Origin of the sequence: Sphingomonas sp. LH128 (genome assembly GCF_000293195.2) — a bacterium.
Taxonomy (GTDB): Bacteria; Pseudomonadota; Alphaproteobacteria; order Sphingomonadales; family Sphingomonadaceae; genus Novosphingobium; species Novosphingobium resinovorum_A.
This window is the reverse complement of sequence record NZ_ALVC01000004.1, coordinates 1-54,940: the sequence shown is the minus strand read 5'-3', so window position 1 is coordinate 54,940 and position 54,940 is coordinate 1. Positions and strand designations below refer to the sequence as shown.

At 63.9% G+C, this 54,940-nt stretch carries 56 protein-coding genes and 1 pseudogene; 23 read left to right on the top strand and 34 right to left on the bottom strand.

What is annotated here, in order from left to right:
* The 6 genes and pseudogenes from LH128_RS00740 to LH128_RS00720 all read left to right on the top strand — a co-directional run.
* Positions 1–284: pseudogene (locus LH128_RS00740) on the top strand (mannose-1-phosphate guanylyltransferase); the annotation flags it as partial.
* A gap of 166 nt (positions 285–450) precedes the next feature.
* Positions 451–1,203, top strand: a complete 753-nt coding sequence (locus tag LH128_RS00735) for an HAD-IIB family hydrolase (protein ID WP_008827648.1) — start codon at positions 451–453, stop codon at positions 1,201–1,203.
* Positions 1,204–1,247: 44 nt separating this feature from the next.
* Positions 1,248–1,805: a hypothetical protein gene (locus tag LH128_RS00730; protein ID WP_008827647.1), complete on the top strand. Its 558-nt coding sequence runs from the start codon at positions 1,248–1,250 to the stop codon at positions 1,803–1,805.
* Positions 1,806–1,893: 88 nt separating this feature from the next.
* Positions 1,894–2,352 (top strand): Dps family protein, encoded by a 459-nt coding sequence (locus LH128_RS00725; RefSeq protein ID WP_008827646.1) that lies wholly within the window; start codon positions 1,894–1,896, stop codon positions 2,350–2,352.
* 54 nt (positions 2,353–2,406) lie between these two features.
* Positions 2,407–2,535, top strand: coding sequence for a hypothetical protein (locus LH128_RS34240; protein ID WP_327195008.1), 129 nt, complete (start codon positions 2,407–2,409; stop codon positions 2,533–2,535).
* 531 nt (positions 2,536–3,066) lie between these two features.
* Complete coding sequence (locus LH128_RS00720) at positions 3,067–3,327, top strand: hypothetical protein (RefSeq protein WP_008827645.1); 261 nt, start codon at positions 3,067–3,069, stop codon at positions 3,325–3,327.
* A 511-nt stretch (positions 3,328–3,838) separates the two neighbouring features.
* Here LH128_RS00720 and LH128_RS00715 read toward each other — a convergent pair.
* Genes LH128_RS00715 through LH128_RS00700 form a run of 4 tightly spaced genes read right to left on the bottom strand, consistent with a single transcriptional unit; the run spans position 3,839 to position 6,438 of the window.
* A complete protein-coding gene (locus tag LH128_RS00715; RefSeq protein ID WP_327195007.1) occupies positions 3,839–4,450 on the bottom strand; it encodes a hypothetical protein in 612 nt (203 codons plus the stop codon).
* A gap of 9 nt (positions 4,451–4,459) precedes the next feature.
* Positions 4,460–5,356: a hypothetical protein gene (locus LH128_RS00710; protein ID WP_037516833.1), complete on the bottom strand. Its 897-nt coding sequence runs from the start codon at positions 5,354–5,356 to the stop codon at positions 4,460–4,462.
* A 6-nt stretch (positions 5,357–5,362) separates the two neighbouring features.
* A complete protein-coding gene (locus LH128_RS31090; RefSeq protein WP_008827643.1) occupies positions 5,363–6,160 on the bottom strand; it encodes a hypothetical protein in 798 nt (265 codons plus the stop codon).
* 17 nt (positions 6,161–6,177) lie between these two features.
* The gene (locus tag LH128_RS00700; protein WP_008827642.1) at positions 6,178–6,438 is read right to left on the bottom strand and encodes a DUF6429 family protein; all 261 of its coding nucleotides are present in this window, start codon (positions 6,436–6,438) and stop codon (positions 6,178–6,180) included.
* A 478-nt stretch (positions 6,439–6,916) separates the two neighbouring features.
* On the opposite strand from LH128_RS00700, the gene LH128_RS00695 reads away from it, so the two are divergent.
* The 4 genes from LH128_RS00695 to LH128_RS00680 all read left to right on the top strand — a co-directional run bounded on the left by LH128_RS00695 (position 6,917) and on the right by LH128_RS00680 (position 9,726).
* Positions 6,917–7,534: a 6-phosphogluconolactonase gene (locus tag LH128_RS00695; RefSeq protein WP_008827641.1), complete on the top strand. Its 618-nt coding sequence runs from the start codon at positions 6,917–6,919 to the stop codon at positions 7,532–7,534.
* Positions 7,522–7,992: an NUDIX domain-containing protein gene (locus tag LH128_RS00690; RefSeq protein WP_008827640.1), complete on the top strand. Its 471-nt coding sequence runs from the start codon at positions 7,522–7,524 to the stop codon at positions 7,990–7,992. The genes LH128_RS00695 and LH128_RS00690 overlap by 13 nt, the downstream gene beginning before the upstream one ends.
* 168 nt (positions 7,993–8,160) lie before the next feature.
* Positions 8,161–9,114 carry an FkbM family methyltransferase gene (locus LH128_RS00685; protein WP_083910016.1) on the top strand — a complete coding sequence of 318 codons (954 nt, stop codon included), beginning with the start codon at positions 8,161–8,163 and terminating at the stop codon, positions 9,112–9,114.
* 159 nt (positions 9,115–9,273) lie between these two features.
* A complete protein-coding gene (locus LH128_RS00680) occupies positions 9,274–9,726 on the top strand; it encodes a hypothetical protein (RefSeq protein WP_008827638.1) in 453 nt (150 codons plus the stop codon).
* 83 nt (positions 9,727–9,809) lie between these two features.
* Here the strand turns inward: LH128_RS00680 and acnA are convergent, their stop codons facing one another.
* Both acnA and LH128_RS00670 read right to left on the bottom strand, forming a co-directional pair.
* A complete protein-coding gene (gene acnA / locus LH128_RS00675; protein WP_008827637.1) occupies positions 9,810–12,485 on the bottom strand; it encodes an aconitate hydratase AcnA in 2,676 nt (891 codons plus the stop codon).
* A gap of 143 nt (positions 12,486–12,628) precedes the next feature.
* Positions 12,629–13,528, bottom strand: a complete 900-nt coding sequence (locus tag LH128_RS00670) for a DMT family transporter (RefSeq protein WP_008827636.1) — start codon at positions 13,526–13,528, stop codon at positions 12,629–12,631.
* Between the two features lie 175 nt (positions 13,529–13,703).
* Here LH128_RS00670 and LH128_RS00665 point away from each other — a divergent pair, with 175 nt between their 5' ends.
* From LH128_RS00665 to LH128_RS32920, 5 genes are all read left to right on the top strand, one after another.
* Entirely contained in the window at positions 13,704–15,155 is a 1,452-nt protein-coding gene (locus tag LH128_RS00665; protein ID WP_008827635.1) for a L,D-transpeptidase family protein, read from the top strand.
* Between the two features lie 342 nt (positions 15,156–15,497).
* A complete protein-coding gene (locus LH128_RS00660) occupies positions 15,498–15,791 on the top strand; it encodes a hypothetical protein (RefSeq protein ID WP_008827634.1) in 294 nt (97 codons plus the stop codon).
* 217 nt (positions 15,792–16,008) lie between these two features.
* Entirely contained in the window at positions 16,009–16,269 is a 261-nt protein-coding gene (locus LH128_RS00655; RefSeq protein WP_008827633.1) for a hypothetical protein, read from the top strand.
* 650 nt (positions 16,270–16,919) lie between these two features.
* Positions 16,920–17,717, top strand: coding sequence for a M48 family metalloprotease (locus LH128_RS00650; RefSeq protein ID WP_037516829.1), 798 nt, complete (start codon positions 16,920–16,922; stop codon positions 17,715–17,717).
* Between the two features lie 144 nt (positions 17,718–17,861).
* Positions 17,862–18,092 carry a hypothetical protein gene (locus LH128_RS32920; RefSeq protein WP_172704853.1) on the top strand — a complete coding sequence of 77 codons (231 nt, stop codon included), beginning with the start codon at positions 17,862–17,864 and terminating at the stop codon, positions 18,090–18,092.
* A 105-nt stretch (positions 18,093–18,197) separates the two neighbouring features.
* On the opposite strand, the gene LH128_RS00645 is transcribed toward LH128_RS32920, so the two are convergent.
* Together LH128_RS00645 and gyrB are read right to left on the bottom strand one after the other, a co-directional pair.
* A complete protein-coding gene (locus tag LH128_RS00645; RefSeq protein WP_008827631.1) occupies positions 18,198–19,379 on the bottom strand; it encodes a pyridoxal phosphate-dependent aminotransferase in 1,182 nt (393 codons plus the stop codon).
* 129 nt (positions 19,380–19,508) lie between these two features.
* The gene (gene gyrB / locus LH128_RS00640; protein ID WP_008827630.1) at positions 19,509–22,043 is read right to left on the bottom strand and encodes a DNA topoisomerase (ATP-hydrolyzing) subunit B; all 2,535 of its coding nucleotides are present in this window, start codon (positions 22,041–22,043) and stop codon (positions 19,509–19,511) included.
* A 288-nt stretch (positions 22,044–22,331) separates the two neighbouring features.
* Between gyrB and LH128_RS00635 the strand changes: the two genes are divergently transcribed.
* The 3 genes from LH128_RS00635 (at position 22,332) to LH128_RS00625 (ending at position 27,170) form a co-directional block, all read left to right on the top strand.
* Positions 22,332–23,417 carry an acyltransferase family protein gene (locus LH128_RS00635; RefSeq protein WP_036526849.1) on the top strand — a complete coding sequence of 362 codons (1,086 nt, stop codon included), beginning with the start codon at positions 22,332–22,334 and terminating at the stop codon, positions 23,415–23,417.
* 644 nt (positions 23,418–24,061) lie between these two features.
* Positions 24,062–25,621 carry a glutamine-hydrolyzing GMP synthase gene (gene guaA / locus LH128_RS00630; RefSeq protein ID WP_008827628.1) on the top strand — a complete coding sequence of 520 codons (1,560 nt, stop codon included), beginning with the start codon at positions 24,062–24,064 and terminating at the stop codon, positions 25,619–25,621.
* Positions 25,622–25,913: 292 nt separating this feature from the next.
* Positions 25,914–27,170, top strand: coding sequence for a tyrosine-type recombinase/integrase (locus LH128_RS00625; protein ID WP_008827627.1), 1,257 nt, complete (start codon positions 25,914–25,916; stop codon positions 27,168–27,170).
* Here LH128_RS00625 and LH128_RS31700 read toward each other — a convergent pair.
* The 6 genes from LH128_RS31700 to LH128_RS00600 all read right to left on the bottom strand — a co-directional run bounded on the left by LH128_RS31700 (position 27,145) and on the right by LH128_RS00600 (position 32,399).
* The gene (locus LH128_RS31700; protein ID WP_008827626.1) at positions 27,145–27,420 is read right to left on the bottom strand and encodes a helix-turn-helix transcriptional regulator; all 276 of its coding nucleotides are present in this window, start codon (positions 27,418–27,420) and stop codon (positions 27,145–27,147) included. The genes LH128_RS00625 and LH128_RS31700 overlap by 26 nt on opposite strands.
* Before the next feature lie 525 nt (positions 27,421–27,945).
* Positions 27,946–29,493 carry an NAD(P)H-binding protein gene (locus LH128_RS31695; RefSeq protein ID WP_008827625.1) on the bottom strand — a complete coding sequence of 516 codons (1,548 nt, stop codon included), beginning with the start codon at positions 29,491–29,493 and terminating at the stop codon, positions 27,946–27,948.
* A 155-nt stretch (positions 29,494–29,648) separates the two neighbouring features.
* Positions 29,649–30,284 carry a glutathione S-transferase family protein gene (locus LH128_RS00615; protein ID WP_037516825.1) on the bottom strand — a complete coding sequence of 212 codons (636 nt, stop codon included), beginning with the start codon at positions 30,282–30,284 and terminating at the stop codon, positions 29,649–29,651.
* A 77-nt stretch (positions 30,285–30,361) separates the two neighbouring features.
* Complete coding sequence (locus LH128_RS00610; RefSeq protein ID WP_008827623.1) at positions 30,362–30,769, bottom strand: DUF2000 family protein; 408 nt, start codon at positions 30,767–30,769, stop codon at positions 30,362–30,364.
* Positions 30,770–30,837: 68 nt separating this feature from the next.
* On the bottom strand, positions 30,838–31,347 hold the full coding sequence (locus LH128_RS00605) for an SRPBCC family protein (RefSeq protein ID WP_008827622.1): 510 nt from the start codon (positions 31,345–31,347) through the stop codon (positions 30,838–30,840).
* A gap of 161 nt (positions 31,348–31,508) precedes the next feature.
* Positions 31,509–32,399: a LysR family transcriptional regulator gene (locus tag LH128_RS00600; protein ID WP_008827621.1), complete on the bottom strand. Its 891-nt coding sequence runs from the start codon at positions 32,397–32,399 to the stop codon at positions 31,509–31,511.
* 198 nt (positions 32,400–32,597) lie between these two features.
* On the opposite strand from LH128_RS00600, the gene LH128_RS00595 reads away from it, so the two are divergent.
* From LH128_RS00595 to LH128_RS31690, 5 genes are all read left to right on the top strand, one after another.
* A complete protein-coding gene (locus LH128_RS00595) occupies positions 32,598–33,479 on the top strand; it encodes an SDR family oxidoreductase (RefSeq protein ID WP_008827620.1) in 882 nt (293 codons plus the stop codon).
* Between the two features lie 44 nt (positions 33,480–33,523).
* Positions 33,524–33,997: an AtaL-like protein gene (locus LH128_RS00590; RefSeq protein WP_008827619.1), complete on the top strand. Its 474-nt coding sequence runs from the start codon at positions 33,524–33,526 to the stop codon at positions 33,995–33,997.
* Positions 33,998–34,047: 50 nt separating this feature from the next.
* Entirely contained in the window at positions 34,048–35,115 is a 1,068-nt protein-coding gene (locus LH128_RS00585) for an alkene reductase (protein WP_008827618.1), read from the top strand.
* Between the two features lie 73 nt (positions 35,116–35,188).
* A complete protein-coding gene (locus LH128_RS00580; RefSeq protein WP_008827617.1) occupies positions 35,189–35,920 on the top strand; it encodes an SDR family oxidoreductase in 732 nt (243 codons plus the stop codon).
* 131 nt (positions 35,921–36,051) lie between these two features.
* Complete coding sequence (locus LH128_RS31690; RefSeq protein ID WP_008827616.1) at positions 36,052–36,972, top strand: LysR family transcriptional regulator; 921 nt, start codon at positions 36,052–36,054, stop codon at positions 36,970–36,972.
* A gap of 202 nt (positions 36,973–37,174) precedes the next feature.
* On the opposite strand, the gene LH128_RS00575 is transcribed toward LH128_RS31690, so the two are convergent.
* The 20 genes from LH128_RS00575 to parA form a co-directional block, all read right to left on the bottom strand.
* Positions 37,175–37,399, bottom strand: a complete 225-nt coding sequence (locus tag LH128_RS00575; protein ID WP_008827615.1) for a DUF2274 domain-containing protein — start codon at positions 37,397–37,399, stop codon at positions 37,175–37,177.
* A 1-nt stretch (position 37,400) separates the two neighbouring features.
* A complete protein-coding gene (locus LH128_RS00570) occupies positions 37,401–38,537 on the bottom strand; it encodes a TrbI/VirB10 family protein (protein ID WP_442800348.1) in 1,137 nt (378 codons plus the stop codon).
* 80 nt (positions 38,538–38,617) lie between these two features.
* Positions 38,618–39,667: a P-type conjugative transfer protein TrbG gene (gene trbG, locus LH128_RS00565; protein ID WP_037516822.1), complete on the bottom strand. Its 1,050-nt coding sequence runs from the start codon at positions 39,665–39,667 to the stop codon at positions 38,618–38,620.
* Positions 39,664–40,347, bottom strand: coding sequence for a conjugal transfer protein TrbF (gene trbF / locus LH128_RS00560; protein ID WP_008827612.1), 684 nt, complete (start codon positions 40,345–40,347; stop codon positions 39,664–39,666). Before trbF ends, trbG begins: the two co-directional genes overlap by 4 nt.
* A complete protein-coding gene (gene trbL, locus LH128_RS00555) occupies positions 40,347–41,711 on the bottom strand; it encodes a P-type conjugative transfer protein TrbL (protein WP_008827611.1) in 1,365 nt (454 codons plus the stop codon). The genes trbF and trbL overlap by 1 nt, the downstream gene beginning before the upstream one ends.
* Before the next feature lie 4 nt (positions 41,712–41,715).
* A complete protein-coding gene (gene trbK-alt / locus LH128_RS00550; protein WP_008827610.1) occupies positions 41,716–42,105 on the bottom strand; it encodes a putative entry exclusion protein TrbK-alt in 390 nt (129 codons plus the stop codon).
* A 10-nt stretch (positions 42,106–42,115) separates the two neighbouring features.
* Positions 42,116–42,886 (bottom strand): P-type conjugative transfer protein TrbJ, encoded by a 771-nt coding sequence (gene trbJ / locus LH128_RS00545; RefSeq protein ID WP_008827609.1) that lies wholly within the window; start codon positions 42,884–42,886, stop codon positions 42,116–42,118.
* Positions 42,883–45,339: a conjugal transfer protein TrbE gene (gene trbE, locus LH128_RS00540; RefSeq protein WP_008827608.1), complete on the bottom strand. Its 2,457-nt coding sequence runs from the start codon at positions 45,337–45,339 to the stop codon at positions 42,883–42,885. The genes trbJ and trbE overlap by 4 nt, the downstream gene beginning before the upstream one ends.
* A gap of 12 nt (positions 45,340–45,351) precedes the next feature.
* Positions 45,352–45,633 (bottom strand): VirB3 family type IV secretion system protein, encoded by a 282-nt coding sequence (locus LH128_RS00535; RefSeq protein WP_008827607.1) that lies wholly within the window; start codon positions 45,631–45,633, stop codon positions 45,352–45,354.
* Complete coding sequence (locus tag LH128_RS00530; protein WP_442800347.1) at positions 45,633–45,962, bottom strand: TrbC/VirB2 family protein; 330 nt, start codon at positions 45,960–45,962, stop codon at positions 45,633–45,635. Before LH128_RS00530 ends, LH128_RS00535 begins: the two co-directional genes overlap by 1 nt.
* Positions 45,962–46,945, bottom strand: a complete 984-nt coding sequence (gene trbB / locus LH128_RS00525; protein WP_008827605.1) for a P-type conjugative transfer ATPase TrbB — start codon at positions 46,943–46,945, stop codon at positions 45,962–45,964. The genes LH128_RS00530 and trbB overlap by 1 nt, the downstream gene beginning before the upstream one ends.
* Before the next feature lie 169 nt (positions 46,946–47,114).
* A complete protein-coding gene (locus tag LH128_RS00520) occupies positions 47,115–47,549 on the bottom strand; it encodes a hypothetical protein (RefSeq protein ID WP_008827604.1) in 435 nt (144 codons plus the stop codon).
* 8 nt (positions 47,550–47,557) lie between these two features.
* Positions 47,558–49,543 (bottom strand): conjugal transfer protein TraG, encoded by a 1,986-nt coding sequence (locus LH128_RS00515; protein WP_008827603.1) that lies wholly within the window; start codon positions 49,541–49,543, stop codon positions 47,558–47,560.
* A gap of 25 nt (positions 49,544–49,568) precedes the next feature.
* The gene (locus LH128_RS00510; protein ID WP_008827602.1) at positions 49,569–51,308 is read right to left on the bottom strand and encodes a relaxase/mobilization nuclease domain-containing protein; all 1,740 of its coding nucleotides are present in this window, start codon (positions 51,306–51,308) and stop codon (positions 49,569–49,571) included.
* Positions 51,309–51,552: 244 nt separating this feature from the next.
* Positions 51,553–52,314, bottom strand: coding sequence for a lytic transglycosylase domain-containing protein (locus LH128_RS00505; protein ID WP_008827601.1), 762 nt, complete (start codon positions 52,312–52,314; stop codon positions 51,553–51,555).
* A gap of 3 nt (positions 52,315–52,317) precedes the next feature.
* A complete protein-coding gene (locus LH128_RS00500) occupies positions 52,318–52,665 on the bottom strand; it encodes a DUF736 domain-containing protein (protein ID WP_008827600.1) in 348 nt (115 codons plus the stop codon).
* 45 nt (positions 52,666–52,710) lie between these two features.
* Positions 52,711–53,256 (bottom strand): S26 family signal peptidase, encoded by a 546-nt coding sequence (locus tag LH128_RS00495; protein ID WP_008827599.1) that lies wholly within the window; start codon positions 53,254–53,256, stop codon positions 52,711–52,713.
* Complete coding sequence (locus LH128_RS00490) at positions 53,253–53,771, bottom strand: DUF2840 domain-containing protein (protein ID WP_008827598.1); 519 nt, start codon at positions 53,769–53,771, stop codon at positions 53,253–53,255. Before LH128_RS00490 ends, LH128_RS00495 begins: the two co-directional genes overlap by 4 nt.
* Positions 53,768–54,022 (bottom strand): hypothetical protein, encoded by a 255-nt coding sequence (locus LH128_RS00485; protein WP_008827597.1) that lies wholly within the window; start codon positions 54,020–54,022, stop codon positions 53,768–53,770. The genes LH128_RS00490 and LH128_RS00485 overlap by 4 nt, the downstream gene beginning before the upstream one ends.
* Positions 54,019–54,657 carry a ParA family partition ATPase gene (gene parA, locus LH128_RS00480; protein WP_008827596.1) on the bottom strand — a complete coding sequence of 213 codons (639 nt, stop codon included), beginning with the start codon at positions 54,655–54,657 and terminating at the stop codon, positions 54,019–54,021. Before parA ends, LH128_RS00485 begins: the two co-directional genes overlap by 4 nt.
* Between the last annotated feature and the right edge of the window lie 283 nt (positions 54,658–54,940).

Here is a 54,940-nt window from a genome sequence, read left to right as displayed (position 1 = left end):
CCCGCGCGGCGATGGTGCCCGCCGACATGGACTGGTCCGACATCGGCAACTGGCAGGCGCTGCACGAGGCGCTGGAGACTGACGCCGACGGCAATTCGGTGCGCGGTTCGGGCACGGTCGAGTTGGTCGATTGCCGGGGTGTGCTGGTCGACAGCGACGGCCCCCGCGTCTCGGTGATCGGGCTGGAGGACGTGATCGTCGTCGTCGACGGCGACGACATCATGATCACCACGGTTGCGGGCGTGCAGAAAGTGGGCAAGCTCGCCGGTGCCGTCAACCAATAGGCGTTGAGCGAAAGGCGCTTGTGCCTGACCTCAAAGTTTCCCAATGGCGGGGCATGGCAGTGTACGGCCGATTGGTCATCACAAGGTCGGTTTCTGCGATATCACGGAGGCCGTTTCATGAACCTTCTGATCATCGGGTTTCTCACCGGTTCTTAAAGGATGTCGAATGAAGAAAATCGTTGCGTTCGATCTCGACGGTACTCTGGCGCTGAGCAAGCAGCCGCTGACGGAGGAGATGGCGGAGCTTCTCGCTCAGTTGCTCACCGTTGCGCAGGTGGCCGTCATTTCGGGCGGCGACTGGCCGCAGTTCGACAAGCAGGTCGCCAGCCGTCTCCCCGCGCATGCCGATCTCTCGCGCTTGTGGATGATGCCGACCAGCGGCGCCAAGCTCTACCTGCATGGCGACGGCGCGTGGTCGCCGGTCTATGCCGAACTGTTCACCGAGGAGCAGAAGCAAGAAATCCTCGACGCGTTCGACGCCTCGCTCGCCGCCACCGGCTTCACGCCCGAGGAGACCTGGGGTGAGCGTATCGAGGATCGCGGCAGCCAGATCACCTTCTCGGCACTGGGCCAGCAGGCCCCGCTGGAGGCGAAGGAGCACTGGGATCCGGACTTCGCCAAGCGTAAGGTGATCCAGGCTGATCTCATCAAGCGCCTTCCGGGCGTGTCGATCAACCTCGGCGGTGCGACTTCGGTGGATGTGACTCAGCCCGGCGTCGACAAGGCCTGGGGTCTGCGCCGCCTTGCCGAGCGCAGCGGGGTGGCGGAAGCCGACATGCTGTTCATCGGCGATGCGATCTTCCCGGGCGGCAACGACTATCCGGCCAAGGCGATGGGCCTCGACACCGTCTGCGTGCGTGATCCGGCCGATACCGCCAATGTGATCACAGCGATCGTCGCCTGCCAGAAGGCGGGCTGAGAGGGCTCGCCCGGAGTGCCGGACGCGGGCATGGTACAGGCCTAATGCCCGCTTTCTACCTCACCTTTCTGGCCGTCCTGCTGGCGGGGCTCGGCGCGCGTGATCAAGTCACGATCGCCGGGCTCGCGCTCGGTCAGGGACGGCGTCCGGCCGTGCTGGTCGTGGCAATCCTCACCAGCATCGCGACAGCGACGCTGGCGGCCTATGCGGCTGCGCTCATGCTCGTCCAGTTACCGCCGCCCGCGCGCACCATTTTCGCGGCCATCGCCCTCGGTATGGCCGGGCTTGAATCCATGGTGCTAGCGCCCCGCCGCGATCCGCGCGAGCCGACCAGCTCGCTTGGCGCGCTCGCACTGGTATTGCTGGCGCATCAGCTCACAGATGCGCCGCGCTTTCTCGTTTTTGGCATGGGTGTGGGACTTGCCGGTCCATGGCCGGCAGGAGCCGCCGGAGCTATAGGAGGCACGATGCTTGTCGCTTTTGCGTGGGCGAGGCCCGACCTTCTGGCGACGCCGGTGGCGCATGGGATGCGCCGGGTGGTCGGCGCCGTACTGCTGGTCACGGCGATCACCGTGTTCCTCCGGCAAATCGGCATTCTGTGATCGATTTTTGCAATCGAACCTATGCTTTCCAATCGCGTTTCTTGGGCTTAGTTCTGTTCACAACACGACAAATCGAGGGAATCCAAACATGACGTCCAAGGACAACTCGCAGGCCGCGCTCATTGACAGCCTCAACGGGCTTTTGGCGGACACTTTCGCGCTCTACGTGAAGACCAAGAATTTTCACTGGCATGTCCGGGGCCCGCAGTTCCATGACCTGCATCTGCTGTTCGATGCCCATGCGACCGAGATCTTCGGCCTGACCGACCTCATCGCCGAGCGGGTGCGCAAGCTCGGCGGCAAAACCCTGACCTCGATCGGGGCGATCGGCGCCAAGGCCACCATCAAGGACGAGGACGACACCAGCCTCGACGCGATGGCGATGGTCAAGGCGTTGTTCGAGGACAATACCGCCTATGTCGCGACCCTGAAGGCGACCAAGGAATTGGCCGGTGAAGCCGGCGACAACGCCACCGACGGGATCATCGACGACTGGACTGACCAGGCCGAGCAGCGCGCCTGGTTCCTGCGTGAAATTCTCGCCTGACCCATTCCGCAGTGGGCAAGGGAGCGCCACGGCGCTCCCCGCGCTCAGAGCGAAATGATCGAAGGCGCAGGCGGCGTCGCTATTGCCATGCGGTTCGCCGAGGGCGTGAGCGCGGCGGTGGGCATCCCGGATGATATCGCCGGCCCCGGCCGTGCGCGCTCCTCGCGCATTTACGATATTTGACCTGCGTGTTGCAGAAGCACTGTGGTCGTGGCCGCGCCAGTAACCAATAGGCTGACGCAAGTTGCCGCTGAAATTTCAATACACAAATGGGCGCATTTCCTGCGGGGCGACATGGGCGTGTCCATTTGCTGGAACACCAACAACGCACATATCCGGCAAAAATATTGACTTTACAAATTTTAAGGATCTACCGCCTGCAAGACTTTCACACATATCCTTCTTCGGCGAAAAAGCGCAGCGGATTATGCCAAATTAGGCAGAAACCCATTTTTTCCTCTGATCGAGGATCTACTTTTCACACGCTAATTTTGCCGTGATCTTTAGCTAATTCAAAATATGCACAGCGATTCATCGCTGGCAGAGCACGCTTTATCCATGCGCGCTTGAGTTGCGATGGACCTTTCCGCACCCATTGTGCACTGCAGCGAATAGTGTCCGATCTTCCCGGCCAACTTGAATGTATGCTGCAGGTCACTTCGGTGAAATCAGGGCGGCAGTGAGGATCCCTTTCTCGACGTCGAAAGGATATTTATGATCAAGAAAACTCTGCTCTCTCTGAGCGTCGCGGCGATGGTTGCCGCTCCTGTGGCGGCCCAGGCTGGCACCACCGCTTCGGCTTCGGTTGGTAAGATTTCCAACCTCAGCGGCGTTGGCGCTCGTCAGTCGTCCGTTGTTAAGAAGAAGAACAACGCTGAATCCGGCACCATCATTCTCGCCGCTCTTGGCGTGGCTGCGGTAGGCGCTGGCATCTACGTCATCGCTGACGATGATAACAAGTCGAACGGCTCCTGATCTTTTTCGGGAACGCAGACTAAGAGTGGGATGGCCGGGGCGGCATACCGCCCCGGCCATTTCGTTTTGTGCAGGCTTTCGTACCGAGCAGACAAGTTGCCAAGTCGTCACGTAGGTCACTGGCCTGGGCATGGGCCGGAATTGTGAGGGCATCCAGGCGGAGCCCCGTCAGGCGCGCACCAGACGAGTCGGAAGGAGAGGGGGCGGGTGGTGGAACACCTCAACGAGTAAGGGCCCGCTACTTCGAGGTGCGCCTGTCGCCGTTGACCCCCGGCCTGTGACGTACCCCTGTCTCACGGCACCCGCGCCGCCAGAAGTACTGGTACCGGCGCCGGACATCAACATTGCCGCGCAGGCAATATTCGCCGAATGGGGTACGCCCAGATCAGTTGGGGCGAGGCGCAAAACACTTTGCCTCACAGACGATCCCCGCCGCACCTTTCAATGCCCGGCGCCGGGGCAGCAACGTCTGATCCGCACGCTCGACGGGGGTGGCTCGGCGCACGGCGCTTCACGAGCGCGAGCGTAAGGATCTGAGAAAGCCCATCAGCCTGTGCTTGCGTCGATGCGTCGTCATCAACTCGTCGAGATAGTGATGCCACTCGGCGGTTCTGCCGAGCGTTATGAACCCGCACGCAGCCCGCTCGAGCCAGAAAGCGGCAAGGTCGTATCGGCTCGAGTGCCCGCTCTCGATGATGGGGGACGCCATCTTCACCGCAAAACCGGCAGCCCATTCAGGGCGGGCCTTGAGCGCGGCATTGGTTAGCCTAACGAGCGCTTCGTCGCGGGCATAATGCAATCGTGGGTTGGCGTGTTCGATGCTTGCGATCGCGTCATCGAGCCTACCTTCATCAAGCAGGATGTCGATGCGGTCGACGGCGTAAGCGGCGGCGATCAGGCGACCGAGCAGTTCTTCTCGCACTGTGTCCCACTGATGGGGCTCGCAGATTTTCGCAGTCGCTCTAAAATCCTCGCGGGCCAGGCTCGTTTCAAACGCGCCGATGGCGGCTAACACCGCCTTTGCGGGCTGACCTGCGAGCGCCGCCCGATCTCGCACCCAGCGACACAGCGTCAGCCATGCGTGAGCGCTTGTGTGGACCGCCGTATCGGGATCAGGCGGCATCGACAGGCCCTAGCCGCCAAGATCGAGCGCGACGTCACACCGCCCGGTGTCCCACACGGCCTTGGCAAGTCCGAGAACATCTTCGGGCGCGCGCAAATGGGTTCTGGCAACGTCCATGGCGTCCTCGATCCGGTCAAGGCGTACCAGCATTCCTGCATGCGCTGGGAAATGCTTCGCGGCGGATGAAAAACGCAGGAACTCCTGGTGGCGATCCATCACGTCCAGCGCCGATAGCCGGACTGCGGTAAGCCGCTCCTCATCGGCATCGCTGCTGCCGATCAGCGGCCAGGTCGAGCCACGACCGGCCAGGAGATCATCGAGGCCGGGGTCGTCCCATCGGCGCGAAGCGGCGGCGATGGCCAGCTCGAATGCACCGCTATCGCTGTATTTGGCAATTTCGTGCTGGCAGCGGCTGAGCGAGTCGCAGGCATCGTCGCAGGACTCCCGGGTGACGCTCTCGAGAAGAACGGCAACCGCAATCCGCTCGTTGAGAATCGCCAGCAGGTCCTCGAAGCAGCCATCGCGCTCGTCGCAATTGCCTGCGACCTCGGCGAGCCCTCGCGCCAGAGGGATCAGGATCGCCAGCGCACTGACACCGTCTTTCGCGGTAAGCAATGTGTTCGCCTGCGCAACCAGTTCATCGAGTGCTTCGTAGTCGACTTCGAACAGGGTATCGTGCCGATAGCCTCCTCGGAATTCCACGAACGGTGGCGCGAGCAATGCGGCAATCCGCGCTTCGAATGGTGCCGGATCCAGCCCGGCACCGTCATTCAGCGAGTTCTGGATAGCCAGTTGCGCCGCGAGCCAGGTCTTGAACCGGTCGTCGTCGCGTGCATGGCCGTCAATGAGGTCAATCAGTGCTGCGTGGCTGAGCCTCTCGAGCTCGGTCCTGATATCGCTGCTCAAGCGGGTTCACCTGTCGTTGGCGTTCTTATTGTCGGCCTGCCCACCGGTGCGCCGCGAAGGGAAGACCGGTGCCAGGGATTTCATCGCCGCGTCGAAATCCTCTTCCATGTCGATACCCATCGCGATGGCGGAGATCATGGGTTCAACGGCGCGCATGACCAGATCCTCACCCATCAGGTGCGACTGGTAAATCAGTTCATGCAGATCGTGACGCTTCTCCTCGATCTCGTCGGGACCGCCATCACTTGCGGAAAGTGCGAGCATGATCGCAAGGCTTTCACTTTTGCGCAAAGGAACGACGATCCCGAAGCCGACATACCAGGGGCCAAGGTCCACGAAGCGACCCGCTATCAGCACTTCGCCGATCACTTGTACCTGCTGGGCTAGCGCATGATCCATGATATGGATGGGGCGCTGGCGATCCAGCAAATCCAGTGCGTGTACACCCCCGTCCTTGTGACGACCGATCACGCGAAAGATCGAGAAAATGGCTGCAGGCAGGCGCGCAGCGATCGCGGATTTGAGTGGATCGCGCTTGACCGGCAGCTTGCCGGCGATCCGGTCGATAGCGCGGCGCGCGCGTAGCGGATCGCGCCGCGAGAACAGAGCGGTGTCGCTCAGCATTTCTATGGCCGCCGTGTCATCTTCATCGAGGCCGCCGAGATCGAGGACCTCCCACGCGAACCTGCGATCAGCCTGCGTCAGCTTGACGACACACAAGTCAAGAACGTCGTTGAACGCCTGCCGCACTGCCGCATAGCCGGTCACTGCGATGACCTCGCTCTCGGTCTCCAAAGCCGCCATTGGGTGCCTTTCCTCGACTACGGCGTCGTTTCTGACCCGGAAGTTTCGTCATTTCCAGAGCTGAACAGCGATCTGAACGCGTTTTCCGCAGCGGCATCACCCTCCTCGGTGAACCACACCGACTTGCGTCGCCGTGCGGGGTCGGAAATGAGCCCGCGCTCGTGAAGGCGGTTCATCGTTGCCCAGTCGAAGCCTTTCCACGCCACGCCCGTTACGTGCTGGTTGAGCCAAAGCAATGCGAGTATGGCTTCATCCACCTTGTCCTTGGCAATCTCCATGCTTCTCGTCCTGGCGCGCGTATGGCTAAAGGCCGCATTGCCGCTCGTGCCTGATCGCGCGAACTTGGCGGCCACAAAAACTCCGTCGTCTGGCAATGAGACGATAGCATGACGACGTCAGGAGGGGAAACCTCGGTCCTGACGATTGCCGGAGCATCACGTGGCGCGGGAGCTCGTAGCTGGGGCGGCGAGGCGATGCATCATCCCTACGGGTAAGCGATACAACGAACTGTGCCGGGCCGGATCCGATCAAGCCGCACATGCAACCAGATGTCAGGAGCTTCGCAAGGGTGCCGCGCGGCTTGCAAGGGGTTCAGGAAGGGCGGGAGAAGCCAATCGGCCGGAGAAGCCGGCGATAACGCCACTGACGGTATTATCGACGACCGGGCCGACCAAGCCGAGCAGCGCGCCCGGTTCCTGCGCGAGAATCTCGCTTGGCCCATTCCGCAGCGAGCGGCGGAGTGCTAGGGCGCTCCCTATGCTCAACGTCGAAATGATCGAAGGCGCCGACGACGCTGCCATCGCCACCTGGTTTGCCGCGCGCCTGCGCAGTGCGCTGGCTATATCTACCGAGATCGCCGTGACCGTGCCGGGCGGCTCCACGCCTTTCCCGATCTTCGAGCGGCTTGCGGCCGAGGATCTCCCGTGGCCGCGCATTGCGGTGTGGCCGGGCGATGACCGCATCGTTGCCGAGGACCATCCCGCCAGCAACGTTGGCAAGATCCGCGCCCGGCTCGAGCCCGCCGGTGCGAGGATCGTCCCGCTGACCGAGGATGCGACGCCGCCGCATTTCGCCATCGCATGGCTGGGGATGGGCGGCGATGGTCATATCGCCTCGCTGTTCCCCAATACCGACCCCCAGGTCGATGATGCGCTGCCGGTTCGTCGGCTAACCCCCGATCCGCTCCCTCCCGAGGCGCCGTTTGATCGGGTGAGCCTCACCATCCCCTCGCTCATCGATAGCGACGAGATCGTGTTCGTCATCCGGGGTGCCGACAAGCGCGCGGTATTCGACGCGGCGATTGCCGGGGAGCATGACCTGCCCGTCGCCCGCCTGCTGCGTACAACTAGCGCGAAAGTCACTTGCTTCTGCTGATCCGTTTGCCCGCGCCGCTGCACCGGGCGCTCTACCGGGCGGCGCATGCGATACGCGTGAAGGTCTGGCGCGTATGGCGTCCGCGCCTCGACGGGGTGCGCATACTGGCGCTCGATGCGGATGAGCGCATCCTGCTGGTACGCCATTCCTATGGCTCGGACAAATGGATGCCGCCTGGAGGCGGCCTCAAATCCGGCGAGGACCCGGTCGCCGCTGCGGTGCGTGAAACTCTGGAGGAGACCGGCTGCGCACTCGTTGGCGCGCGCTTGCTGACAGTGAGCACCGAGGAACTGCACGGCAGCCGCAATGTTGTGCGGGTCGTGCGCGGGGCCGCCCGCGGCGAGCCGCGCGCCGATGGGCGCGAAATCGTTGAGGCGTGCTTCTTCGCCCTGGATGACTTGCCGCAGCACATGCCGCGTGGGCTGGCGGAGGAGATCAGGCACTGGGCGGCAGTTTGACAAGGCGTGCTGGCGACGCGCCCTTGTGCAAGGGAAGGCTGCTGGTCTGGAGGTTCGCAATTCGCGGGCGCCGCAGCGCGAAGCCGCTGCCTGGATGACATCCGATTTACGAGAACGGTCATCATCGTCAGTTATCATGTCACCAATATACACACTGGTGATAATGCGATGAGCCCGCGCTACGGTCGCAAAACGGCAGTGACAACGTGGTTGATTGTCCCAGTACCCGGCCATTTTCAGGGCTGGTATCCAGCGAGCCGGATGAACAATTTCCCGGCATCAGAGCTAATGAAGTTGCAAAGCTTGCGTTTTCACTTTGCGCGCCTTGCTCGGGAACTCGGCAGTCAGATTTCCATTGGTACCCGTCGCTACCGCGTGAAGGGCTACCTTCCAAGCCAGTTTGCCGTCGAAATGGGGCCCGAGCCGTACCTTGCCAAGCCACTGGGCGCCGCGATGGCTTCGCGGGCTGGCCCGATCGTTGATGTCGGAGTGAACAAGGGGCAGACGTTGCTGCGCATCCTGTCGATCGACGCGGACAGAGAATATGTCGGATTCGAGCCGCAGTCTGCATGTTGCGCGCTCGCTCAGCTTTTCATCAAGGACAACGCCCTTCGTAACGTGACGGTGGTCGGCGTTGCGCTCAGCGACAGTGATTGCCTCCTGCCGTTCTACGCGGAGGGGGCTTACGATGAAATGGGGACGCTCGATGTGCAATCGAGGGCTCGGTATGTTGACACTGTGCCGCCCCAGTTCGTTCCGGCGCGCAAAGGGGACGGGGCGTTGCAGGATCTGAACGTGCTCGCGCCGGCCATTATCAAGGTCGGTGTCGAAGGTGCCGAACTGAGCGTATTCCGGGGCTTGTCCGAAACGATCGCACGCGCCCGGCCGATCTGCTTCTTTGAGGTATTGCCGAATTATATGGGCGACGATCGGGAAGCCATCGATAAGGATGTTGCCGCGGCCAATCGCGAGAAGGCGGGAGCAATTTTCCAGTTCTTTCGGGATTCAGGATACCGGATTTACCAGATCGACCTTGCGGGCGAGGAATCGCCGATCGATGCTTTCGATCTCGACAATCCGGGCGCTTTTCTCGGAAGCGACTATGTTGCCCATCCTGTGTAACTGATACGAGGATGCGTGCCCTGTGATCGGCGCGAGCGGCCGCTTCGTGCACCTCTGATCCCGAATGCCGGACGGGATTGACTTGCGACGAACCGCCCGTGGGCAAGCGTGCAAGCGCAAGGTCTTCCATGTCGGCGCTGAGCCCCGTAATGTCAGGGGATGCGTATTCGCTCCCTTCTGCTCGCCGGCCTGCTGATTCCGCTCGGTCCGTCCATTTCCGCCCAAAGTACGCCGCAGCCCACCCGCATCCTCGACGCGAAGAGCGCGCAGCGGTTAGCGGCGAACAAGGGGCTGGCGCTGCAGTGGATCGACTGGAACACGCGCGGCACGGCAGTGGTGCGGCAGGACGATGGCGTCTGGAAGCTGCGCGGTGCACAGGCCGAAGCGGGCGGGGCCGGGCGTCTGTTCCTCGACGGCACCATCTCCGAGATTGGCGCAGACTATTTCACTTTCGAGGGCCGCATCGCCATCACCGATACGCCCGATGCCGGACGCCAGTGCGATAAGACGAAAATCTGGCATTTTGCGATAACACAGAATCGCAAGTATTACCGGCTGCGCGAATTCGAATGGTGTGACAGCCTGACGGATTACATCGATATCTATTTTTGAGGTGCCGCGAGGCAGCATAAAAAACCCCGCCTGGATCGCGCCAGGCGGGGTTTTCGTTTCGGCATCCGACGCGCCGGGTCGGATCAACTCGCGGCGAGGTTGCGCAGCACGTACTGCAGGATGCCGCCGTTGTTGAAGTATTCGACCTCGTTGGCGGTATCGATGCGGCACAGCGCGATGAACGTGAACTGGGTGCCGTCGGGGCGGGTCACCTCGACTTCCACGTCCTGGCGCGGCTTCAGGCTGGCAACGCCCTTGATGGTGAAGGCGCAGTCGCCGTTGAGGGCCAGGCTGTGGCGGCTCTCGCCGTCCTTGAACTGCAGCGGCAGCACGCCCATGCCGACGAGGTTGGAGCGGTGGATGCGCTCGAAGCTTTCGACGATGACCGCGCGCACGCCCAGCAGGTTGGTGCCCTTGGCCGCCCAGTCGCGCGAGGAGCCGGTGCCGTATTCCTTGCCGGCGATGACCACCAGCGGCGTGCCTTGCGCCTTGTACTTCTGCGCGACGTCGTAGACCGCGCCAGGCTCCTCGCCGAAGCGGCTCATTCCGCCTTCGATGCCGGGGACCATCTCGTTGCGGATGCGAATATTGGCGAACGTGCCACGCATCATCACTTCGTGGTGGCCGCGGCGCGAGCCGTAGGAGTTGAAGTCCGCCTTGGCGACCTGGTGCTCCATCAGCCACTTGCCCGCCGGGCTGTCGGCCTTGATGGACCCTGCCGGCGAGATGTGGTCGGTGGTGATCGAATCGCCCAGGATCAGCAGCGGCTTGGCCTCGATGATGTCGGTCACCGGCGCCGGGGTCATCTCCATGCCCTCGAAGTAGGGCGGGTTGGCAACATAGGTGGACCCGGCGCGCCACTTGTAGGTTTCCGAGCCGACCACGTTGATCGCCTGCCAGTGCTTGTCGCCCTTGTAGACGTCGGCGTAACGGGCCTGGAACATCTGGCGGTCGACGGCGGCGGTCATCGTCTCGGCGACTTCGAGGTTGGTGGGCCAGATGTCCTTGAGGAACACATCCACGCCGTCCTTGCTCTTGCCGATCGGGGTGGTGAGGAAGTCCTCCACCACGGTGCCCTTGAGAGCGTAAGCGACGACCAGGGGCGGCGAGGCGAGGAAGTTGGCGCGCACGTCGGGCGAGACACGGCCCTCGAAGTTGCGGTTGCCCGAGATCACCGCGCTGGCGACGAGGCCGTTGTCGTTGATCGCCTTGCTGATCGGCTCGGCCAGCGGGCCGGAGTTGCCGATACAGGTGGTGCAGCCGTAGCCGACGAGGTTGAAGCCGATGTTGTCGAGGTGCGCCTGCAGGCCCGCCTTGTTGAGATAGTCGGTGACGACCTGCGATCCCGGCGCGAGGCTGGTCTTGACCCAGGGCTTGGGCTTCAGACCCAGCTCGTCCGCTTTCTTGGCGACGAGACCGGCGGCCACAAGAACGCTCGGGTTCGAGGTGTTGGTGCAGCTGGTGATCGCCGCGATCATGACGTCGCCGTCACCGATGTCGAAGTCCTTGCCTTCGACGGGGACGCGCTGCGGGGTCTTCTTGTACGTCGCGGCCATATCGGCGTTGAACACGTCGTCCACTTCGGGAAGGGCGACCCAGTCCTGCGGGCGCTTGGGACCGGCGAGCGAGGGCACGACGGTCGACAGGTCCAGCTCCAGCGTGCTGGAGAAGATCGGATCGGGCGCGCCCGGCTCCATCCAGAAACCCTGCTCCTTGGCATAAGCCTCGACGAGGGCGATCTGCTCTTCCTCGCGGCCGGTCAGGCGCAGGTAGTCCAGCGTCTTGCCGTCGATGCCGAAGAAGCCGCAGGTCGCGCCGTATTCGGGGGCCATGTTGGCGAGCGTCGCGCGGTCGGCGAGGCTGAGCGAGGCGAGGCCGGGGCCGAAGTACTCGACGAAGCGGCCGACGACGCCGTGCTTGCGCAGCATCGAGGTGCAGGTGAGCACGAGATCGGTGGCGGTGACGCCTTCCTTCAGCTCGCCCACGAACTTGAAGCCGACGACTTCGGGGATCAGCATCGACACCGGCTGGCCGAGCATCGCGGCCTCGGCCTCGATCCCGCCGACGCCCCAGCCCAGTACGCCGAGCCCGTTGACCATCGTGGTGTGGCTGTCGGTGCCGACGCAGGTATCGGGATAGGCGACCAGTTCACCGTTCTGGTCCTCGCTCGACCACACGGTCTTCGCGATGTTCTCCAGATTGACCTGGTGGCAGATGCCGGTGCCCGGCGGCACCGCATAGAAGTTGGAGAGCGACTTGGAGCCCCACTTGAGGAAGTCGTAGCGCTCCATGTTGCGGGCGTACTCGATCTCCATGTTCTCTTCGAAGGCCTTGGGGTGGCCGAATTCATCGACCATGACCGAGTGATCGATGACGAGGTTCACCGGGACCAGCGGGTTGATCTTGCTGGTGTCGCCGCCGAGCTTGGCGATCGCATCGCGCATGGCGGCAAGATCGACCACGCAGGGGACGCCAGTGAAGTCCTGGAGGAGAACGCGGGCCGGGCGGTACTGGATTTCCTCGCCGGTGACGGGGTTCTTCTGCCAGTCCACTACGGCCTGGATATGCTCGGTGCCGACGGTGAAGCCGCCGTCCTCGAAGCGCAGCAGGTTCTCGAGCAGCACTTTCATCGAGAAGGGGAGGCGGGAAACATCGCCCAGTTTCTCGGATGCCTTGCCTAGCGAGTAGTAAGCGACGGTCTTGCCGCCGACGGTCATGGTGCTGCGGGTGCCGAGCGAGTCCTGTCCGACCTGTGTCATGGTGGGCTTTATCCCCTTTTGTGTAGAGCCTGCCTCGGGGACAACACGATTTGCTGCGTCGTGTTGCAGTGCGACAGGCGGAAATCTCTAGTCCCGGACGTGGGCTCTCGGCGGCCCAAGGTCAAGGGCGCGCGAGGCTAGACTTAGGTGTTGTTTTGGGCGGGGCGCGTGCCGATCCAGCAACCCGTCACGATCAATGCCGCACCTGCCACGATCCCGAGCCCGGGGCGTTCGCCGAACACCATCCAGCCCATGAGCGCGGCCCAGAGAAACCCGGTGTACTCGACCGGCACGAGCACCTGCGCCTCGGCCCGCGCATAGCCCCAGGACAGGAACAGCAGCGCGATGGTGGCGAGCACGGCGCCGAGCAGCGTCCATGCAAGGCTCGCGGCATCGGGCATGGTCCAGTAGAACGGGGCGAACAGGGCGAACAGCACCGTGACATTGAGATTCTGGAACAGCGCGATCTCCACGGGCCCTGCGAGCAGGGCCTGCTTGCGCTGCATGACGAGGTTGAGTGCATAGAATACCGCGGAGAGCACGATGGCGGCGGTGCCCTTGACCGCTTCGGCCCCGTACTGCCCGGCTCCGAAGCGGTCAGCACCGATCACCACCATGCCGACAAGGCCGAGCAGGGCGGCGAAGATAGCGCGCGGCCGGATCGTCTCGCCCAGCAGCAGCGCCGCGAAATAGAGCGCGATGATCGGCGCGAAGAACGAGATCGCCATGCCCTCGGCCATCGGGATGCGCACGAGGCCGTAGAAGAACAGCGCCGCCATCACCGAGGTGACGCAAGAGCGCTGGAAGTGGAACAGTGCCACTTTGCGGGTCGGCGTCGGGCGGCCCTTGGCCAGCCACAGCGGGATCGTCAGCAGCGTTCCGAACAGGTTGCGCAGGAGCAGCGCCGTGCCGACGCCGAGAACCAGCGAGGCGGCCTTCATCGCGGCATCCATGACGCTGAATGCGGCGATCCCGGCGACCACGGCCAGGACCGGGGCCAGCACGGGCAAAGCAGGCGGGTTGGGGGTGAAAGCGGCACGCATGACGCCTGCGCCTCTCGCCCGGCGCAAGGTTGTGCGCAAGCAATTCATCGCCGGGACATGTCGCATCCTTGAAGAATGGCGCGTAAACGGGCACATCTATGCGGCGTGGCGGCAACCTTGGAGAGCGCCGCGCGTCTTCCCCCCAAGGTCTCCATCGGGCAGGTTTCAAGGCAATATGGTGAGTTTCAAGCGCTTCGGTTCCAGCGTCGTCTCGGCGCTGACGCTTCTGGCTGTCGGCGTGCAGCCGGTTCAGGCGCAGAAGATCAAGACCGAGAAGTTGCCCGAGGACCTGCTCCCGCCGACCGTCGCGACGCCGACACCCACGGCCCCTGCGACCGCGAGGCCGGTTCGCCCCGCTGCGGTCCCCACCGCGCAGCCCTCCTCTGCCCCGGGCGCCGTGCCGGTACAGGCGCCGACTGTCTCCTCTCCCATCGTGCAGGAAGTGACGCTGGCCGAGCCTGTCATGCCCTGGACTGTGTCGGATGCGCAGGCGCTGCTCTCCACGATCGGCTACATCGGCAAGGAAGGCCTGATCCCGGCCGACTACCAGCCCGCCGCGCTCAAGGCCGCCATCGCCAAGGGTGAGGGCGATGCGCTCGACGCGCTCGCGAGCCGCGTCTTCGCCTGGCTGATCGAGGACCTGCGCGACGGCCGCACGCCGATGCCTGCGCGCGTCCAGTGGTTCGCGGTCGATCCCGACCAGGACACCATGCCCACCCAGCAGATTATGGCGCAGGCGCTGTCCGACCATGACGTTGCCGGTGTCGTCGCCAAGCTCGCGCCGACCAACCCGGATTATGCCGCGCTCAAGGATGCGCTCAACGCCACGCCGATGGCGCAGAAGGATCGCCGCGCGCTGATCCAGGCCAACATGGACCGCTGGCGCTGGCTCGCCCGCGATCTCGGGACCGTCTACCTGATGACCAACGTGCCGGAATTCCAGCTGCGCCTGGTGGTCAAGAACAAGATCCTGCGCACTTACAAGACGGTGGTGGGCAAGCCTGGTCGTACCGCCACCCCGCAGCTGGCCGAGACGGTCAGCGCGGTCGTGTTCAACCCGACCTGGACGGTGCCGCAGTCGATCGTCAAGGGCGAAGGGCTGGGCGCCAAGGTCATGAACAACCCGAAGTGGGCCGCCAACAACGGGTACAAGGGCTACAAGGCCGAGAACGGGATGATCACCGTCGTTCAGCAGCCTGGTCCCAGCAATGCGCTTGGCCTCATGAAGATCGACATGCCTAACCCGCATGCGATCTACCTGCACGACACGCCCGCGAAGTCCTACTTCAACTCCGACGTGCGTGCCTTCAGCCACGGCTGCATCCGCACCGAGCGCGCGGTGGAACTGGGCATGACGATGGCAATCCTGGGCGCCGGCATGTCCGGCACCGATGCCGCCGAACTGTCGCGCGCGGGCGAGTACAAGAAAGTGGCGATGACCCGGACCTTCCCGGTCTATCTCACCTACTTCACCTTCGCCCGTTCGATCGACGGGACGCTGCAGGCGTTCAACGACATCTACGAGCGTGACGCGCCGGTGCTCGCCAGCTTCAAGGCCGCGCGCCAGCTCAAGACCACCCAGCGTGCCAGCGACGAGGCGATCATCCAGCTGGATAACCCGCTGTAAAAGGCATGCCTGGCGAGCGGGAATGGGCCGCCGAGCGGCGCTGCATCCGTGAGCATGCTGGATCAATTCAGCATGGCACGGCCGCTGATGCGGCCCGCTATAAGCGTTAATGCCAGAACTGGTGCGGTGACCCTGCGCGGGCGGAGCTTGTCCAGTTTTTGCTTCGCCATATGTGAAGCCTGCACGTCAGCGCTGCAGGGCGCAACTGCCCAGGGTGCGACCCCGGCCGATCAATCCGCGCTTCGAGCGGCGTATGAGATCAACGCCGCAGCGATGGGGCCGTCCCTTTGCTTGTCGGGCGCGCCGCCGGGCTCCTAAGGCTGAGACGCAAGGAGAGCTGCGATGACTGATCCGAACGACGCCGACCGTATCGATGCTGCTACCAGCCGTATCGTCGACCTCGAGGCTGAACTGGAAGCTTCCGGCACGACAACCCGCGAAGCTGAGGCGTTGGCCCGGGTTCGCGAGGTTCTTCATCAGTGGGTTGATACCGTATCGGCGGTGGTCGCCACACCTGGGGTCGGACGGGTCGTGCTGATTCATGAGAACGGAAGCGAATCGCGCATTGCCTCCCCCGAGCTGCCGTTCCTGCTGGCCGTCCCGGTGACGTTTGGCGCTTTCAGCCAACAGAACTAGCGGTGCCTTGCTCGCCTCGCTGGCACCGCAACAGCGCGCAATGTCTGCGCCGGATTTTGTGGTCCAGAAAGCGACGAGCGTCCCGTCAAACATGATCGATCGGTGTAAATGTTTTGGTGCTATCAATAGGGCGGCCATCGCGTGCGACGCGATAAGCGGCGTTGCGTATCCGGCCCATAGTTCCTAGAATGCCGCGGTGCAGCAATTACTATCATCAATGCGCTTTTTCGTTACGGCGATTGCATTCGCCCTTTGCGGGGCAGCCGCGCGCGCGACGTTCCAGTATGTTGAAACGCGCTGGCAGGTCGTGATTTTCGTGACAATGGCCGCGGTGATGGAGATCAGCGCCGATGATCGCGGTCGCCGTGCCAGCAAACTCCGGTTTGCCGTCAACGCAAGCAGCGCAGCGGCGGCGATCATTGCCGTCAAATGGTACATCGAGGGCGTATCACCGCTGGTTCTGACCTTGCTGCCGTGAACGGGCGCCCGCGTTGCCATTGCCGCGATACCGCTTCGGCAGCGACAATACCGGCTGCACCGAACGACACCTCTCATCGCGATCCGAGCCCCGGCAGGAATGAAACCAGGCGATCCAGGTTCATGTTCCCGTGCCCGTTTGCTGCCCCGGTGCAAATGTGAAGTGGGGCGGAATTACAGCGGTACTGACCCGTTTTTCCTCCTTAAGCGGTCTGGGCCGAATTTTCGTGGTTCTGGCCGCACGCGGCCGCTCGCTTCTGATGATACGCGATGCTTGATGGCAGAGTGCTTTGCGAAGCAAGATGCGAGGTGTGCCCACGTCGCCCAATGGAAAAGGTCGTTTGAAAGCCGCTGGCACGAGCCATTGCAGGGGTGGCCCGTATCTGCTTTGCCAATTGCGGTTTCTCGCAATGCGGCAAGGGCGCTATCATTTCTGGCGGTAAGCTTATTGCGGTAAAAATGAGATTTATGAACACCGGCATTCGAAGTTCCATGGTGCATCGCACCGCTGTCGCTGCACCGAGGCGGTTGCAACATCGGGTTTGCAGATGGGCCCTCGTCCTGCTGGCTCTTGCAGCAGGGGCGCTATCGAGCCCATCGGTTTTCGCGGCGCCGCCGAGCGAACCCTGGCCCGTCGCCTTGCGGGTCCAAATGGCGAAACTGACCACGGTTGGCTACAGACTGAATCTGGCCGCTGTGGATTTGTGCTCCAGCAAGGCCGCCGGTACCGGAATGAGCCTCGACTACATCGGCGCTTATTCCGAAAGTGACCGGCCGGCCGTCTCGCAGCTGCTGAGCATGAATGATAAGCCCCAGATCGCTGCCGTGGTCAAAGGTGGCCCTGCGGACCTTGCGGGTGTCCGCGTGGGTGACGAATTGCTGGCCGTCAATGGTGAAACAGCTGGCGCGATAATCGCCGCTTCACCTGACGCTGCGCTGATCGCCGATGAGATAGAACAGCGCTTGGCACAGCAGCCTGTAGCGAAGGTGATCCAGCTCGGATTGCGCCGTGACGGTAACGCCTTCGAGGTTCACATCCAGCCGCAACTGACTTGCGCAGCGCGCTTCGTGATCAAGACCGGTGAGGGGATCACCGCGTTTTCTGACGGCAGTAACGTCGCGATATCCAGCAAGCTGATCGCATTTGCCGTTAACGACGATGAACTGGCTTTGGTCGCCGGGCATGAATTGGGCCATGTCATCTACCACGACGGGACGGCGGGAAGTCTTGCGGAACGCAGGCGGATGGAGGATCGCGCGGATAGTGTGGGGCTGCGATTGGCCACGTGCGCGGGATTTGACCCCTCGACCGGATTGGAGTTCTGGCTTCGACGTGACGAGCAGGACATGCTCCGACTGTTTCGTGACCCATCGCATCGCTCCCGCAAGGCGCGCGTTCAGCTGATGCGTGATGAAATTCCGAACATTCAGTGCCCATATCGGCCTTGAGTGTAGCTCTCTTGCAGTAATCCCCTGTCCTCTCAGCCGCGCTTGCCGCACTGAGGCGCGAGATCGCAGGATCGGCCGCTCTGGCCGGCTCATTATCGATGGCCGGGCCTTCCGTTCGCGAAGAGCGGTTTGCGACCAGCACCCTTGGCCCAGCCGGATAGGAACGGCGCGCCATCGTTATCTCAGCAAACCAACGATTTCCTGGCCGGCATTCCGTTGCGTCGCCATGACGCGCTGAGCGCCACCGGCATGGAGCGGCGCCCGCATCACCCAGCCATTCTTGAAATGAATGTCGCTGGCCATCGCAAGCGATCCTTCTTGCCCGCAGCGACAATCCGCTTGATCCAGCGGCATTATGCCGCACCAGCGAAATGATCCAGTCTGCGTGTGAGGGCGGCACCGTGATGATACCAGGCGTGGCCACACCCAATGGCCATGCTGGCTGGCTGTTCCCGTTCGGCGGAGATGATACGCGTTAGCTCACCCAGTTAGGATACGGTCCAGTGCCAGCCGAAACTTCGCCATGTCCTCGGCCGAACCCACGGTGATCCGCGACATCCGCGGATAGGCGCTCCATGAGCGGCCGATCTGTACGCCCTGCGCCAGAAACGCCTCGCTCATCTGTTTGGGCGAACGGTCGTTCCATTCGAGAAGGAACATGTTGGCGCGGCTGCCCGGCAGAACCTTCAGGCCCCGTTTCGCGACGTTCGCCAGCGTTTCCTCGCGCGCGGCCTCCATCTGGCTCCGCCGTGCGGCGATCTCGCCCGTCTGCGTCAGCGAGGCGGTCCCGCAGGCGACGGCCGTGATCGGCAGCATCATCGTCACCAGATCGCCGTCGTAGCGCATCATCCGCTTGTGCAGCGCAGGATCGGCCACCGTCAGGCCAAGGCGCATGCCCGCCATCCCGAACAGCTTGGAGAACGACCGCATCACGATCACGTCGCTGCGCGTCGCGGCAAGCGGCATCGCGCTGGGGGCGCCGGCGAAGTGGAGATAGGCTTCGTCCACCAGCACCACCGCGTCCTTGGGCTTGGCGGCGAGCAGCCACTCGATGTCGGCAAGCGGGGTCAGCGTGCCGGTGGGGTTGTTGGGCGTGCAGATATAGTAGAGCCCCCCGTTCGGATCGGCGGAGAGCATCGCGCGCACGTCATGAGCGTTGGTCGGTGTGAGCGGGACTTTCGACACCTTGGCCCCCAGCCATTCGCCCACCTGCCAGATCGGCTCGAAGGTCGGGTCGGCGGTGACGATCCCGCGTGTAGGAGACGCAAACGTGACGGCGATGCGGGCGAGCGGATCGCTCGAGCCCGGCCAGGCGACGACGCGATCTGCAGGCACCCGTTCGACCATTGCGACGGTGTCGCGCAGCTTCTGGATCTCGCCGTCGGGTTCGTAGCGGTTGCCTTGCGTGACCGCCTTCATCGCGGCCTGCACCCCGGCGGGGAAGGGGCCGGTCCAGCACTCGTTGGCGCCGATCCGGACGGTCCCTGTCGCGGCCTTGGGCACTTGCGCGAAGGCAGGCCCAAAGCCTGGCATGACCTGCGTCGCCGCGACCCCGCCGCCGAGCAGCACGGCGATCCGTCCGAAGCTGCGCCGGTCGTAGCCGCGGGTGACGAGGTCGTGCTTCAGGTCGTCGTCAAGCGAAAGGGGAAGCGTGTCGGGCATGGGCGGCTCCAGCTGTGCAGTTGCAGCATGATGCCTCAGCAAGCGCGCAAGACAAGAGCGCCCACGCAAAAGGGCGGGAGTGCATCCAGTGCGCTCCCGCCCTTTCTGATTATCAACGCCGTGCGTGGATCAAACGTCGAGGTTGGCGACGTTGAGTGCGTTTTCCTGGATGAAGTCACGGCGCGGTTCGACGATATCGCCCATCAGGCGGGTGAAGATCTCGTCCGTCACGTCGGCGTCCTCGACCTTGACCTGCAGCAGCACGCGGTTTTCAGGGTCCAGCGTTGTTTCCCAGAGCTGGTCCGCGTTCATCTCGCCCAGACCCTTGTAGCGGGCGATCGACAGGCCCTTGCGACCGGCGGCAAGCACCAGCGCGAGGAGCTGGCTGGGACGGGTGATGACGTCCGCGCCCTGGGTCGGGCGGGCAGCGACGACGGGTTCGTCCTCGCCGTCTGCATCCACGGTCGCCTCGGGCTCTGCCTCGGCTGCGCTGGCGCGCACCAGGCGCGCGGTACCGGCGTAGACTTCGGCGTTCTCGGCGGCGAGGCGGGCGAGCTTGCGGGCCTCGGCGCTGGAGAGGAAGCTGCCTTCGATCTTGTGGTGATCGGTGACGCCGCGCCACAGGCGTTCGACCTCGACGGTGCCGTCTTCGGACAGGCGGGCCGACCAGCGGGCCTCGGTGTCGCCGCGATCGAGCCATGCCGCGGTGCGGGTGAGGGCGGCGCTGCGGGCCTCGATCGACAGGTCGGGCTCGAACACGCCGGCGAGGCCCAGTGCCTCGATGATGACGGGGTCGTAGCGGCGTGGCACGAAGGCCATCAGGTTGCGCATGCGGATCGCGTGCTCGACCAGCGCTTCGAGGTCAGGCCCGAGACGCGCGCCGCCCGAGGTTTCGAGCACGCGGCCGTTGAGGCCGGCCTCGACCAGATAGCGGTCGAGGTGGGCACCGTCCTTGAGGTAGACCTCCGAGCGACCCTTCGACACCTTGTAGAGCGGCGGCTGGGCGATGAAGAGGTGCCCGGCGCGGATGATGTCGGGCATCTGGCGGTGGAAGAACGTCAGCAGCAGGGTGCGGATGTGCGCACCGTCGACGTCTGCGTCGGTCATGATGACGATCTTGTGGTAGCGCAGCTTGTCGAGCGTGAAATCGTCGCGGATGCCGGTGCCCATCGCCTGGATCAGCGTGCCGACTTCCTTGGACGAGATGATGCGGTCGAACCGCGCACGCTCGACGTTGAGGATCTTGCCCTTGAGCGGCAGGATCGCCTGCGTCTTGCGGTCACGCCCCTGCTTGGCGGAGCCACCTGCCGAATCGCCCTCGACCAGGAACAGTTCGCACAGCGAGGGATCGCGCTCCTGGCAGTCGGCCAGCTTGCCGGGCAGGCTGGCGATGTCCATCGCGCCCTTGCGGCGGGTCAGTTCGCGGGCACGCTTGGCGGCTTCGCGGGCGGCGGCGGCGTCGATGATCTTCTGGACGATCGACTTGGCATGGGCGGGGTTCTCCTCCAGCCAGTCGTTCATGCGGTCCGCCATCAGGCTTTCCAGGGGCTGGCGCACTTCGGAGGAGACCAGCTTGTCCTTGGTCTGCGACGAGAACTTGGGATCGGGCAGCTTGACCGAGACGATCGCGGTAAGGCCCTCGCGCATGTCGTCGCCCGTCAGCGAGACCTTCTCCTTCTTGAGCAGGCCCGACTTCTCGGAATAGTTGTTGAGCGTGCGGGTCAGCGCTGCGCGGAAGGCGGCAAGGTGGGTGCCGCCGTCACGCTGCGGGATGTTGTTGGTAAAGCACAGGACGTTCTCGTAGTACGAATCGTTCCACTCCAGCGCGACGTCGATGCCGATGCCGTCGCGCTCGGACGAGATCGCGATGGGCTCGGCCAAGAGCGCGGTCTTGTTGCGGTCGAGATACTTCACGAAGGCCGCGATGCCGCCTTCGTAGAACAGATCGTGCTCCTTGACCTCTTCGTGGCGCTTGTCGCGCAGCTTGATGCGCACGCCTGAATTGAGGAACGCCAGTTCGCGGTAGCGGTGCTCCAGCTTGTCGAAGTCGAACTCGGTGACGTTCTTGAACGTGTCGGTCGAGGCGAGGAAGGTCACGCGCGTGCCCTTCTTGAAGCCGTTATCGTCCGGGTTCTGTTCGGCCTTGGGGGCGGGGCCCTTGACCACCAGCGGTGCCACGGCATCGCCGTGCGCGAACTTCATCCAGTGCTCCTGGCCCTCGCGCCAGATCGTCAGCTCCAGCCATTCCGACAGCGCGTTCACCACCGAAACGCCGACGCCGTGAAGGCCGCCCGAGACCTTGTAGGCATTGTCGTCCGAGGTGTTCTCGAACTTTCCGCCCGCGTGCAGCTGGGTCATGATGACCTCGGCAGCGGAAACCCCTTCCTCGGCGTGAATGCCGGTGGGAATGCCGCGGCCGTTATCCTCGACTGAAACCGAGCCGTCGGGATTGAGTTCGATCAGCACCAGGTCGCAGTGACCGGCGAGCGCCTCGTCGATGGCATTGTCCGAAACCTCGAACACCATGTGGTGCAGGCCCGAGCCGTCATCGGTATCGCCGATGTACATGCCGGGGCGCTTGCGGACCGCGTCGAGGCCCTTGAGGACCTTGATCGAATCGGCACCGTAGGAGTTCTGGTTCTTGTTTTCGGGATTGCTGGCCATGGCGAGCATATAGGGTCTGAGGGGGGTAAACCCAAGCGAAACCGGCTCCGAGGCCGGGGTTTTCCACAAGGGTGCGACAGTGGTTCGGCGAGGCTGCGGCGAAGCGATGCAGGCAGGCGGCGGGAACGACATGCGTGGGGGGTGACGCCCGTCTACCAGAATTAAATATCTGTAATTCTGATGTCTTCGCCAGTGCAATTGATTGTTACTTGTCTGCGGCTTCTAATGATTAACGTCGGAATAAATATATCTCCTTAGCTTCCTGCTCTGAACAGGGGGTTAGAGCGCATGATTACGGACGTTTCCCAGAGGGACCTTGTCTGGCCCAATTTTGCCAAGGCGGGATGTATTTTGCTGGTGGTGATGATGCATCTGGGTGAGCAGGTTGCGTTGATGCCATGGGCGAACAATGTGGAACTGGCGGCGGCTTGGCATGTCTTGAACGGTTTCATCCGGCCGGTGCGTATGCCCCTGTTCTTTCTTGTCTCCGGGATTCTCGCTTCTGAGTCGGTCATGCGGCCGCGCCTCGATACGCAGCGCAGCCGGTTGGTGAGGCCGCTCTACCTCTACTTCGCCTGGGGCGTGATTTACCAGGTCCTGGTGCCGATGGACCCGGCCGCGTCCTGGTTTGAATGGACGGCGGATAACCGCCTCCTGCCCGTGCTGCTTCTGACCCGCATGTCATGGTACCTGTTGGCGCTGGGCATGTATTACCTGCTGACCAGGATCACTTTGCCGCTGCCGGTCTGGGCGGCGCTGCTGCTCTGTGCAGTGCTGTCAGTGCTGGGTACTATGTTCGAAGGGCACCTGTCCGCACATCAGCCCAAGATGCTGCGCTGTGCGATTTTCTTTGTCGCTGGTGTGCGCATGAAGGACCAGGTCCTGGCGTTCGTCGAGCGCGCAACGGCTTCGCGCGTATTGGTACTGGGCGGGGCGTACCTTGTCGGGGCGGCCGTGGCTTTGAAGTCCGACACGTTTCTGCTGCCGGTGGATATTCTGGCGGTAGCGGCCGGTGCGATGCTTTGCATGCTGTTGGTGCGTCGGAGTTCGGCGCTGATCGCGCCTGCCTCCTGGCTCGCCAAGCGAACCCTGCCGATCTACCTCATGCACTTCCTGATGATGCCCGGGCTGGCCTTCCTCCTCGAGCGCTACGCTGCGCCTATCCTCACCAGTGTCTGGGCAGGAGCAGTCTATCCGCTCCTGGCTGTGCCGCTGATCGTGACAGCGTGCCTGGTGGCACATGGTGCGTTGTTGCGGACGGGGGCGGCGGACTGGCTGCTGGATCTGCCCGCATGGCGCTTGCCGGATACTAGCCGCAAGGCAATGCTTTCTTCGCATGGCGGCGTGACCATGCCTGTGAAGATGGCAGCATGACGCTGGTACGAAAAAAGGCGGCCCTGGGGCCGCCCTTCTCATGGGTAATTCAGGGTAACGCCACCGGCGCCTGGAAAATCAGGCGAGGGTAAGCGCGAACGCCAGCGCGCTGGTGCCCAGCGCGGCAGCGAACCCGAACGTGCGGTGCACGAGGGTCATAATAAAGCTCCTGCAAACATTCTTATCGTTTCATCGCATATGCGGAGCGTTCCGGCGCTCCGCCTTGCGTGCGGCAGGAAGCGTTCCGGCGCCTCTTGCTGCGGTGCGGCAAATAGCGATGCACAAATTTTGCGCAAATTCAAAAGGGGCAAGTTATGTTGCATGTCTTGCAACAGAGGCTCGATTCGGCGTGCATTGCGCTCAAGTCATCGCCGAAAATGACCGGTTTTCTCCTGTTGCTGTTATCGCTGTGTCGATCTGACTGACGTGGGCCTCCGGCAAGCCTTCAGCAGTCTTGAGTGGATTGCCTAAAAAATAGGCAATTATCGCTGCGACGCTAAATGCTGCAATGCGAACTCAAAATCGCGGAGCCTACGCAAAGAAATGGAAAACTGCCCTGACGGGTTGCCTGGCGCAGTAATGATGCGTCATCTGCCGCGTTTCGGGGGCTGGACAGCCAACCCGCGCGCGACTAGTGGCTCGCCATGAATATCCAGCCCACCGAATCCGTTCTGATCGTCGACTTCGGCAGCCAGGTGACGCAGCTGATTGCCCGGCGCGTGCGCGAGGCCGGCGTCTATTCCGAGATCGCCCCGTTCAACGCCGCTGAGGAGGCGTTCCGCCGCATGAACCCGGTGGGCGTAATCCTCTCCGGCTCGCCCGCCTCGGTGCTGGATGAGAACGGTCCTCGCATCCCCGACGTGATCCTCGAGAGCGGCCGCCCGATCCTGGGTATCTGCTACGGCCAGCAGTCGCTGATGCATCAGATGGGCGGTGAAGTGACCGGCGGCGATGGGGGCGAGTTCGGCCGCGCCTTCATCGAGATCGGCGATGAGTGCGCGCTGTTCAACGGCCTGTGGAAGGTCGGCGAGAAGCATCAGGTCTGGATGAGCCACGGCGACAAGGTGACCAGCCTCGCTCCCGGCTTCCGCCCGGTCGCATCGAGCGCAGGCGCGCCTTTCGCGGTGATCGCCAACGACGAGAAGCGCATCTACGCGATGCAGTTCCACCCCGAGGTCGTGCACACGCCCGACGGCGGCAAGCTGCTCAAGAACTTCGTGCGCCATGTCTGCGGTCTGACCGGTGACTGGACGATGGCCGAATTTCGCAAGACCAAGATCGAGGAAATCCGCGCGCAGGTGGGCGAGGGCCGGGTGATCTGCGGCCTTTCGGGCGGCGTCGATTCCGCCGTTGCGGCAGTGCTGATCCACGAGGCGATCGGCGACCAGCTCACGTGCGTGTTCGTCGATCACGGCCTGTTGCGCATGGGCGAGGCGGACCAGGTCGTCAGCCTGTTCCGCGGCCACTACAACATCCCGCTGGTCCACGTCGATGCCTCGACGCTGTTCCTCAACGGACTTGAGGGCGTCACCGACCCCGAAGCCAAGCGCAAGTTCATCGGCAAGACCTTCATCGACGTGTTCGAGGACGAGGCCAAGAAGATCGGCGGCGCCGAGTTCCTGGCGCAGGGCACCTTGTATCCGGACGTGATCGAAAGCGTTTCGTTTACCGGCGGTCCTTCGGTGACGATCAAGAGCCACCATAACGTCGGCGGCCTGCCCGAGCGCATGAACATGAAGCTCGTCGAGCCGCTGCGCGAACTGTTCAAGGACGAAGTGCGCGAACTGGGCCGCGAACTGGGCCTGCCCGACGTCTTCGTCGGTCGTCACCCGTTCCCCGGCCCGGGTCTTGCCATCCGCATCCCCGGCGAAGTCAGCCGCGAGCGCTGCGACATCCTGCGCAAGGCGGACGCGGTCTACCTCGAGGAGATTCGCAACGCCGGTCTCTACGACGCGATCTGGCAGGCCTTTGCGGTGCTGCTGCCGGTCAAGACGGTGGGCGTGATGGGCGACGGTCGTACTTACGACAGCGTCTGCGGCCTGCGCGCGGTTACTTCGACCGACGGCATGACGGCGGATATCTACCCCTTCGACGCGGCCTTCCTCAGCCGCGTCGCGACCCGCATCATCAACGAGGTCAAGGGCATCAACCGCGTGGTCTACGATTACACTTCGAAGCCGCCCGGCACGATCGAGTGGGAATGATTCAGGCCTATCCGAACGCCGCCGAATTTACGCCATTGTGCGACGTAAGCCGCTGAAAATAAATATAATTCCCTTCAATGTCGATCGAGAGCTATCGATGGGTAAACTTTGGTATTGGCGGTCTGTCTGACGGACCTCGGGCATATTGCTTAGCTGCATTTTTGAAAGTACCGTCATGGGCAATGAGGCTCGTGACGGTACTTTTTTCGTATTAAACCGTTGAAAATAATGGCGAATATCTGTCCATGAGCCCCGAATTTGTGCTGACGGTACTTTTCAGGAGGCAATAGGGATGCTGACGGACGCCGCCCTCAAGGCATTGAAACCAAAAGAGAAGATTTACAAAGTCGCTGACCGTGACGGTATGTACGTGCGCGTTATGCCCAGTGGCGCGATCTCATTTCGCCTGGACTACAGGCTCAACGGCCGTCGGGAGACCGTCTACCTGGGCAGGTACGGGCGCGATGGCATCTCGCTTGCCCGGGCTAGAGAGAAGTGCATCGACGCCAGGCGTGCCGTCGGCGAAGGACGATCGCCTGCGATCGAGAAGCAGCGCGATAAGCGCCGCCTTAAAGAAGCGAAGAGTTTTGGAGAGTTCGGGGAGAAGTGGCTCACTGGGGCGCCGATGGCAGACAGCACGCGTGCCATGCGGCGTTCCATATTCGAACGAGAGCTTTTGCCTGTCTGGCGCAATCGTCTCCTGACCGAGATCACGCCAGACGACCTGAGAGCACATTGCGGCGGAATCGTTGAACGCGGTGCTCCGGCGACGGCTATCCATGTGCGAGACATCCTGAAGCAGATTTACGGCTTTGCGATCCTGCATGGTGAGAAAGTCTCCAATCCGGCCGACGAAGTGGGACCAGCATCGATTGCGACTTTCACGCCCAAGGACCGCTCGCTTTCGCCTTCTGAAATTCGGGTGATGCTGAAGCAACTCGAACATGTTGCCACGCTTCCGACGATCCGCCTGGGAATGCGGCTCTATCTCCTCACGATGGTGCGTAAGAGCGAACTACAGGACGCGGTTTGGGACGAAGTCGACTTCGAGAATGCGGTTTGGACGATCCCGAAGGAGCGGATGAAGCGCTCGAAGGCGCATAACGTCTATCTGTCGCGCCAGATGCTCGACATCATGATTGCTCTGAAGACCTGCGCGGGAAATTCGAGATACCTTCTGCCGTCGCGGTACGACGCAGATGCCCCGATGTCGCGTGCCACCTTCAACCGGGTGACCTACGCAGTTGTCGAACGGGCGAAGACGGAAGGTCTGCCCCTAGAGCCGTTTACGGTGCACGACCTGCGGCGGACCGGTTCGACTCTGTTGAACGAACTCGGCTTCAACAGCGACTGGATCGAAAAATGCTTGGCGCATGAGGATGGGCGCTCGTCGCGCGGCGTTTATAACAAAGCCGAGTATGAAGTGCAGCGTCGGCATATGATGCAGGAGTGGTCGGACATCTTGGACGCTTGGGTTGATGGCAAGAAGTACGTGCCAACGCTCATCCCACCGTCGATGCCGATCATGGCGCCCGATCCTGCTCTTTGACCGGGCGGGCTCGACGTTGTTTCACGTCGGGGCCGGGCGCACGGAGAATTGGCTTTGAACGACGGGCCGCGAGCCAAGCCTGAACTTCGCCTAGATCCCAAACCACGCATCGTGGGGTCAAAGCGAAGCGTCGCGGAAATTCCCCCCGCTGTTCCATTTCGTAGATCGTGCTGTCCGCTAACGGCACCATCTCACGCAATTGCTGTCGTCTGATCGTTCTTTCGATGTGTGTGTTCGCCGTCGCGTTCATGTCGCATCTCCTCTCGATGGCCGGGTGAGGAGATAGAAAACAATAGATCATAAAAGGTGGAAGCCCCAACGACGATCAATCGGGAATTAGCGGGCTATGGCGTACACATAGGACGGTGGCGCTGTTGTTAAAGTAGGTGCCGGACAGGTGCGCGGATCAAGGAGAGCGAGATCTGCTTAAGCATCGGACTACAGCAACGGTGCCACATTTTGTAGACGCGACTCCCTTCAAAATCCGGTTCCGAAAGGAGTGTCGGTTCGATTCCGACCACCCGCACCATCAATTAAAATCGAGCCGAGACTTAACGAATTGACGCCGCTAGAGCGGTTACGGGTCGCCCTCCTAGAGCTTGCAGTGCGGACCACCAACCGCCCTAATGACGGGGCGTGCATCGTCTCTCGCCATTGCCGGCAGGTACCCAGTGGGAGATTTTCGCCCCTAGTTGCTGATACGTGCTTCTCAGCCGTGCGTGACTCACGCAGGGCGTCTCGATCCATCTGGTAGATCCGGATCGGGACGAAACCCTCACCAGGTGATCAGTGGCGTCCTGCCAACGAATGTGTCGCTGTCCACCTGATCGACGACAAAGTCGGCAACGTCGCTGCGCGCGATCGTCCCGCCATGAAAGCCAGACAGATCGAGCAGAGCGCGGACATCGCCGTGCCGCGGCTTGTCGTTTAGTACGGCGGGACGAACCACCACCCATTCGAGCCCGCTCTGGGCGATGATGGCTTCTTGCCGGTCCTTATCGGCATAAACCTTCTTGAGCAGGAGCGGCATGATGATCCTATCGAACAGGAAGCCGCCATGGCCCCTGCTGTTTCCGGCGCCGATGCCGGTGATCGAGACGAGCCGCCGCACGTTTTGGCGCTGCATGGCCGCGACCACGGCCTTGGTTGCCGTCGAGAGCATAGTCACCTTGCGGAATGGGCTGACCGGGGTCCCGAGCGCCGAGATTACCGCGTCACAGTTCGCGAGCGCCTTCTCAAGCGCTGCAGGATCTCGCGCATCGCCCTCGATGATGACCGCATCGAGGTCCTTGGCCTTCTCGGGAGAACGAACCAGCGCCACGGGGACGTGACCGAGTGCATTCAGCTTCTGTACGATGGCCCGCCCTGTGCCTCCGGTCGCGCCGAGCACCAGCACTCTTTTATGCGCAGGTTGGGTGAACTGACGCGCAAGGAACGCACCGATGTCATCCAGCGCCTCTGCGGCTGCCTGCAGCATTGAGAAGCTGGACGGAAAGACGTGGGTCATGCCCTGCCACACATGGACTTCACAATCGAGCCCTGCGCCCTCGGCCGACTTTGCGAACCGCAGCGAGTCATCTAGCAGAACCTCAGCATCGCCGACATGAATTCGCACGGGCGGCATTGTTGAGAGGTCGTTGTCGAGCAGGGGCAGCCGCTTATCATCCGCGCCCACCTTCCCGAGATAGAGGATGGCCGCGTCGGCCAGCGTTTCCCGGGACAATATGGGATCGGTGTTCGCGCGGGTGATCATCGACTCGCCTGAAAGCGACATGTCGAGCCACGGGGACATCGCGACGACGCTGACGATCTTGCCAGATTTCGCAATGCCGTCGGCCACCGACGAGAGCGCCAGGCCGGCACCGGCGGAGTCACCCACGACGGCGATCCGCTCATAGCCGAGGGACAGCAGACCCTTGTGCAGCGCATGGAAATCATTGACAGCGGCAGGGAATGGCCGCTCCGGAGCGAGCGCATAGTCGGCGACGAAGGCTGCGACGCCTGCACGCTGGGCAATGTGGCCGACGAAATTACGATAGGCGCCGGCTGAACCGATCACGTAGCCGCCGCCATGCAGGTAGAGAATGGCCGAGGCCGGGCTCGCCTTCTCGGGGCGGCACCACCAACCGGGCACCCCGCCGACCTGGCCCTGCTCGAAGTGAACGCCTTCGGGTGCGGGCGCCTGGCCCATTATCCCGTCGAAGGCGGCTCGGCTGGCTGGCTCGAATTTGAGCTTGGGGTTTCCTTCGAACATGGCGCTCATCGCCTTCATGGCTTGCGCGTCGGACGAAGTAATATCGTGTCTGATGATCGAGGCAGTCATGATGTTCTCCTTTGCCTTGAGTGCAAGGAGAAATTTATCGTTTCTATATCGATCCACTAGCTGCGGATTTTAGACGATATGTCTCGTTAGTGGGACAGTGGCATTGTGCGTATTTTGAGTTGCGACGTCACTGGACGGGCGGCGGTCGCTGCACCCTATGATGTCGCCGGTACTGACGCACGAGGGAGAAGATCGTAAGGGTGAGCCCAGCCTGGCAGGGTTTTGATCCGCTCTATCCAGGCCTTCATTCTAGGAAAGCGCGTAAAATCTATCCCGGTATCTTCGTCGTAGTAGCGATAGCCGACCATCGAAATATCCGCGATCGTCGGTCGATCGCCGACCAGGAAAGGCTGCCGATTGAGGTGGTCCTCAACGACCGCAAAGCTCGCGAGAGCCTGGGTGCGCAGAAATTCCGTTACCGGCGTTTCTCCGGTCTTTCGCAAGCCAACCATGAAGCGGAGCGTTGCGAAATAGCTTGAGAACCTGTGATTGTCGAACAAGATCCAGCGGAGAATCTCAAGACGTTCTTCCGCGTTCCGTCCTGCGAAGGAGCCGGTGCGATCGGCCAGATAACTGAGGATAACGCCAGTTTGGGAAAGGCGCATGTCGCCATGCTCGAGAACGGGAATCTCGCCCAGTTCGTTGACGTTGGTTCGGAAGATCGCCTTTGTCTCATCCGTAAAAAATCCGACAAGTCGCGGCTTCCAATCAAGAGCACATAAACTGAGCATCAGGGCTGCCTTATAGGAATTCCCTGACTCGCCTCTGCCATAAAGGATATACGATCCCATAAATTCTACCTTTCGACGCCTGCCGGATCGCTCTGTTAGATCTCTGCGCGATCACCAACTCAGCCACTGCTCGTCTTTCAAGGATGAAGCTTTGCGCCTTTAATCGCCTTTTCCACATCCTTCTTCGGGCCGCGGATTGCGATGCCGACCAGCGCTGGCTCCTCTGCGGGCTCAGACGCGAAAGCCTCCCGGTTGGCCGCATCGTGTCCGGTCGTGAACATCGCCTCGACATAAGCGGCGCAGGCAAGGCCTCGCGTCAACGCCTGGTTTCGTGATCGAAGCAGTGTGCTTCGATCGGCGGCGAAGATCATGACGGGCTGACCCAGCAACGCCGCGTAGCGCCTCCCTGCGGCATCGACATAGGGTTCACCCATTGCGTCAGCGGCGCCTCCGGCGATTCCGGTCGCCAGGAACGCGGTGACATTCAACTTCTGCCATGTCTGAAGATCGTCGAGGACGAGGATAGCCACCTTGGTATCGAACATTTCTTGAAACTCTCTATGTTCTGAACACTGCCGCCGCGGCCTTGATCGCCACAAGTCGCCTCGCAGACTTAAAAATGGGCGAAGTGCTTGAGGACGTTTCTCAAGCAGACGTTCATGTATCCCTTCCACTGGGTCTTCACGAACAGCGTCAGCGGCAGCTTCACGAAGCTATTCTTCGCTCGGAAGGTGTAGGTCCATTTGACGTTGGTTCCCCCCTTTACCGGCGCGAACCAGAACTGCCCGCGTGCACCATCCATGAGATGTTGTAACGCGAAGCTCGGATCGCTGACCCGGTAGGCGAAATAGGAAGGACGATCGTACTCCGTGACGCCTTCGTTGACCGTGCTGCCATCGGCGAGATGCACGACGCGGTGTGAGCCGGGCTGATCCCAGGGACCTGAAATGTCGGAGGTCGAGGCGACACCGGGCACGAGCCCGTAGCCAGTCAAGATCTTGGGCAGCACATCCTCCGCGGCAAGGAAGTCGAAGACCTTCTCGATCGGGGCATCAACAAAGACTTCCCGTGTGACTGCGACATCGAGGCGCGCCGGGCGCCTGCTATAAGCATTGCTTGTCATAAGGCTTCTCCTGCGCGTTTTGTTTGACAGGCTCAGGAGGCTAGTCGTTGCAATTATCGGGCGAAAGTCGCTGAATCTGAACAGTGCGTCTCGCTGTTGAGACGCCCTCGCCGGCAGGCACGGAGTTCACGGCATTCGAGCACGAGTTTGCTGGGCAGACCTCACCTGCTGATATAGGCGGCCAACTCGTCGGGCGTCCCCATGGGAAAGGCCTGCTTCAGATAGTCGAGGAACGCGGCGACGCGAGCGCTCAGCAATCGCCGCGACGGATATAGCGTCCACAGAGCGATCTCCGGGCCGTCGATGTCTCCCCAATGCGCGAGCGTGCCGGCGGCCAGGTCGTGGCTGACCAGTGAGATCGGCAGCCGTCCAGCGCCGGCGCCTGCTCGGACGGCGTCGCGGACCATGATCATGGAGGTCAGTGCCAGTACGGGCTCGACCGCGATCTTCTCGACGCCATCCGGCGTCTTCACTTCCCATGTCTGTCGGTCGCCCGTTGAGCGTACCACCGCACGCGCGGCTTCGTTCGCGGCGGGTCGCGCGAGACCGGGGCTGGCCACGACCACCAATCGATCGCGCAGGAAAATTCGCCCGACCAGGCTCTCGTCCGGGCTCGGGTTCACCCGGATCACCAGGTCGAAGCCTTCCTCGATCATGTCGACGGTGCGGTCTTCCGTCGACACCTCAAGTCTTACCTCGGGATATTTCAGAGAGAATTCGCCGGCGATCTTTCCCATCGCGGTCTGCGAGAACAACAAGGGGGCGCTGATCCGCAACCGCCCCCGCGGACGCTCTCCACCCGAGGCGATCGCAGCCGCCGTCTCCTCCAGTTCAGTGAGCAGGTGGCCGGCGCGCTCGAACAATGCGCGTCCTTCCTCGGTCAGTTTGAGGGCCCGCGCGCCACGTTCAAGCAGACGGATGCCGAGGCTCGCCTCCAACTCGGCCACACGCCGGGACAAAGTTGCTTTCGGCCGCCCGGCAGCGCGGGCGGCCTTGCCGAAACCTCCGTGGCGGGCGACGAGATTGAAATCGGCAAGCGCGAGCAAGTCCATCGGCGTTCCATCGTTGGGACAATTCCTGCCACCATAGCGAATTTTCTCGCAAATGTGGATCAGATTTCGACGACGGCAACCGCCCATTCATCTGGCCGTTCCACCTGTGAGACGCTGTGTCTAGATTCGGCGTCTATTGGATCGAAGGTGAGCCGCTCATATTCCGGGTGTCAAGCAACCCAACCCGGAGATACTCCCATGACCATTCTCGTTACTGGCGCTACCGGCCGCGTCGGCCGCCATGTCGTCGATCAGCTCGTCCAGCGCGGCGCCAAGGTGCGCGTGCTCACCCGCGATCCCTCGAAGGCCAGCTTTCCGGCCGGCGTGGACGTCGTGCAGGGCGAGCTGCTGGACATCGATGCGCTGCGCAGCGCCTTCAAGGGCGTCAGTACCCTGTTCCTGCTGAACGCGGTGACGGGCGACGAATTCACCCAGGCCATCATCACCCTCAACATCGCCCGGGAGTCCGGCGTCGAGCGGGTGGTCTACCTGTCAGTGTTCGGCGCCGACCGCTCCGTCAACGTGCCGCACTTCGCGGTGAAGTCCGGCGCCGAGCGCATGCTTGAGCAGATGGATTTCTCCGCCACGATCCTGCGCCCGTCCTACTTCATCGACAACGAGGTCATGATCAAGGACGTCATCTTCAACTATGGCGTCTATCCGATGCCGATCGGCGGTAAGGGCGTGGCCATGGTTGACGCCCGCGACATCGCCGAGGTGGCCGCGATCGAGTTGATCCGCCGCGACCAGGCGCCGGGCAAGCTGCCGATCGAGACCATCAACCTGGTCGGCCCCGACACGCTCACGGGTTCGGGCGTGGCCGCGATCTGGTCGGAGATCCTCGACCGCCCGATCGCCTATGGCGGCGACGACCCGAGCGGCTTCGAGCAGAACATGGCGACCTTCATGCCGAAGTGGACGGCCTATGAGATGCGCCTGATGGCCGAGCGCTATGTCACCGACGGCATGATCCCGGAAGCCGGCGACGTCGAGCGGCTGATCAAGATCCTGGGCCGCCCGCTGCACAGCTATCGCGACTTCGCCGCAGCGCTCGCCGAGCAGCAGAACCCGACGGCCTGAGCGCCGGCGCCAATCCTCCAACGCCAATCTCAAAGGAATCCGAGATGATCTTCTCGACCGCCACCATCCCGGTGAATGCGGAAGGCGAGACCAGGCTGACCCGGGCGCAAGCCTGGACCGGTCTGGAACTCAAGGCCCGTGACGCCCGACTGTTCCTGCCGCCCGGCCTCTGCACGCGATGCGAGGTCGTGAAGGAAAGCACGACCCATTTCGTGCGCGAAGCCACGATCGCCGGCTCTGATCTGCGCGAGATCATCACCCTCGAACCGCAGAGCAAGGTCACCTTCTTCCAGGCGACCGGCCCGCGCGAAGGCGCGATCGTCAACGAGCTCTTCGAGGACGAGACCGGCGCCCTTCAGCTTCGCTTCTACTGCTATCTCGGCCTGCGCGGCAAAGAGCCGAACAGTCCGGAAGAGCAGGCCGAGCAGGCGCAGTTCGACAGCGACAGGGGCTACAAGGCCGCGCTGATCTCGACGCTGAAGCGCACCCGCGAGCTGCTCGCGGAAGGCAAGCTCTGACGCGGGCCGGTTCTTCCAACCATCAACAAGTTTCCCAAAGGAGAAATGACATGACCGATACCTGGTCACCCATCACGCTTGGCGGTGCCCAACTGCCGCATCGCCTGGCCATGGCGCCGATGACCCGCAGCCGGGCGAAGCCGGACGGGACGCCGAGCGACCTTGCGCCCGAATATTACGCCCAGCGCGCCACGATGGGTCTGCTCATCACCGAGGGCACGCAACCGTCCGGCGACGGGCAAGGCTATCTGGCCACGCCGGGCGTCTATACCGACGCGCATGTCGCGGGCTGGCGCGAGGTCGCGGACGCGGTCCACCATGCTGGCGGCCGCCTGTTCGTCCAGCTCATGCATGTGGGCCGCATCTCGCACCCTGAGAATACGCCACATCATCGCCAGCCGGTCGCTCCTTCGGCCATCGCGCCGGGCGTCGACATGTTCACGATGGCCGGCATGCAGCCCATTCCCGAACCGCGGGCGTTGACGACCGCCGAGGTCAGGCAGACCGTGGCCGATTTCGCGAACGCGGCCAGGCGCGCCGTCGAAGCTGGCGCCGATGGCGTCGAGGTCCACGGCGCGAACGGCTATCTGGTGCATCAGTTTCTTGCGCCGAACGCCAATCGGCGCACGGACGAATATGGCGGCGCGATGGAAAACCGCACTCGCTTCGCCATCGAGGTGGTGCGCGCAATCGTCGAGGCCATCGGCCCCGAAAGGACCGCGATCCGCCTCTCGCCGGGCCTCCCGACCGGCGGCATCGTCGAAGGACAGGATAACGACGGTCTCTACCGTTATCTCGCCGCCGAGTTCGACAAGATGGGCATCGCCTATCTGCATCTTCTTCATATTGGCAACGAGCCGCTTGCTGCGGACATCCGCAAGGCGTTCGGCGGCGTGCTGATCGTCAACCGCCCGGGCCGTCAGCGCGATCAGATCGGATCGGACGTGGCAAGCGGGCTGGCGGACATCGAGGCTCTCGGCACGATGGCACTGGCGAACCCCGATCTCATCGAGCGCCTGAAGACGGGCGCGCCGTTCAACGAGGTTCGCAAGGACCTGTTCTACGCGGGCGGCGGCGCCGAAGGCTATACCGACTATCCGACGCTCACTACGGCCTGACCGCTTTCCGGCTGGGAGAAAACTTCTTTTCGCCGATTGAGCCTCCCATCCAACACAATCGAAGGATCAGATCATGAAGAACGACAATCGCATCGCCCTCGTCACGGGCGCCAACAAAGGCATCGGCCTGGAGATCGCCCGCCAGCTTGCGCAAGCCGGAATCCATGTCCTGGTAGGCGCGCGAGATCCCGGTCGGGGCAGCGCGGCGGTCGCCGAGCTTTCCGCGACCGGGCTGCAGTCACAGTTCGTGCGGCTCGACCTTGCCGACCATGGCAGCATCGCAGCGGCGGCCGAAGCCATCGCGGCCGAGCATGGCCGGCTCGACATTCTCGTCAACAACGCGGGGATCCTCGATGCCGAGGATGGTCCGCCGAGCTCGGGCTCGCCGGAGGCTGCGCGCCGCATCATGGACACCAACTTCGTCGGCACGCTGGCGGTGACCCAGGCGATGCTGCCGCTGCTGCGCCAATCGCCCGCCGGACGCATCGTCAACCTGTCGAGCTCACTGGGCTCCCTCACGCTCAATGGCGATCCGTCATCGACTTACTATGCCGTGAGATTGATCGGTTACAATGCATCAAAGGCGGCCCTGAACATGCTGACGGTGACACTGGCCGAGGAACTGCGCGGCACCTCCGTGGTCGTTAACTCCGTTAGCCCAGGCTTTGTGAAAACCGATCTCAACGGAAACACCGGCATCATGACTCCGGAAGAGGGCGCAAGGCTGCCCGTCAAATATGCGCTGCTGGGCGAGGACGCCGTCTCTGGCTCCTTCGTCGAACCGGACGGCAATACGCCCTGGTAGATGGCGCGACGACCGCGCGACGGTTTCAATCTCGGCCGCGCGCGGTCGCCCATATGCCCGCTCTCGGGGCCGCCGCGAGACGATCACTGATCGGCTTTTTACATCGCAACCTGGATGGGGAGACGAGCGATATGCCAGACCTCGCCTTTGATCTCCGCCATCTGAAGTACGCCATGCTTGTAGCAGAGCATGGGAGCTTTCGGCGGGCAGCAGATGCAACGAATATACCGCAATCCACTATTACCAGGCGCATCCAGCTCTTGGAAGCGCAGCTTGGCGTCGCTCTGTTTGAACGCAGCAAAACGGGGGCCCGCCCAACATATTCCGGCGAGCGCTTTATTCGAGAGGCAACGTTTGGTGCCGAGCATCTGTCTCGTGCGGTCACCGACCTACGCCAAGTTCGTTCGGCACACAGTGGAGTTTTGCGCGTTGGAATAGTCGGGTCTTTGGCCAGCGGCTTTTTGGCAGACCTGCTTAACCGCTTTCATCGGAAGCACGAAAACATTGATGTCGTGGTTGAGGAGAGTAGCTCTCAATCGATTGCTGCTGGGGTTTCGCAGAGCAGGCTCGATGTCGCATTCGTTTGCGGATCGCCGCAGCTAGCGGGATGCCAGATACGTCCTTTGTGGCGTGAACGAATTCTGCTTGCTGTTCCCGCAGCGCACACATTCGCTGCTAGCGTGAGCGTCAATTTGGAAGATGTGCGGGATGAGGTCTTCATCGTGCGTGCGCACGGACCTGGTCCTGAAATCGAAGACTATCTTGTACGACAACTGTCCGGCCCAAGTTTTCGACCTCGCATCGTGGCGCACAATGTAGGGGCAGAGAATCTGCTCAACATGGTCGCAAGAGGATTCGGAGTGACTCTCTCAAGTGAATCCGCGCTTGGAACAAGCTATTCCGGGGTAAGATTCATCGGGCTAAGCAACGAGCAAGAGGTGGTCGGTTTCAGTATTCTATGGCGAACGACAAATGAAAATCCTGCAATGCGTGCCTTATTGCAGCTCTCCGCGGAAGGATCGCCGGGTTTTGAACTCCAGTCGTCAGATTAAACTATCTGTCGAATATACGTCGCTCGACAAGAATGCCGTTCCGGGCAGCCATCGCGATGCGGTGCCCCCTCCTTGGGGCGAGCTCAACGAGCCATGCAAGTCAATGCTCATACGGGCAACCACGAAGCGGCCACAGCGTGGCAGGAACTCGCTGCGTCCGGCGTGCGCTACAGATGGTGGTGGAGTTCGACGACTTCGAGCGTCATCCCGAGGATTGGCGGCGTGCCTTCGCGAAGCCGCGATCGGTGGCGATGAAGCGCTGAACCATCGGGGCGATCAGCTTCACCGGGTCAGTGATCGGCTGCCCAGTCTCGCGGGCGAGGGCCTCAGCGTAAGCGACGAGATCCCGGTGCAGCGGCGACGGCAGCTCGACCGTTACCTTGATCGGTTTGTGGTCGGCGATTGCGCCGAGCTTCAGCTTGACCATCTCACGCTCCGTAGGGTTCGAGGATCAGATCGCGCGTGACGATCACGCGGACTGGGAAGCCGGGACGGATCGTCAGCGTCGGCGCGATGTTGAGTTGGCGACGGACAATTTGCTGGCCGGCGTCGTTGATGGTGTCCTGGCCACCATTGCGGATCGCTTGGATTAGGCGATCGTTATTGTCGACCGCAAGTTCGGCACCGACGCTGAGCAGCGTAGAGAGCCCAGCAGCTTTGGCGAGATCCCACCAGTGATAATCCACGCCGTCCTGGAGGCCGGCGAATCCTTCAGCATCTGCGCCTGGCTGGCGCTCGAGAACGATCGAGCGGCCGTTCGGAAAGATCAGGCGGTTCCAAACGAGCAAAACGCGGCTCTGACCGAACTGCACGTTGTTGTCGTATTGGCCGATGACGCGCGTGCCCTGGGGTACGAGGAGGATGCGGCCGGTCGGGCTGTCGTAGATGTTCTCGGTGACCTGGGCGGTAATCTGGCCTGGCAGGTCGGACCTGATGCCGGTGATCAGCGCGGCCGATATTACGGCTCCGGCCTGGAGGATGTTCGGCGACGCCGGCGCGGCGACACGATCGGCCGCGACCGTGCGGCGATCGGGGGCTGCGTTGAGGAAGGCATTCTGGCGGTCCTGCGCCGATGGCGTCGCTGGCGGAGGTGCAAGGCCAAGGCTCGCCAGGTCGGGCGTCGGCGGTGGAGCGATGGCAGGCGTTGCGGTTGAGGCTCCGGCGCGCGTCTCGGAGCCCGAGAACAGCCGGCTGGTCCGGGCCGTCTCGATTTCCTGCAATCTGCGCTGCTCTTCTGGACTGATGCCGGGATTGGGCGTGGCGACTCCGGGTGTTGGCACCGGCTGTCCGCGATCCTGGGTGCTGAGGATCGGCCGCCCGAGGTCACCGGGAAGTGGCGGACCGAGCTGCGGCACGCCACTGTAATCTCGCGGCAGGCCGGCCAGTCCGTCAGCGGTCGAGCGGTTCTCCGTCGAGTAGAGCTCCTCGTTCGGACGGCCGCCATCACGGGTCTGAAGCGCATAGACGAGAGCACCGCCGAGTCCGACGCTGGCGACGAGGCCAATTCCCGCAAGGACCTTGCGCGATAGCCGGGTGACGCGCGGTGGCTCCGCGCGCAGACGCATCGGCGCAGGCCCGACCGGCTCGCCGGTCAGTGGCTGCGTGTCCTCGTCCGGGACTCCCTCATTCCGGGGCTCGTTCTCGTTCACGATGCGGGCCTCCCGTCGGTGCGGGTAATGCGGACGCGCCGTTGTCGGTCACCGGAACCGAACCGAAGCTCTGCGGCCGCGAAGAGCCGGTCGACGATCATGTGGTGGCCGCGAACGCGGTAGTTCACCAGCTCTGAGGTGTTGCCCTCGGGACCGACGACGAACAGCGGCGGCATCTCGCCCTGACCAATGCCGCGAGGGAATTCGATGAAGACCTGGCGGCCGTCGTCGAAGGCGCGCTGTGGCCGCCAAGGCGCTCGGTCGCCCTCGATCGAGTAGCGGAAGTTGACGTTGGCGAGATCGACGCCGCTCGCAACCGGCTGGACGGCCTGCGCCTCGGCGTTCTGGCGCCGCAGCGCGATGAGCTGATCTTGCGGGTACTGCCACGAGACCGACGCCATATAGGTCCGCTCGGTCGAGCGAAGCTCCATATGATAGGTGCGCAGATTTGTGTTGATGACGAGGTTCGTCATCAGATCGGCGCGGGTCGGCTTCACGAGGATGTGGATCTGGCGGGTCGCGCCCGAACCACTCTCGGTATCGCCGATGATCCAGCGCACGGTGTCGCCGGCCGCGACAGGCCCCGAGCCGACAAGCTGCTCACCGGGCTGCAACGCAATGTCGGTGATCTGCCCGACGGCGGTGTACACTTGATAAAGCGCGCCCTGCGTGAAGGGATAGACCTGCATCGAGTTGATGAAGCCGTCACGCACCGGTTGGATACGCGCAGCGGCATTGGCCTGGTTGACCCTGGCCGTGGGATCGGTTGGCTCTGGCGCGCGCCGCGTCTCCGGCACACGCTGTAACTGGCCAGGCAGCGGCAGCGGCCGAGGCAGTTCGACTACCGTTACAGGCGCAGGCGGATCGACCGTCTGCGCGGCTGGAGCCGCATTGTCGTAGGAGATTTCCGGTGGCGGATTTGTGGTGGCGCAGCCGGCAAGCGCCGTTGTCGCCAGCAGGACCATCGGGAATGACGCTCTGCGGAAAGCCGAGACTGCGGATATGTGTGAAGCCGGGTTTCCGGCTTTACGGAAATACGGCTTCATTGCCCAAGCTCCCGTGACCAATTGATAGCGTTGACGTAGATGCCGAGCGGGTTCGCCCTCAGCCGGTCGGCGTTGCGAGGAATCTGCACCACGATCGTCAGGATCGCGGTCCAGCGAGTGGTCTCGGCGAGTTGGCCGTTCTCATAGCGGCGCTCGACCCAGGCAACGCGGAAGCTGTCGGGGGATGCCCGGATGACGCTGGAGACATCGATGGCGATCTGCTGGCGGCCGACCTTGGCAAAGGGGTCATTCGCCCGGGCATAGTCATTGAGCGCCATAGCCCCGCGATCGGTCGTGAAGTCGTAGGCGCGCAGCCAATTCTGGCGAACGATGATGGCATCGGCCGGAATGGAGCGGACCTGCTCGATGAAACGCGCCAGGTGAAAGGCGATTTGCGGATCGGTCGGTCGGTAGTCGGCGACGGCAGGCGCGACGGCCTGTGCCTGTCCGAGGCGATCGACCTGCACCACCCAGGGCACGATCGTCCCCCGCGCCGACTGCACGACGAGCGCGGTGGCGAAGCCGGCCGACAGGATCAGCGAACCGAAGGCCATCAGCCGCCAGTTCTTCGCCTGAACACGCGAGGCGCCGACACGCTCATCCCAGATCTGGGCGGCGCGCTGATAGGGCGTCTCCGGCTCGGGGGCTTTGCCGTAGTGGGTTGAGGGTCGTTTGAACATCAGCGATCGCCTTCGGAAAGATTGACGGAGGAGCCGCCGCCATGGGCGTCGCCAGAGCGGACGGCGTGGGCCGTGGCCTGGACGGCATGGGTCATGTGCTGCGAGCGGCGCATCCGCTGCGCCCAGGCAGGGGGACCGACAGCGTTTGCGGAACCGGCGGCAGCGGAGCCGTCACCGGCCGCGTCGCCGCCGATCGTGCCCATGGTTGAAGAGCCGCCGGCCGCCTCGAATGCCGCCTTGCCGCCGGCATTGAAGCTGGACTTCATGCTTTCGGCGGCGCGCGTGGCAGCGCGGCGCAGCGGTGAGACGGCCGCGCTGCCGCCAGCGCGGGCAACGCCGCCGAGTCCGGATGCGACCCCGGCGGCGGCGGATTGACCGGCAGCGCCGAGGCTGTAGGCGGTGGATGCACCGCCAGCCATTGCCGCGCCGCCACGGGCGGCGGCGGCAGCGCCGCCGGCCAGCGCGGCGCCACCCGACGCTGCGGCGCCGACGGCGCCAGCGCCGAGCGCCACCATGCCGCCTGCGGCCAGGCCCGTGCCGACTGCTGCGCCGGCGCTGAGTTGCGGGCCGCCGGAGACGAGGCCGCTCGCGATGCCCGGACCGAAGATGCCGAGGCCGAGCAGCGAAAGCGCGGCCAGCACGATCGCCATAGCCTCGTCGATGGTGGGAGTTGCGCCGCCGAAGCCGGACGTGAACTCGGAGAAGAGGGTCGAGCCGATGCCGATGATGACGGCCAGCACCAGGACCTTGATGCCGGAGGAGATGACGTTGCCGAGCACGCGCTCGGCCATGAAGGCCGACTTGCCGAACAGGCCGAACGGGATCAGTACGAAGCCCGCCAGCGTCGTCAGCTTGAATTCGATGAGCGTGACGAAGAGCTGGATCGCGAGGATGAAGAAGGCGAGCAGCACCAGCGCCCAGGCGAGGAACATGCAGGCGATCTGGATGAAGTTCTCGAAGAACGACCAGTAGCCCATCAGGCTGGAAATTGAGTCAAGCAGCGGACGCCCGGCGTCCAGACCGGTCTGCGCGACCTTGCCGGGGCGCATCAGGTCAGCCGTGGTGAAGCTCGTCCCGCTGGCCTTTAGACCGAGGCCGGCGAAGCTTTCGAAGATGATCCGGGCAAGGTTGTTCCAGTTGCCGATGATATAGGCGAAGACACCGACGAACAGCGTCTTCTTCACCAAGCGGGCCATGATGTCGTCGTCGGCGCCCCAGCTCCAGAAGAGTGCAGCCAGCGTCACATCGATGACGATGAGGGTGGTGGCGATGAAGGCGACTTCGCCGCTGAGCAGGCCAAAGCCGCTGTCTATGTAGCGCGTGAAGACTTCAAGGAAGTGGTCGATGACGCCGGTGCCGCCCATGATGCTATCTCGCTTCGTCGAGCTGCGGCGGCGCGATCGGCGTGGCGGGCTCCAAGGCCGGCTGATCGGTGCGGCCCGGTTGGGGAGCGGTGTCGTTTCGCGGCGCTGGCGGCATATCCGGCAGTCGCTCTGCAGGGCGCGCGCCGGGCGCGAGGAAGCGGTTGCGGTTTTCAGCCCAGGCCCGCCGGCAGGCCGAATCGCGGGGACCGGCTTCGCCGAGCGCCTGGCAGCGGATCAGCTCGTCGCGCAACGGGTCGGCCGCGGTCACGGCAGCGCGGCCGGAAGGCCACGCTTCGGGCGCTTCCTCTTTCCGGCTCATCTCGATCGCGGTCGCAGTGATCGCGACCGCGACGAACACGACGGCGCCGAGCCGGGCGAGCATCTTGCCGTCCATGGCCGCGCCCTCAGTTGCCATTCGGGAACATGCGGGCGTTGCCCGGCTGGTAGCCGCTGCCCGGCGTCAGGAAGCGACGGCGCTGCTCCCGACCTTGCTCGGCCGCGGCCGCGCGCTCGGCCTCGGTCAGGCTCTGCGCGCGACCGTTTGCGGCGACGACAGCGGTGAGATCGGCGAGCTGCTGCGCTTGCAAGGCGAGAAGCTGATTGCCCGCCTGCGTCGCCTGCAGCGCGCCGGTGGCGCCTTGACTCTGGCCGACCAGCGCCGACATCTGGGTCCGGTTCGTGTCGATGTTCCCGACGACGCCGGCCTGGACGCGCATCGCGTCCTGCAGGCCGCCGACGGTATTCTGCCAGCGCTCGCGCGCACCGGCGACGAGTTGCTGGTCCGAGGCGGACATCGAGGCGTTGCCGTAGGTCGTGCGGAACGCCTGGTCGATGTTCTGGACATTGTAGGCGATGCGCTGCGCTTCGCCCAAAAGCTGTTGCGTCCGCTGGACGGACTGCTGGAGCTGCTGGAGAGACGAAAACGGCAGGCTCGCAAGGTTGCGTGCCTGATTGATCAGACCGGTCGCCTCGTTCTGAAGCGACGTGATCTGGTTGTTGATCTGCTGAAGCGCTCGCGTGGCGGTAAGTAAATTCTGCGCATAGTTGGTCGGATCGTAGACGACCCATTGGGCGGCGGCGGGGGTGCTGATGATCGGCGAGAGCGCGATCGGCGCGGCAAATATCGCGGCGGTCATGCGCAGCGCGCGCGAGCGGGAACGAACGGAACGGGTCATGGGCGTATCTCCGGATCGGTTTGAGGGATGACATTGGTGAGGTCGGCGATGAGGTCCGCGGCCCAGCCAAGCCGGTTTTCGCCGAGCCACTCGGCGAGGAAGCCGTCGGTGCCACTACGGGCGTGAACCTCGGCGATCAGCGCCTGGTGCTGCTTTGACGATGCGGCGCAAAGCGCCAACGCCACGTCCGACAGGCCCAACTCGAACAGCCGGTTGCCGCGCCGCGACTGGCAGTAATAGTCGCGCTTGGGCATCGCCCGCGCGAGGATCTCGATCTGGCGGTCGTTCAGACCGAAGCGGCGATAGATGGCTGTGATCTGCGGCTCGATCGCGCGTTCGTTCGGCAGCAGGATGCGAGTCTGGCAACTCTCGATGATGGCCGGCGCGATCGCCGAGCCGTCGATGTCCGAGAGCGACTGGGTGGCGAAGATGACGCTGGCGTTCTTCTTGCGCAGGGTCTTCAGCCATTCGCGGAGCTGGCCGGCGAAGCCCTCGTCGTCCAGCGCCAGCCAACCTTCATCGACGATCAGCAGCGTGGGGCGACCGTCGAGGCGGTCCTCGATGCGGTGGAAGAGGTAGGCGAGCACGGCGGCGGCGGCGCCCGTGCCGATCAGTCCTTCGGTCTCGAAGACCTGGACATTGGCCCCGCCCAGATGCTCAGCCTCGGCGTCGAGCAACCGGCCATAGGGACCGCCGACGCAATAGGGCCGAAGCGCCTGTTTCAGGTCGTTGGACTGGAGCAGGACGGACAGGCCTGTCAGCGTCCGCTCGTTGATCGGCGCGGACGCCAGCGAGGAAAGCGCAGACCAGAGATGCTCCTTCACCTCGGGCGTGACCGGCACGCTCTCGCGCCCCAGGATCGCGACCAGCCAATCGGAGGCCCAAGCGCGCTCGGCGACATCGTCGATGCGCGCGAGCGGTTGAAGCGCCACGCTGTCGTCTGAGCCTTCGGTGAGGCCACCGCCGAGATCGTGCCAGTCTCCGCGCATGGCGAGCGCGGCGGCGCGGATCGATCCGCCGAAGTCGAAGGCGAAGACTTGGCTTTGCGCATAGCGCCGGAACTGCAGTGCCATCAGCGCCAGCAGCACCGACTTGCCGGCGCCGGTCGGCCCGACGATCAGCGTGTGACCGACATCGCCGACATGGATGGAAAGCCGGAACGGGGTCGAGCCTTCGGTCTTGCCGAACAGCAGCGGGGGTGCTGCGAAATGCTCGTCCCGTTCCGGTCCCGCCCACACCGCCGAGAGCGGGATCATATGGGCGAGATTCAAGGTGTTTATCGGCGGCTGCCGCACATTGGCATAGACATGGCCGGGCAGTGAGCCGAGCCAGGCGTCCACGGCGTTGATGGTTTCGGGCATCGCGGTGAAGTCGCGGCCCTGGATCACCTTCTCGACCAGCCGCAGCTTCTCGGCGGCGATGCGCGGATCGTCGTCCCAGACAGTGATTGTCGCGGTGACATAGGCCTGGCCCGCATAGTCCGCGCCCAGCTCCTGCAGCGCCATGTCGGCGTCGGCCGCCTTGTTGGACGCATCCGTGTCGACCAGCGCCGACGCCTCGTTGGTCATCACCTCCTTCAGGATTGCGGCGATCGACTTGCGCTTGGCGAACCACTGCCGCCGGATCTTGGTCAGCAGCTTCGTCGCGTCGGTTTTGTCGAGCAGAACGGCGCGCGTCGACCAGCGATAGGGAAAGGCCAGCCGGTTCAACTCGTCGAGGATGCCGGGCGTGGTCGCGGTCGGAAACCCGACAATGGTGAGGATGCGGACATGCGAGTCGCCGAGCCGGGGTTCAAGCCCGCCTGTGAGTGGCTGATCAGCCAGCAGGGCGTCGAGATACATCGGCGTTTCGGGCACGCGGACGCGATGCCGCTTCGTCGACACGGTCGAGTGCAGATAGGTCAGGGTCTCGCCATCATCGAGCCAGGCGCATTCCGGCATGAAGGCGTCGATGAGCTGGAGGATGCGATCGGTGCGGTCGGCGAAGCCGCGCAGGATCTCGTGTGCGTCGACGCCGGCATGATCGCGGCCCTCGTAGAGCCAGGTCTCGGCCCGCGCGGCGTCCTCGGCCGGTGGCAGATAGAGGAAGGTCAGAAAGTAGCTGGACTCGAAATGCGCGCCCGCTTCCTCGAAGTCGGCTTTGCGTTCGGCGTCGACAAGGGCGGATGCACTGTCGGCGAACATGCTTGCCGGATAGGTGGCGGCGCCATGGCGCTGCGCCTCGACGAAGATCGCCCAGCCGGAACCGAGGCGACGGAACGCATTGTTGAGCCGTCCGGCGACGGCGACCAGCTCGGCCGGCACGGCGCTGTCGAGGTCCGGGCCGCGGAAGCGTGCAGTGCGCTGCAGGCTGCCGTCCTTGTTCAGCACGATCCCTTCGCCGACCAGCGCGACCCAGGGCAGGAAGTCGGGGAGCCGGGTATTGCGGTTGCGATATTCGGCAAGGTTCATCATTGGTGTCGCTCCTCAGACCGACAGGTGGCCGGGGATGCGCAGATGCTTGCGCACGACGTCGACGAACTGCGGATCGCGCTTGGCCGCCCAGACGGCCGCGAAATGTCCGACAGCCCAAAGGCCCAGGCCGACCAGCCAAAGGCGGAGGCCGAGGCCGAGCGCGGCTGCGAGCGTCCCGTTGAGAATGGCGAGCGAACGCGGGGCGCCGCCGAGCAGGATGTGCTCGGTCAGCGCCCGGTGAACCGGAACCGAGAAGCCGGGCAGCTCACCACCATGATCCGCGCCATCCGCCATTAGACGAGCGCCCCGCCGCCGAACGAGAAGAACGACAGGAAGAAGCTGGACGCGGCGAAGGCGATCGACAGGCCGAAGACGATCTGGATCAGCTTGCGGGCACCGCCGGACGTGTCGCCGAAGGCCAGCGTCAGGCCGGTGATGATGATGATCATCACCGCGATGATCTTGGCGACGGGCCCCTCGATCGATTCGAGGATGGATTGCAGCGGCGCTTCCCACGGCATGGAGGAACCGGAGGCGTGCGCGGCGGGCGCCATCACCAATGAGACGAATGTGACGGATACCGCTGTCGCGATATGGTGGCGGATGCGCAGGGCGTGCTTGATCATGACGGGTCTCCTGTGAGGGGCTGGGTTGCGGGGGTGACGCGGTAGTCGCCGTCGGAGCCGAGGCCCTCGATGCGGGCGAGTTCGGCGAGGCGGCGCGATGCGCCGCGGCCGGAGAGCACGGCGACGAGATCAATCGTCTCGGCGATCAGGGCGCGCGGGACGGTGACGACGGCTTCCTGAATGAGCTGCTCCATGCGGCGGAGAGCGCCGATGGCGGTGCCGGCGTGGATGGTTCCGACGCCGCCGGGGTGGCCGGTGCCCCAGGCCTTCAGCAGATCGAGCGCCTCGGCGCCGCGGACCTCGCCGATCGGGATGCGGTCGGGGCGCAGGCGAAGCGAGGAGCGGACAAGATCGGAAAGCGAGGCGACACCGTCCTTCGTGCGCATCGCGACCAAGTTCGGCGCGGCGCATTGCAGCTCGCGCGTGTCCTCGATCAGAACGACGCGGTCCGAGGTTTTTGAGACCTCGGCCAGCAAGGCGTTGGTGAGCGTGGTCTTGCCGGTCGAGGTGCCGCCGGCGACGAGGATATTGCGCCGGTCGGTGACAGCCTGGCGCAGCGTCTCGGCCTGACTTGCGGCCATGATGCCGGCGGCGACATAATCATCGAGGGTGAACACTGCGACAGCGGGCTTGCGGATTGCGAAGGCCGGCGCTGACACCACGGGGGGCAACAGCCCCTCGAACCGCTCCCCCGTCTCGGGAAGCTCGGCCGACACACGCGGCGCTCCGGGATGAACCTCCGCGCCGACATGGTGGGCGACGAGACGGATGATGCGTTCGCCGTCCGAAGGCGACAGCAGCTCACCCGTGTCGGATAGTCCTTCGGATAGGCGGTCGACCCAGAGCCGCCCATCGGGATTGAGCATCACCTCGACGATCGCTGGGTCTTCTAGGAAGCGGGCGATCGCCGGCCCAAGGGCCGTGCGCAGCATACGGGCGCCGCGCAGGATCGCTTCCGATTTCTGGTGAGTGGCCGCCACGTCATCCCCGCTCTGTTGCGGGACCGCGACATGCGGCCCTGGATCGGGGATGAGTAGAAGAGGCAGAAATTAGGGCCTGACAACAACCATCATGTCATCGTCGTACTGTGGCGTACAAAGACAGGGAAACGGCGGAATGACCGAATACTTGCGGTCTACGTGGTCGTGATTAATCCGCGTCGCGCGCGGGCGCGATGTCCTCTGAAATCTCCTGCCGAAGCTTCGGCCCGTGAGCTAGTCGCCGGCCGAGCGCGGTGACGAATGCCTCGTAGCGCTCGCCGGCTTTCGAGCGCGCTGCGGCCTGCGCGGGCTCCGGTAGCGGCGGGTTTGTCGTCAGCCAGAAGCGGATGAACACGGCGAGCGTCTCGACCGCTATCCCAAGGTCGCGCTCCATCCGCGCCATGCGGCGGTCGAGCTGATCGAGCCGCTTCGTCGTCGCCGCCTCCTGCCGTTCGGCACCATCGGGCGACAGGAAGGAGGCGATGCCGGCTTCCGCGATCAGCGATAGTGATTGATCGCGCCGTGCGGCGTGCGCGGCGAGCGCCTTCATGACGTCTGGTTCGAGATACACCGACAGGCGCTGCTTCTTGAAAGGCTTTGCCATGGTGTCTCCTAAAGCTCGATGCCGTCGCCGGGATCGAGCGACGCCTGGCGTGCCACTTGGCGCATGGTCTGATTCATGCGCGAGAGACGCGCGGTTTCCTCATCGGCGTCGTCGCGTGGATCGATCTCGAACTCGTTTTCGATGGGTTGCTTAGGCTCGACGGGTTTCGAGCGGCTGAGCTCCGGCTGGTGCCGGCGCTCGGAGTCGGTCGTATCCTCGTCCTCCGATCCGTCGCCGCTGGAGGGCATCGCGACCGCCGGCACCTCCGGCAGGGCCAGCGCGCTCCAGTCGTCCGATTGGGCCGTTGCCGGTTTCAACAGGTTCGGCGGCGGTAGGATGCGCTCCTGAAGCCGGCGATCCTCATAATATCGCGCCTTCTTCGCGCGGATCGGCGGGGTGCCGGCGACCATGACGATTTCGTCTGATGGCGGAAGCTGCATGATCTCGCCGGGCGTCATCAGTTGCCGGGCTGTTTCCGAGCGCGAGACCATCATGTGGCCCAGCCACGGCGACAGGCGATGGCCGGCATAGTTCTTCATCGCGCGCATCTCGGTCGCAGTGCCGAGCGCGTCCGAGACACGCTTGGCGGTCCTTTCGTCATTGGTCGCGAAGCTGACGCGGACATGGCAGTTGTCGAGGATCGAATTATTCGGCCCATAGGCCTTCTCGATCTGGTTCAGCGACTGGGCGATCAGGAAGGCTTTCAGCCCGTAGCCGGCCATGAAGGCGAGCGCGCTCTCGAAGAAGTCTAGGCGACCCAGCGCCGGGAACTCGTCGAGCATGAGCAGTAGCCGGTGGCGATTGCCCTTCGCATTCAGATCCTCGGTGAGCCGCCGGCCGATCTGATTGAGGATCAGACGGATCAGTGGCTTGGTCCGATTGATGTCCGACGGCGGCACGACGAGATAGAGCGTCGTCGGATGTTTGCTGCCGACGACGTCGGTGATGCGCCAGTCGCAGCGGCGTGTGACCTCGGCGACGACGGGATCGCGGTAGAGGCCGAGGAACGACATGGCGGTGGACAGCACGCCCGATCGCTCGTTGTCGGATTTGTTCAGCAGCTCGCGCGCGGCGCTGGCGATTACCGGATGCGGGCCGGCCTCGCCGAGATGGGCCGTCCTCATCATGGCGGCCAGCGTCGAGTCAATCGGCCGCTTCGGATCGGAAAGGAAGGCGGCGACGCCAGCCAGGGTCTTGTCGGCCTCGGCATAGAGGACGTGCAGGATGGCGCCGACCAGCAGCGCGTGGCTGGTTTTTTCCCAGTGGTTCCGCTTCTCGAGCGAGCCTTCCGGATCGACCAGAATGTCGGCGATGTTCTGCACGTCGCGGACTTCCCACTCGCCGCGGCGCACCTCGAGCAGAGGATTGTAGGCGGCCGACTTCGCGTTGGTCGGATCGAACAGCAGCACGCGGCCGTGCCGGGATCGAAAGCCCGCCGTGAGCGTCCAGTTCTCCCCCTTGATGTCGTGGACGATGGCCGAGCCCGGCCAGGTCAGCAGTGACGGCACGACCAGGCCGACGCCTTTGCCCGATCGCGTGGGAGCGAAGCACAGCACATGCTCGGGGCCATCGTGGCGGAGATAGTCGCGCTCGAACTTGCCCAGGATGACTCCATCCGCGCCCAGCAGGCCGGCGGCACTCACTTCGCGAGCAGCGGCCCATCGGGCGGAGCCGAAGGTCTCGGCGTTCTTGGCTTCGCGCGCCCGCCAGACGGACATGCCGATCGCGACGGCAATGGAGATGAAGCCGCCGGACGCGGCGATATAGGCGCCCTCGATGAAGATCGGCGGGGCATAGGCATCGTAGAAATACCACCACCAGAAGAAGGCGGGCGGATAGTAAATCGGCCAGCCGGCCAGTTCGAACCAGGGAAGTCCAAGCTGCGGCTGAAAGCCGAGCCGATAGGCCGTCCATTGCGTCGCCGCCCAGGTCGTCATCAGCACGATCAGGAAAACGGTGAGGATCTGGCCCCAGAGGATTTTGGTCGCCGACATGGCGGGCACTCCTTTCTTGATTGGGCTACATGCCGAGCCCGCGGTTGCGGCCGAAGCTCCAGTCGACGCCACCGGCGCCGCGCGACACGCCGGAGACGTGCTGACCGATCTGTCGCTCGATCGACGGCGACCAGGGCACGAGCTGAAAGCCGAGGCCGTCGTCGATCATGGCGAAGCGGCCCGACGCGAGCGCAAAGCGCTGGCGATAGGTGCCAGCCACATATTCGCCCGCCGCGGCCTTCGAGAATTGCCGACCGGTCTCGGCCGCAAGCTTCTCGCCAAGGGCATCGACCTCGCGCTGCCGCAGCGTGTCGATCAGACCAGGGGAGAAGCTGACACCGCGCGTCTGCCGCTCGGCGAGGCCCTGGCCGACGAGATGGTCGGCTCGCCTGTCCATCGCCTGGCGAACCTCCGCGCCGAAGCCGCCACCGCCGAGTGCGACCGGATCGCGGGCGATCGCCTGCCGGTCGAGCCAGGTGGCGCCGGTGGCATGGACCTGCCGTTCGATGTCGAGATCGGAGCGGACGGCGAGCGCGACTCGGCGACGGCCCTGCGCGTCGTCGAATTTGCGCAGCTCGACGATCGAGCCCGGCGCGCTGTCACCGGCCGCGTCGAGGTCGGGCAGCTTGATGTGATGGGTTCGTCCGTCCGTGCCATCGACCACGGCATAGGCGGTGCCCTTCAGCTCATCGTCGAGACCACGATCGACCAGCCGGCCGACGACAGGATCGTTGAGGCTCTCGCCGGCGAGCACATAGCTGGCGGCGCCGCGCTCGATAGCGCGTTCGGTCAGGCCGCGATGAATGCGTTTGATGATGTCGCCACGCTCGCCCAGTTCGCGCAGCGTCGCTTCGGCATTCTCCGATACGACCCATTGGCCGGGGCCGATCTGATCCGCAAGGCCGAGTGTCTCCAGCTTCCGCAGCCGGCCGACCTTCATCGCGTGGAACTGGTCGGGCTGGCGATCGGGGTGTGGGGCGAGATCGACGACGCCGGTGCGATAGGCGTCGCGCGAAAGCTGGCGGTCGAGATTGGTCCAGCGCTCCGCCTCGATCTGGCGTTCGAGATTGCGGCGTATCTCGTGATCGGTGCGCGGCCCGAGCTCTTGGGTGACGAGATCCTGCGCGCGGGCGCGCATGCCTTCCTTGATATAGTCGCGCGAGATGACGAGGTCCTGGCCGTCATGGGTGCGCCCGCGCAGGATGATGTGGACGTGCGGATTATCGGTGTTCCAGTGATCGACACCGACCCAGTCGAGCTTCGTGCCGAGGTCTTTCTCCATCTGCCCCATCAGATCGCGGGCATAGGTCTTGAGGTCGGACATCTCCGTCGCGTCCTCCGGCGAGACGATGAACCGGAAGTGATGCCGGTCGTCCTGGGTCCGCTCGGCGAAGGCCTTGGGATCGGCGTCCTCGGTCTCGGGACCGAACAGCCGCGCCTTCTCCCCATCCCGGGTGACACCCTCGCGCCGCAGATAGCTGAGGTGCGCGCTGAGCGGCGCGGCCCGAGCGCCATGACGGACGACGCGCGTCTTGATGACCGTGTTGCGCGATCGGCTAGTGAGCAGCCGGTTGGCCTGGACGGTCGCGCGCTGGCCGCGCCCGAAACGCGAGCGGTTGCCCGAGCTGATCTGGCCGGACCGCGAGACGCTGCCGCCGGCGCGTTGGGCGGCCGCCAGCGCCTGCGCGATGAAGGGCCGCGCCTGCTGCGCGCGGGTCGAACGGATGCGGCCTGGCCGGATGCGGAAATCGTCCTCGCCGCTCATGGCCGAGGTCCCGCACATCGCGCAAAGCTGAGGAAATTCTTGGAGAAATGGCGAATGCGCAGGCTGCGCCGATCAGGCGCACCTCGCGCTAACGCGTCATAAGTCTCTGAAAACACACGACCGCACCAAGCCGCACCTCGCGCGCTTTTATCTCGCCATCGTGCGGTTGTGTTGCCTGCTCCTCCTCCTCGGACCGCCCATCCTCCGCCAGAGCACGCTATTCCACGAAATGCTGCGAACACCGTCATCGCGGCCCCCCATCGCCGTTTCGGGCGACAAACAGGCCCGCGGATTGCGGAGCGATGGCTGTGGCATCGCGCACCGGAGTTGCAGCCGGAGCCTCGTTCGAGGCGCGATCGCCGGGTGTCGGAGCAGCGGTTGCAGCGCGCTCGGACTGCACGATGAAGAGTGGCGAGCGTGTCCAGGCGTTGGGATCAGCCGCCGCGACCGTGACGGGAGCAGGGGCATCTGCGCCGCCGATAATGGGCGCGAGCGCGGCAACATAGGCGCGGGTTTCGGCCGGTAAAGGTCGGCCCGCGAGATACTCCTCGTAGCGGCCGGGACCAGCATTGTATGCCGCAAGGAAGCCCGGCGAACCATAGCGGTCGTGCATCTCGCGAAGATAAGCGGCGCCCGCCAGAATATTGTCGCGTGGATCGTAGGGATTCGCGCCGAGCCGGTGACGCGCGCGCAGATCGGTCCATGTGGCGGGCATGATCTGCATCAGTCCCATCGCGCCGGCCGAAGAGATCGCTCGCACGTCGCCAGCGCTTTCGACGCGCATGACGGCGCGTATCCAGTGCTCGGGAGTGCCGAACCGTTGCGCGGCCTCGGCGATGAACGCGGCGTAGGGATCGACGCGAGAGGGGCGCTCGGCCGACACGGTCTGCGCATCCGCGGTGGCGCAGAGCGGCGCGGAAAGCAGAAGGCCGGAAAGGAGAAGGAGGGCTGTGCGCCGAGCGGTGTTTGACCACCCGGCGACAGCTTTGGGGAGCGGGACTGACATCGTTCAGTCCCGCTCGGCGCGCTTGGGCGGACGGTTCCAGTGCAAGCCCCAGGCGGACTTGTCGTCGGCGGACTGGAAGAGGTTGGCGCGGATCGGATGACAGAAGGTCGGATCGTCGATCTGCAGCGAGACGTAGTCGCCGGCCTTCTCGCCGGTGCGCTTCCACCCTGCACCGATCTCCGCGCCGGTTTCGTTGTTCATGCTGTCGAGAACATGGACACGGAAGTCCGGCGCATTCTCGGCATCGGACGGTTCGGCCGGAACGATGATGATGTCCTGGTGCAATGACAGCGTCATCAGGTGGCCGATGAAGCCGTCATTTTCGCGCGTGAATTGACCGATAACGGACATGTGCGTCTCCTTCAGATTGCGGTGGGCAAGGTCATGGGCGTGCCGTCACCGCGTCGGCGCGCGCCAGACGAAGCGGTCATCACCGTCCTCGTCGGTGTAGAGGGGGGTGGCCCGGCCGATGACCGAGCTGGCGGGCAGCGGTCCGAAGTAACGGCCGTCGAGGCTGTCGCGGACCTGCCAGTTCATCAGGAACAGCTCGTCGTCGGCAATGACGCGGCATCCCTGCCAGGTCGGCAGTTCGCGGCCCCGGCGATCACGTTCGAGCGCATCGCCAATGGCTCGGCCATCGACGGTGATCGTGCGGCCCGATCGGCACACACGTTGACCGGGCAGACCCGCGACCCGCTTCAGCAGCGGCACGCCACGCGGCAGATATCCGCCATCGGCAAGGAACGTGGCGATCGGCTCCGGCGCCGCTACGGCGACGAGGTCGGACGCTTCCAATCCGTCGCTGGCGCTGATCGCATAGAGGCCGATCGGTGTGCTCGCGGAGGCATTCCAGATCAGCTTCGGCGCGAAGGACACGATCGACAGGATGCCCATCAGCATCACCGCCAAGTACGTCGTCATGACGTATCCAAAGCGGCTCATGGCGTGATCATCCGGCGCAGGAGGAAGGCACGATGCTGCTGCGCGTCGTAGGCGCGCGGTGCTTCACCGGCCGTCAGACGGTTGTGGACGTGTCGCCAGTGATCGGGCGAAACGTCGATCGCGCCGATGCCCCGCGCCTCGATGGCATCGATGAGTTGGAGGACGCGCTCGACCTTCGGCCAGCCGTCGGCGCGCAACAGGATGTCGCCGCCGGGGCGCACGAATGGCAGGGTCTGGCAGCGCTCGCCCGCGCCGACGGCGCGCACGATGTCGAGGCGCGAAAGTGCGGTGCCGTATTCGTTGGAGGTCCAGCGAACGAAGGCGAAGACGCTGTCCGGTGCGAATGACACGACGCGCCGGCGGCGGTCGATGATCTGTTCGGCGACATCGCGACCGAACCTGATCCAGAACTCGATCTTCTTCTCGATCCACGTCAGCTCTACCTGGGTCAGGTCATCGGCCGCGAGCGCGGGCGGCAAGCCGCTGCGCAGCGACGGATCGGCGTCACCGATCATCGTGGCTCTCCTTCGCTGGTGGGAAATTCGCGTTCGAACAGTGCGCGCAACATGTCGGCGACGGTCTGTCCGCGCTGGAAGGCGGCGATTTTGATCCGGCCGCGCATGTCGGCGGTGACGTCGATCGTCATCCTGGCGGTGAAGTCGGCGGCGGCTTCGGCGCGGGGCGCTGGACGGTCCGGCGCCTTGATCCAGCTTTCCGGATCGGCCGGGCGGGACGCGAAGCCGCGTTTCGAGGACCGCTCGCTCATGTCCCGATCCTCGCGACTTCGGCAGCGAGCGCGGCAATCTCCCGCGCGGCGGGCGATGTATCGTCCTGCTCGGCCGCGAGCCGCCCGGTCTGCACGACATCGGCGAAAGCGATGCGCTGACCGATGGTGGTCAGGAGCGGCGGCGGATCGTGCTCGGCTAGCGTTTCAGCGGTTTCGCGGGCGAGGATCGTGCGGGCGGCACAGCGGTTGAGGACAAACCGCGCCTTGAGATCCGGTCGATAGATCCGCGCTTCGCGGAGCAGCGTCAGCATCTCGGCCGACGCCCAGCCGTCGAGCGGCGATGGCTGCACCGGGATCAGCACCAGGTCGGCAGCAAGCAATGCCGAGCGCATCAGTTCGGCGACACGCGGCGGCCCGTCGATGACGACGTGATCGACATCGCGCGCCAACTCCGGCGCTTCGCGGTGGAGCGTGTCGCGCGCCAGGCCGACCACCCCGAACAGCCGCTCCAATCCCTCCCGGCCGCGCTGCTGCGAGCAGTCGAGCGCCGATCCCTGTGGGTCGGCGTCGATCAGCGTGACGCGCTGCCCATGCCGAGCCCATTCACCGGCGAGATGGAGGGCGAGCGTCGTCTTTCCGACGCCGCCCTTCTGGTTGAGGAACGCGACGATCATGACGGTCTCCCGGCGATCGGGGACTCGTCCACAGCGGCCGAAAAACGCGGTCGCGTTAGAAAGATTCCGTAGGAATCTAGGTTAGATAAGTTACGGGGCTCGCAAGCTACTGATTCAGCGCGAGGAATCGACGATTCCGGTCCCCGATAGCACGAGAGTCCGGTCCCCGATGGCACGATAGTGCCGGTCCCTGATAGCACGAGACGATTCACAGCTTATCCCCAGGTCGAGTTGTCGAGCGGCGACGGCGGCGCGGGATGCCGAGCGCGTCGGGATCGGTGGG

What these genes read in the sequence shown, in the direction of transcription:
- LH128_RS31090 (WP_008827643.1), bottom strand. Translation starts at nt 6,160, where the DNA reads ATGGCGGCTTTGGAGACCGAGAGCGAGGTCATCGCAGTGACCGGCTAT.
- LH128_RS00665 (WP_008827635.1), top strand. Translation starts at nt 13,704, where the DNA reads ATGGTGAGTTTCAAGCGCTTCGGTTCCAGCGTCGTCTCGGCGCTGACG.
- LH128_RS00595 (WP_008827620.1), top strand. Translation starts at nt 32,598, where the DNA reads ATGACCATTCTCGTTACTGGCGCTACCGGCCGCGTCGGCCGCCATGTC.
- LH128_RS00660 (WP_008827634.1), top strand. Translation starts at nt 15,498, where the DNA reads ATGACTGATCCGAACGACGCCGACCGTATCGATGCTGCTACCAGCCGT.
- LH128_RS00495 (WP_008827599.1), bottom strand. Translation starts at nt 53,256, where the DNA reads ATGAGCCGCTTTGGATACGTCATGACGACGTACTTGGCGGTGATGCTG.
- LH128_RS00600 (WP_008827621.1), bottom strand. Translation starts at nt 32,399, where the DNA reads ATGGACTTGCTCGCGCTTGCCGATTTCAATCTCGTCGCCCGCCACGGA.
- LH128_RS00650 (WP_037516829.1), top strand. Translation starts at nt 16,920, where the DNA reads ATGGCGAAACTGACCACGGTTGGCTACAGACTGAATCTGGCCGCTGTG.
- LH128_RS00725 (WP_008827646.1), top strand. Translation starts at nt 1,894, where the DNA reads ATGACGTCCAAGGACAACTCGCAGGCCGCGCTCATTGACAGCCTCAAC.
- LH128_RS00510 (WP_008827602.1), bottom strand. Translation starts at nt 51,308, where the DNA reads ATGAGCGGCGAGGACGATTTCCGCATCCGGCCAGGCCGCATCCGTTCG.
- LH128_RS31695 (WP_008827625.1), bottom strand. Translation starts at nt 29,493, where the DNA reads ATGACTGCCTCGATCATCAGACACGATATTACTTCGTCCGACGCGCAA.
- LH128_RS00490 (WP_008827598.1), bottom strand. Translation starts at nt 53,771, where the DNA reads ATGATCGGTGACGCCGATCCGTCGCTGCGCAGCGGCTTGCCGCCCGCG.
- LH128_RS00605 (WP_008827622.1), bottom strand. Translation starts at nt 31,347, where the DNA reads ATGACAAGCAATGCTTATAGCAGGCGCCCGGCGCGCCTCGATGTCGCA.
- acnA (WP_008827637.1), bottom strand. Translation starts at nt 12,485, where the DNA reads ATGACACAGGTCGGACAGGACTCGCTCGGCACCCGCAGCACCATGACC.
- gyrB (WP_008827630.1), bottom strand. Translation starts at nt 22,043, where the DNA reads ATGGCCAGCAATCCCGAAAACAAGAACCAGAACTCCTACGGTGCCGAT.
- LH128_RS00695 (WP_008827641.1), top strand. Translation starts at nt 6,917, where the DNA reads ATGCTCAACGTCGAAATGATCGAAGGCGCCGACGACGCTGCCATCGCC.
- trbE (WP_008827608.1), bottom strand. Translation starts at nt 45,339, where the DNA reads ATGATGAACCTTGCCGAATATCGCAACCGCAATACCCGGCTCCCCGAC.
- trbF (WP_008827612.1), bottom strand. Translation starts at nt 40,347, where the DNA reads ATGTTCAAACGACCCTCAACCCACTACGGCAAAGCCCCCGAGCCGGAG.
- LH128_RS00685 (WP_083910016.1), top strand. Translation starts at nt 8,161, where the DNA reads ATGAGCCCGCGCTACGGTCGCAAAACGGCAGTGACAACGTGGTTGATT.
- LH128_RS00700 (WP_008827642.1), bottom strand. Translation starts at nt 6,438, where the DNA reads ATGGAGATTGCCAAGGACAAGGTGGATGAAGCCATACTCGCATTGCTT.
- LH128_RS00485 (WP_008827597.1), bottom strand. Translation starts at nt 54,022, where the DNA reads ATGAGCGAGCGGTCCTCGAAACGCGGCTTCGCGTCCCGCCCGGCCGAT.
- LH128_RS00500 (WP_008827600.1), bottom strand. Translation starts at nt 52,665, where the DNA reads ATGTCCGTTATCGGTCAATTCACGCGCGAAAATGACGGCTTCATCGGC.
- LH128_RS00670 (WP_008827636.1), bottom strand. Translation starts at nt 13,528, where the DNA reads ATGCGTGCCGCTTTCACCCCCAACCCGCCTGCTTTGCCCGTGCTGGCC.
- trbK-alt (WP_008827610.1), bottom strand. Translation starts at nt 42,105, where the DNA reads ATGGACGGCAAGATGCTCGCCCGGCTCGGCGCCGTCGTGTTCGTCGCG.
- LH128_RS00515 (WP_008827603.1), bottom strand. Translation starts at nt 49,543, where the DNA reads ATGTCGGCGACCAAAATCCTCTGGGGCCAGATCCTCACCGTTTTCCTG.
- parA (WP_008827596.1), bottom strand. Translation starts at nt 54,657, where the DNA reads ATGATCGTCGCGTTCCTCAACCAGAAGGGCGGCGTCGGAAAGACGACG.
- LH128_RS00680 (WP_008827638.1), top strand. Translation starts at nt 9,274, where the DNA reads ATGCGTATTCGCTCCCTTCTGCTCGCCGGCCTGCTGATTCCGCTCGGT.
- LH128_RS00645 (WP_008827631.1), bottom strand. Translation starts at nt 19,379, where the DNA reads ATGCCCGACACGCTTCCCCTTTCGCTTGACGACGACCTGAAGCACGAC.
- LH128_RS31700 (WP_008827626.1), bottom strand. Translation starts at nt 27,420, where the DNA reads ATGAACGCGACGGCGAACACACACATCGAAAGAACGATCAGACGACAG.
- LH128_RS00580 (WP_008827617.1), top strand. Translation starts at nt 35,189, where the DNA reads ATGAAGAACGACAATCGCATCGCCCTCGTCACGGGCGCCAACAAAGGC.
- LH128_RS00535 (WP_008827607.1), bottom strand. Translation starts at nt 45,633, where the DNA reads ATGGCGGATGGCGCGGATCATGGTGGTGAGCTGCCCGGCTTCTCGGTT.
- LH128_RS00735 (WP_008827648.1), top strand. Translation starts at nt 451, where the DNA reads ATGAAGAAAATCGTTGCGTTCGATCTCGACGGTACTCTGGCGCTGAGC.
- LH128_RS00610 (WP_008827623.1), bottom strand. Translation starts at nt 30,769, where the DNA reads ATGTTCGATACCAAGGTGGCTATCCTCGTCCTCGACGATCTTCAGACA.
- LH128_RS00570 (WP_442800348.1), bottom strand. Translation starts at nt 38,537, where the DNA reads ATGCGTCTGCGCGCGGAGCCACCGCGCGTCACCCGGCTATCGCGCAAG.
- LH128_RS00730 (WP_008827647.1), top strand. Translation starts at nt 1,248, where the DNA reads ATGCCCGCTTTCTACCTCACCTTTCTGGCCGTCCTGCTGGCGGGGCTC.
- LH128_RS00585 (WP_008827618.1), top strand. Translation starts at nt 34,048, where the DNA reads ATGACCGATACCTGGTCACCCATCACGCTTGGCGGTGCCCAACTGCCG.
- LH128_RS00625 (WP_008827627.1), top strand. Translation starts at nt 25,914, where the DNA reads ATGCTGACGGACGCCGCCCTCAAGGCATTGAAACCAAAAGAGAAGATT.
- LH128_RS00520 (WP_008827604.1), bottom strand. Translation starts at nt 47,549, where the DNA reads ATGGCAAAGCCTTTCAAGAAGCAGCGCCTGTCGGTGTATCTCGAACCA.
- trbL (WP_008827611.1), bottom strand. Translation starts at nt 41,711, where the DNA reads ATGGGCGGCACCGGCGTCATCGACCACTTCCTTGAAGTCTTCACGCGC.
- guaA (WP_008827628.1), top strand. Translation starts at nt 24,062, where the DNA reads ATGAATATCCAGCCCACCGAATCCGTTCTGATCGTCGACTTCGGCAGC.
- LH128_RS31690 (WP_008827616.1), top strand. Translation starts at nt 36,052, where the DNA reads ATGCCAGACCTCGCCTTTGATCTCCGCCATCTGAAGTACGCCATGCTT.
- trbJ (WP_008827609.1), bottom strand. Translation starts at nt 42,886, where the DNA reads ATGACCCGTTCCGTTCGTTCCCGCTCGCGCGCGCTGCGCATGACCGCC.
- LH128_RS00590 (WP_008827619.1), top strand. Translation starts at nt 33,524, where the DNA reads ATGATCTTCTCGACCGCCACCATCCCGGTGAATGCGGAAGGCGAGACC.
- LH128_RS34240 (WP_327195008.1), top strand. Translation starts at nt 2,407, where the DNA reads ATGATCGAAGGCGCAGGCGGCGTCGCTATTGCCATGCGGTTCGCCGAG.
- LH128_RS00655 (WP_008827633.1), top strand. Translation starts at nt 16,009, where the DNA reads ATGCGCTTTTTCGTTACGGCGATTGCATTCGCCCTTTGCGGGGCAGCC.
- LH128_RS00715 (WP_327195007.1), bottom strand. Translation starts at nt 4,450, where the DNA reads ATGCCGCCTGATCCCGATACGGCGGTCCACACAAGCGCTCACGCATGG.
- LH128_RS00615 (WP_037516825.1), bottom strand. Translation starts at nt 30,284, where the DNA reads ATGGGATCGTATATCCTTTATGGCAGAGGCGAGTCAGGGAATTCCTAT.
- LH128_RS00575 (WP_008827615.1), bottom strand. Translation starts at nt 37,399, where the DNA reads ATGGTCAAGCTGAAGCTCGGCGCAATCGCCGACCACAAACCGATCAAG.
- trbG (WP_037516822.1), bottom strand. Translation starts at nt 39,667, where the DNA reads ATGAAGCCGTATTTCCGTAAAGCCGGAAACCCGGCTTCACACATATCC.
- LH128_RS00635 (WP_036526849.1), top strand. Translation starts at nt 22,332, where the DNA reads ATGATTACGGACGTTTCCCAGAGGGACCTTGTCTGGCCCAATTTTGCC.
- LH128_RS00720 (WP_008827645.1), top strand. Translation starts at nt 3,067, where the DNA reads ATGATCAAGAAAACTCTGCTCTCTCTGAGCGTCGCGGCGATGGTTGCC.
- LH128_RS00505 (WP_008827601.1), bottom strand. Translation starts at nt 52,314, where the DNA reads ATGTCAGTCCCGCTCCCCAAAGCTGTCGCCGGGTGGTCAAACACCGCT.